This is a genomic window from Mesorhizobium sp. M0408, from assembly GCF_040321495.1.
Classification (GTDB): Bacteria; Pseudomonadota; Alphaproteobacteria; order Rhizobiales; family Rhizobiaceae; genus Mesorhizobium.
Genome location: NZ_JAMYRO010000003.1, coordinates 108,841 through 163,900, shown reverse-complemented (window position 1 = coordinate 163,900; position 55,060 = coordinate 108,841). Strand labels below are relative to the sequence as shown.

Annotated in this window: 57 protein-coding genes and 1 pseudogene (2 of these 58 running past the window's edge); 33 read left to right on the top strand and 25 right to left on the bottom strand. The window is 63.0% G+C overall.

What is annotated here, in order from left to right; genetic code table 11:
- The 3 genes in view from NKI67_RS04820 to NKI67_RS04810 are tightly spaced (at most 30 nt apart) and all read right to left on the bottom strand, a layout consistent with a single transcriptional unit that may run on beyond the window.
- Positions 1–335, bottom strand: partial view of an SRPBCC family protein gene (locus NKI67_RS04820; RefSeq protein ID WP_352569574.1) — the 5' portion only. 133 nt of this gene lie to the left of the window's left edge; only the first 335 of its 468 coding nucleotides appear in the window; the start codon lies at positions 333–335; its stop codon lies beyond the left edge, outside the window.
- Positions 336–365: 30 nt separating this feature from the next.
- A complete protein-coding gene (locus NKI67_RS04815) occupies positions 366–728 on the bottom strand; it encodes a VOC family protein (RefSeq protein ID WP_352454915.1) in 363 nt (120 codons plus the stop codon).
- Between the two features lie 16 nt (positions 729–744).
- Positions 745–1,227: an SRPBCC domain-containing protein gene (locus NKI67_RS04810; RefSeq protein ID WP_352569575.1), complete on the bottom strand. Its 483-nt coding sequence runs from the start codon at positions 1,225–1,227 to the stop codon at positions 745–747.
- A gap of 51 nt (positions 1,228–1,278) precedes the next feature.
- Here NKI67_RS04810 and NKI67_RS04805 point away from each other — a divergent pair, with 51 nt between their 5' ends.
- From NKI67_RS04805 to NKI67_RS04795, 3 genes are all read left to right on the top strand, one after another.
- The gene (locus tag NKI67_RS04805; protein WP_352569576.1) at positions 1,279–1,602 is read left to right on the top strand and encodes an ArsR/SmtB family transcription factor; all 324 of its coding nucleotides are present in this window, start codon (positions 1,279–1,281) and stop codon (positions 1,600–1,602) included.
- Positions 1,603–1,840: 238 nt separating this feature from the next.
- Positions 1,841–2,590, top strand: a complete 750-nt coding sequence (locus NKI67_RS04800; protein ID WP_352540320.1) for a YebC/PmpR family DNA-binding transcriptional regulator — start codon at positions 1,841–1,843, stop codon at positions 2,588–2,590.
- Entirely contained in the window at positions 2,587–2,898 is a 312-nt protein-coding gene (locus tag NKI67_RS04795; protein ID WP_352644582.1) for an Rdx family protein, read from the top strand. The genes NKI67_RS04800 and NKI67_RS04795 overlap by 4 nt, the downstream gene beginning before the upstream one ends.
- A 27-nt stretch (positions 2,899–2,925) precedes the next feature.
- Here NKI67_RS04795 and NKI67_RS04790 read toward each other — a convergent pair whose 3' ends face one another.
- Positions 2,926–3,405, bottom strand: a complete 480-nt coding sequence (locus tag NKI67_RS04790) for an anthrone oxygenase family protein (protein WP_352590001.1) — start codon at positions 3,403–3,405, stop codon at positions 2,926–2,928.
- 131 nt (positions 3,406–3,536) lie between these two features.
- Here NKI67_RS04790 and NKI67_RS04785 point away from each other — a divergent pair, with 131 nt between their 5' ends.
- Positions 3,537–4,178, top strand: coding sequence for a TetR/AcrR family transcriptional regulator (locus NKI67_RS04785; protein WP_352589998.1), 642 nt, complete (start codon positions 3,537–3,539; stop codon positions 4,176–4,178).
- Between the two features lie 69 nt (positions 4,179–4,247).
- On the opposite strand, the gene rpmE is transcribed toward NKI67_RS04785, so the two are convergent.
- On the bottom strand, positions 4,248–4,469 hold the full coding sequence (gene rpmE, locus NKI67_RS04780; RefSeq protein WP_006327661.1) for a 50S ribosomal protein L31: 222 nt from the start codon (positions 4,467–4,469) through the stop codon (positions 4,248–4,250).
- 204 nt (positions 4,470–4,673) lie between these two features.
- Between rpmE and NKI67_RS04775 the strand changes: the two genes are divergently transcribed.
- Entirely contained in the window at positions 4,674–6,476 is a 1,803-nt protein-coding gene (locus NKI67_RS04775; protein WP_352644580.1) for an ABC transporter transmembrane domain-containing protein, read from the top strand.
- A 118-nt stretch (positions 6,477–6,594) separates the two neighbouring features.
- On the opposite strand, the gene NKI67_RS04770 is transcribed toward NKI67_RS04775, so the two are convergent.
- Together NKI67_RS04770 and NKI67_RS04765 are read right to left on the bottom strand one after the other, a co-directional pair.
- Positions 6,595–8,622 (bottom strand): DUF3857 domain-containing protein, encoded by a 2,028-nt coding sequence (locus NKI67_RS04770; RefSeq protein ID WP_352644579.1) that lies wholly within the window; start codon positions 8,620–8,622, stop codon positions 6,595–6,597.
- A gap of 206 nt (positions 8,623–8,828) precedes the next feature.
- Positions 8,829–10,313, bottom strand: coding sequence for a carboxypeptidase M32 (locus NKI67_RS04765; RefSeq protein WP_352644577.1), 1,485 nt, complete (start codon positions 10,311–10,313; stop codon positions 8,829–8,831).
- A gap of 185 nt (positions 10,314–10,498) precedes the next feature.
- Here NKI67_RS04765 and NKI67_RS04760 point away from each other — a divergent pair.
- Positions 10,499–10,850, top strand: a pseudogene (locus tag NKI67_RS04760) (DUF1304 domain-containing protein).
- A gap of 79 nt (positions 10,851–10,929) precedes the next feature.
- Here NKI67_RS04760 and NKI67_RS04755 read toward each other — a convergent pair.
- The 7 genes from NKI67_RS04755 to NKI67_RS04725 form a co-directional block, all read right to left on the bottom strand.
- The gene (locus NKI67_RS04755) at positions 10,930–11,328 is read right to left on the bottom strand and encodes a hypothetical protein (protein WP_352644575.1); all 399 of its coding nucleotides are present in this window, start codon (positions 11,326–11,328) and stop codon (positions 10,930–10,932) included.
- A gap of 264 nt (positions 11,329–11,592) precedes the next feature.
- On the bottom strand, positions 11,593–12,624 hold the full coding sequence (locus tag NKI67_RS04750) for a peptidoglycan -binding protein (protein WP_352644574.1): 1,032 nt from the start codon (positions 12,622–12,624) through the stop codon (positions 11,593–11,595).
- Position 12,625: 1 nt separating this feature from the next.
- Complete coding sequence (locus tag NKI67_RS04745; RefSeq protein WP_023678019.1) at positions 12,626–13,651, bottom strand: MotA/TolQ/ExbB proton channel family protein; 1,026 nt, start codon at positions 13,649–13,651, stop codon at positions 12,626–12,628.
- Between the two features lie 115 nt (positions 13,652–13,766).
- Positions 13,767–14,474, bottom strand: coding sequence for a PAQR family membrane homeostasis protein TrhA (gene trhA / locus NKI67_RS04740; RefSeq protein ID WP_023678018.1), 708 nt, complete (start codon positions 14,472–14,474; stop codon positions 13,767–13,769).
- A 99-nt stretch (positions 14,475–14,573) separates the two neighbouring features.
- The gene (locus NKI67_RS04735) at positions 14,574–15,374 is read right to left on the bottom strand and encodes an inositol monophosphatase family protein (RefSeq protein WP_352644572.1); all 801 of its coding nucleotides are present in this window, start codon (positions 15,372–15,374) and stop codon (positions 14,574–14,576) included.
- Positions 15,375–15,455: 81 nt separating this feature from the next.
- A complete protein-coding gene (gene efp, locus NKI67_RS04730) occupies positions 15,456–16,022 on the bottom strand; it encodes an elongation factor P (protein WP_023678016.1) in 567 nt (188 codons plus the stop codon).
- Positions 16,023–16,160: 138 nt separating this feature from the next.
- A complete protein-coding gene (locus NKI67_RS04725; protein WP_352644570.1) occupies positions 16,161–17,018 on the bottom strand; it encodes a LysR family transcriptional regulator in 858 nt (285 codons plus the stop codon).
- A gap of 111 nt (positions 17,019–17,129) precedes the next feature.
- Between NKI67_RS04725 and NKI67_RS04720 the strand changes: the two genes are divergently transcribed.
- Positions 17,130–18,146: a zinc-dependent alcohol dehydrogenase family protein gene (locus tag NKI67_RS04720; RefSeq protein WP_352644568.1), complete on the top strand. Its 1,017-nt coding sequence runs from the start codon at positions 17,130–17,132 to the stop codon at positions 18,144–18,146.
- Between the two features lie 42 nt (positions 18,147–18,188).
- Here NKI67_RS04720 and NKI67_RS04715 read toward each other — a convergent pair whose 3' ends face one another.
- The 3 genes from NKI67_RS04715 to NKI67_RS04705 form a co-directional block, all read right to left on the bottom strand.
- Positions 18,189–19,220, bottom strand: coding sequence for a tetratricopeptide repeat protein (locus tag NKI67_RS04715; protein ID WP_352450838.1), 1,032 nt, complete (start codon positions 19,218–19,220; stop codon positions 18,189–18,191).
- Between the two features lies 1 nt (position 19,221).
- A complete protein-coding gene (locus tag NKI67_RS04710; RefSeq protein WP_352644566.1) occupies positions 19,222–19,869 on the bottom strand; it encodes a thiamine phosphate synthase in 648 nt (215 codons plus the stop codon).
- A gap of 175 nt (positions 19,870–20,044) precedes the next feature.
- Complete coding sequence (locus NKI67_RS04705; RefSeq protein ID WP_352644564.1) at positions 20,045–20,929, bottom strand: DMT family transporter; 885 nt, start codon at positions 20,927–20,929, stop codon at positions 20,045–20,047.
- 132 nt (positions 20,930–21,061) lie between these two features.
- Here NKI67_RS04705 and NKI67_RS04700 point away from each other — a divergent pair, with 132 nt between their 5' ends.
- Entirely contained in the window at positions 21,062–21,511 is a 450-nt protein-coding gene (locus NKI67_RS04700; protein ID WP_023678010.1) for an Lrp/AsnC family transcriptional regulator, read from the top strand.
- Between the two features lie 94 nt (positions 21,512–21,605).
- Positions 21,606–22,376, top strand: a complete 771-nt coding sequence (locus tag NKI67_RS04695) for a sulfite exporter TauE/SafE family protein (protein WP_352450835.1) — start codon at positions 21,606–21,608, stop codon at positions 22,374–22,376.
- Between the two features lie 40 nt (positions 22,377–22,416).
- Here the strand turns inward: NKI67_RS04695 and NKI67_RS04690 are convergent, their stop codons facing one another.
- Positions 22,417–22,968 (bottom strand): DUF2269 family protein, encoded by a 552-nt coding sequence (locus NKI67_RS04690; protein ID WP_352644563.1) that lies wholly within the window; start codon positions 22,966–22,968, stop codon positions 22,417–22,419.
- 579 nt (positions 22,969–23,547) lie between these two features.
- Here NKI67_RS04690 and rcdA point away from each other — a divergent pair.
- Positions 23,548–24,075 carry a protease adaptor protein RcdA gene (rcdA, locus tag NKI67_RS04685; protein ID WP_352569592.1) on the top strand — a complete coding sequence of 176 codons (528 nt, stop codon included), beginning with the start codon at positions 23,548–23,550 and terminating at the stop codon, positions 24,073–24,075.
- A gap of 38 nt (positions 24,076–24,113) precedes the next feature.
- Here rcdA and NKI67_RS04680 read toward each other — a convergent pair whose 3' ends face one another.
- The gene (locus NKI67_RS04680) at positions 24,114–24,431 is read right to left on the bottom strand and encodes a winged helix-turn-helix transcriptional regulator (RefSeq protein WP_245274745.1); all 318 of its coding nucleotides are present in this window, start codon (positions 24,429–24,431) and stop codon (positions 24,114–24,116) included.
- Between the two features lie 192 nt (positions 24,432–24,623).
- Between NKI67_RS04680 and NKI67_RS04675 the strand changes: the two genes are divergently transcribed.
- From NKI67_RS04675 to ftsH, 16 genes are all read left to right on the top strand, one after another.
- Positions 24,624–25,478, top strand: coding sequence for an SDR family oxidoreductase (locus NKI67_RS04675; protein ID WP_023678005.1), 855 nt, complete (start codon positions 24,624–24,626; stop codon positions 25,476–25,478).
- A 265-nt stretch (positions 25,479–25,743) separates the two neighbouring features.
- Positions 25,744–26,256: a crossover junction endodeoxyribonuclease RuvC gene (gene ruvC / locus NKI67_RS04670; RefSeq protein WP_023678004.1), complete on the top strand. Its 513-nt coding sequence runs from the start codon at positions 25,744–25,746 to the stop codon at positions 26,254–26,256.
- 56 nt (positions 26,257–26,312) lie between these two features.
- Complete coding sequence (locus tag NKI67_RS04665) at positions 26,313–26,582, top strand: AbrB/MazE/SpoVT family DNA-binding domain-containing protein (protein WP_023678003.1); 270 nt, start codon at positions 26,313–26,315, stop codon at positions 26,580–26,582.
- A complete protein-coding gene (locus NKI67_RS04660) occupies positions 26,560–26,982 on the top strand; it encodes a type II toxin-antitoxin system VapC family toxin (protein WP_023678002.1) in 423 nt (140 codons plus the stop codon). Before NKI67_RS04665 ends, NKI67_RS04660 begins: the two co-directional genes overlap by 23 nt.
- A gap of 13 nt (positions 26,983–26,995) precedes the next feature.
- Positions 26,996–27,616, top strand: coding sequence for a Holliday junction branch migration protein RuvA (gene ruvA / locus NKI67_RS04655; protein WP_023678001.1), 621 nt, complete (start codon positions 26,996–26,998; stop codon positions 27,614–27,616).
- 40 nt (positions 27,617–27,656) lie between these two features.
- Positions 27,657–27,941 carry an AbrB/MazE/SpoVT family DNA-binding domain-containing protein gene (locus NKI67_RS04650; protein ID WP_023678000.1) on the top strand — a complete coding sequence of 95 codons (285 nt, stop codon included), beginning with the start codon at positions 27,657–27,659 and terminating at the stop codon, positions 27,939–27,941.
- 46 nt (positions 27,942–27,987) lie between these two features.
- A complete protein-coding gene (gene ruvB, locus NKI67_RS04645) occupies positions 27,988–29,028 on the top strand; it encodes a Holliday junction branch migration DNA helicase RuvB (RefSeq protein ID WP_352644561.1) in 1,041 nt (346 codons plus the stop codon).
- Positions 29,029–29,155: 127 nt separating this feature from the next.
- Complete coding sequence (ybgC, locus tag NKI67_RS04640) at positions 29,156–29,626, top strand: tol-pal system-associated acyl-CoA thioesterase (protein ID WP_023677998.1); 471 nt, start codon at positions 29,156–29,158, stop codon at positions 29,624–29,626.
- Between the two features lie 296 nt (positions 29,627–29,922).
- The gene (gene tolQ / locus NKI67_RS04635; RefSeq protein WP_023677997.1) at positions 29,923–30,633 is read left to right on the top strand and encodes a protein TolQ; all 711 of its coding nucleotides are present in this window, start codon (positions 29,923–29,925) and stop codon (positions 30,631–30,633) included.
- Positions 30,634–30,642: 9 nt separating this feature from the next.
- On the top strand, positions 30,643–31,101 hold the full coding sequence (gene tolR, locus NKI67_RS04630) for a protein TolR (protein ID WP_023677996.1): 459 nt from the start codon (positions 30,643–30,645) through the stop codon (positions 31,099–31,101).
- Positions 31,102–31,108: 7 nt separating this feature from the next.
- Positions 31,109–32,266 carry a cell envelope integrity protein TolA gene (gene tolA / locus NKI67_RS04625; RefSeq protein ID WP_352644558.1) on the top strand — a complete coding sequence of 386 codons (1,158 nt, stop codon included), beginning with the start codon at positions 31,109–31,111 and terminating at the stop codon, positions 32,264–32,266.
- 78 nt (positions 32,267–32,344) lie between these two features.
- Positions 32,345–33,616 carry a Tol-Pal system beta propeller repeat protein TolB gene (gene tolB, locus NKI67_RS04620; protein WP_245274748.1) on the top strand — a complete coding sequence of 424 codons (1,272 nt, stop codon included), beginning with the start codon at positions 32,345–32,347 and terminating at the stop codon, positions 33,614–33,616.
- 298 nt (positions 33,617–33,914) lie between these two features.
- On the top strand, positions 33,915–34,421 hold the full coding sequence (pal, locus tag NKI67_RS04615) for a peptidoglycan-associated lipoprotein Pal (RefSeq protein ID WP_023677992.1): 507 nt from the start codon (positions 33,915–33,917) through the stop codon (positions 34,419–34,421).
- A 188-nt stretch (positions 34,422–34,609) separates the two neighbouring features.
- Entirely contained in the window at positions 34,610–35,719 is a 1,110-nt protein-coding gene (gene ybgF / locus NKI67_RS04610) for a tol-pal system protein YbgF (protein WP_352589950.1), read from the top strand.
- A gap of 57 nt (positions 35,720–35,776) precedes the next feature.
- Positions 35,777–37,246, top strand: a complete 1,470-nt coding sequence (gene tilS / locus NKI67_RS04605; protein WP_352644673.1) for a tRNA lysidine(34) synthetase TilS — start codon at positions 35,777–35,779, stop codon at positions 37,244–37,246.
- Between the two features lie 106 nt (positions 37,247–37,352).
- The gene (gene ftsH, locus NKI67_RS04600; protein WP_023677989.1) at positions 37,353–39,278 is read left to right on the top strand and encodes an ATP-dependent zinc metalloprotease FtsH; all 1,926 of its coding nucleotides are present in this window, start codon (positions 37,353–37,355) and stop codon (positions 39,276–39,278) included.
- Positions 39,279–39,862: 584 nt separating this feature from the next.
- Here ftsH and NKI67_RS04595 read toward each other — a convergent pair.
- On the bottom strand, positions 39,863–40,525 hold the full coding sequence (locus NKI67_RS04595) for a hypothetical protein (protein WP_502909322.1): 663 nt from the start codon (positions 40,523–40,525) through the stop codon (positions 39,863–39,865).
- Between the two features lie 874 nt (positions 40,526–41,399).
- Here NKI67_RS04595 and glmM point away from each other — a divergent pair.
- The 5 genes from glmM to serA all read left to right on the top strand — a co-directional run bounded on the left by glmM (position 41,400) and on the right by serA (position 47,958).
- The gene (gene glmM / locus NKI67_RS04590; RefSeq protein WP_031213285.1) at positions 41,400–42,752 is read left to right on the top strand and encodes a phosphoglucosamine mutase; all 1,353 of its coding nucleotides are present in this window, start codon (positions 41,400–41,402) and stop codon (positions 42,750–42,752) included.
- Positions 42,753–42,978: 226 nt separating this feature from the next.
- The gene (locus NKI67_RS04585; RefSeq protein WP_352454888.1) at positions 42,979–43,818 is read left to right on the top strand and encodes an outer membrane protein; all 840 of its coding nucleotides are present in this window, start codon (positions 42,979–42,981) and stop codon (positions 43,816–43,818) included.
- 234 nt (positions 43,819–44,052) lie between these two features.
- Positions 44,053–44,802: an outer membrane beta-barrel protein gene (locus NKI67_RS04580; protein WP_352644554.1), complete on the top strand. Its 750-nt coding sequence runs from the start codon at positions 44,053–44,055 to the stop codon at positions 44,800–44,802.
- 182 nt (positions 44,803–44,984) lie between these two features.
- Positions 44,985–46,160 (top strand): phosphoserine transaminase, encoded by a 1,176-nt coding sequence (locus NKI67_RS04575; RefSeq protein WP_352644552.1) that lies wholly within the window; start codon positions 44,985–44,987, stop codon positions 46,158–46,160.
- Between the two features lie 199 nt (positions 46,161–46,359).
- Complete coding sequence (serA, locus tag NKI67_RS04570; RefSeq protein WP_352644550.1) at positions 46,360–47,958, top strand: phosphoglycerate dehydrogenase; 1,599 nt, start codon at positions 46,360–46,362, stop codon at positions 47,956–47,958.
- Positions 47,959–48,017: 59 nt separating this feature from the next.
- Here the strand turns inward: serA and NKI67_RS04565 are convergent, their stop codons facing one another.
- Positions 48,018–48,920, bottom strand: a complete 903-nt coding sequence (locus tag NKI67_RS04565; protein WP_352454884.1) for a DMT family transporter — start codon at positions 48,918–48,920, stop codon at positions 48,018–48,020.
- A 320-nt stretch (positions 48,921–49,240) separates the two neighbouring features.
- Here NKI67_RS04565 and NKI67_RS04560 point away from each other — a divergent pair, with 320 nt between their 5' ends.
- Both NKI67_RS04560 and NKI67_RS04555 read left to right on the top strand, forming a co-directional pair.
- The gene (locus tag NKI67_RS04560; RefSeq protein WP_352644548.1) at positions 49,241–50,539 is read left to right on the top strand and encodes an adenylosuccinate synthase; all 1,299 of its coding nucleotides are present in this window, start codon (positions 49,241–49,243) and stop codon (positions 50,537–50,539) included.
- Positions 50,540–50,611: 72 nt separating this feature from the next.
- Entirely contained in the window at positions 50,612–52,282 is a 1,671-nt protein-coding gene (locus tag NKI67_RS04555) for a hypothetical protein (protein WP_352644546.1), read from the top strand.
- A 33-nt stretch (positions 52,283–52,315) separates the two neighbouring features.
- Here NKI67_RS04555 and NKI67_RS04550 read toward each other — a convergent pair whose 3' ends face one another.
- The 4 genes from NKI67_RS04550 to NKI67_RS04535 form a co-directional block, all read right to left on the bottom strand.
- The gene (locus NKI67_RS04550) at positions 52,316–52,615 is read right to left on the bottom strand and encodes a CcdB family protein (RefSeq protein ID WP_352450813.1); all 300 of its coding nucleotides are present in this window, start codon (positions 52,613–52,615) and stop codon (positions 52,316–52,318) included.
- Positions 52,615–52,857, bottom strand: a complete 243-nt coding sequence (locus NKI67_RS04545) for a type II toxin-antitoxin system CcdA family antitoxin (RefSeq protein WP_254816484.1) — start codon at positions 52,855–52,857, stop codon at positions 52,615–52,617. The genes NKI67_RS04550 and NKI67_RS04545 overlap by 1 nt, the downstream gene beginning before the upstream one ends.
- A gap of 68 nt (positions 52,858–52,925) precedes the next feature.
- Complete coding sequence (locus NKI67_RS04540) at positions 52,926–54,746, bottom strand: ABC-F family ATP-binding cassette domain-containing protein (protein WP_352644544.1); 1,821 nt, start codon at positions 54,744–54,746, stop codon at positions 52,926–52,928.
- A 15-nt stretch (positions 54,747–54,761) separates the two neighbouring features.
- Positions 54,762–55,060: the 3' portion of a thiamine diphosphokinase gene (locus NKI67_RS04535; protein WP_352644542.1), read on the bottom strand. It continues 346 nt past the right edge of the window; only the last 299 of its 645 coding nucleotides appear in the window; the start codon falls outside the window, past its right edge; it ends in the stop codon at positions 54,762–54,764.

Genomic DNA, 55,060 nt, shown 5'->3' with positions numbered 1-55,060 from the left:
TCATCGGGGCTGCCGACAAAGCCGGAATTGCGGACCTCGACAAAGGTCGTGCCGCCCGGCATCTCGGCGAAAGTCCACACTACGGTGGTCGGCGGATCGCTCCATTGCATGACGATCTTCTTGTTATCGACGATCTCACTGACATTGACCGTCGTCGAGACGCCATACATGCGCCATTCCCAACTGATTTCCTTGCCGCTGTCCAACCTGTCGCTGCCATGGGTGAACCAGAATTTCGTCGTGATCGCCGGATCGACGAAGGCTTCGAATACGTCGGCGACCGGCCGCCTTATCAGCATGCCGGCTTCGGCGGTCGGTGTTTCACGGATTTTCATAGCGTCCTCCTTTCCACGGCGCCGCCCTGTTCACCAGGCATCGGGTTCGCGCACGAGGTGAATGATGTTGGCCGGATTGGTGATCCAGCCGCCGCGAAAGCCTTCACCCAGTGCCTCAATGGCATCGCAGCGCACGACGCCGGCCTTGGCGAGATGGTCCGCAGCGCCTGGAAAATCATCGGTGAACAGTTCCAGCCAGATCTCGGCCTGGCTAAGCGTCGGCGCTTCGTCGATCCACAGGCGATTGGGGCCGAGTTCGAAGCCGACGGCCGGCGGCTTGGCCGTGAATGGCTTCAGGCCGATGACGTCGCGATAGAAGGCGATCGTCGCCTGGTATTGATGCGGCGGGACTTTCATGGCGATGTTGATGCCGCCGGTGATCTTCGCGGTCATTCTTACTCCATTGCTCTCAGATGTTGTTCTCGTTAGCCGGCTCGCCCTTCATCTCGCTGCGGTAATAGCCGTCGCGCAGATTGATGCCGTATTCGACATAGGCCTTCATGCAGGCCAGCATCTGCGACCAGCCCTCGCAATTGAGGTAGGATTTCTTCAGGCCGACCGCGTTCTCGTGCCAGCCGGTTTCGGCGATGGTGACGAAGGTGCCGCCATCGTCGAGCGGCTCGAAATTCATCTCGATGCGGGTCTTGTAGGCTGGCTTGCCGTCGGCGTCGGTGGCATCCCAGCGCAGCACGATGCGGCTGTCCTTGGCCACCTCCTCTACCTCGACGGGAACCTTGCCCCACCAGATGACGGTGGCGCCCGCCACCAGCAGTGCGCTGGCGCCGCCGATCGTGGTGAAGTAGCCGCTGAGTTTCTTCGGATTGACGACCGCATCGAAGACTTCGGCGACGGGTTTGCCGATGCGGCCAGAAACCCTGAATCCAAGAGACATATCCACAGCTCCTTCCTTGAATGGCTCAAGGATATGTTATAGAAATATAACATGTCAAGCCAATCGCGAGACGACAATGTTTTCAAGGCGCTGGCGCATCCGCGCCGGCGTGCGTTGCTGGACCGGCTGAAGGATGCGCCGCAGACCACCGGCATGTTGTGCGATGCCTTCCCCGACATGGACCGCTGCACGGTCATGCTGCACCTGAAGGTGCTGGAGGAGGCCGACCTGGTCGTGGCGCGGCGCGAGGGGCGCGAACGCTGGAACCATCTCAACGCGCTGCCGATCAAGCACATCCACGACCGCTGGATCAGTCAATATGCCACGCACGCGATCAGCATCCTCGACCGGCTGAAATCCGATCTTAAGGGATGAAAGGTTTGCCGAAGCCTGCCGATTTTCGGATCTTGAAAGCCTTGCGTGCCGGCAGCAATGGCGCGGCTGGACGAATTGAGCCGATTTATCTATAAGCCGGCCATTCCGACAGCGAGCGCCGTCCGTCCGTCAGGGACGCAGCAGGACGTTCTGAAATTTTGAATTCGAGCATTTTTGCAAGATGCCGGGTGGTTCACCAGGCGGCAGATGCTCTAGCCGAGAAGACGACAGGGGTGCCATGGCTGGCCATTCACAGTTCAAGAACATCATGCACCGCAAGGGCCGCCAGGATGCGGTGCGGTCTAAAATGTTTTCCAAGCTGGCGCGCGAAATCACCGTCGCCGCCAAGAGCGGCACGCCCGATCCATCGATGAACCCGCGCCTGCGCCTTGCGGTGCAGAACGCCAAGGCGGTGTCGATGCCGAAGGACAATATCCAGCGCGCCATCAACAAGGCGTCGATGGGCGATGCCGAGACCTACGAAGCCGTGCGCTACGAGGGTTACGGGCCAGGCGGCGTCGCGCTGATCGTCGAGGCGCTAACCGATAACCGCAACCGCTCGGCGTCGAATGTGCGCGCCGCCTTCACCAAGGCCGGCGGGGCGATGGGCGAGACCGGCTCGGTATCGTTCATGTGGGACCGCGTCGGCGAGATCTACTATCCGGCATCGGCCGGCAGCGCCGAGAAGGTGATGGACGCGGCGATCGAGGCCGGCGCCGACGATGTCCAGTCGGACGAGGACGGCCACACGATCTATTGCGCCTTCGAGAATCTCGGCGAAGTGTCGAAGGCGCTGGAAGGCGCGCTCGGCGAGGCTGAATCGGTGAAGCCGATCTGGAAGCCGCAGACCAATATCGCGGTCGACGAGGAGCGGGCACAATCGCTGATGAAGCTGGTTGCGACGCTCGAGGACGACGACGACGTGCAGAGCGTCTACGCCAATTTCGAGGTCGACGAGGAGACCTTGGCGAAGCTCAGCGCGGCATGATCCAACAGGCGCTGCCCACAGTCCGCATCACCTATTGCACCCAGTGCCAGTGGCTGCTCAGGGCCGGCTGGATGGCGCAGGAGCTGCTGTCGACCTTCGGCACCGATCTGGGCGAAGTGACGCTGGTGCCCGGCACCGGCGGCATCTTCACCATTTCCTGCAATGACACGCTGGTCTGGGACCGCAAGCGTGACGGCGGTTTTCCCGACGCCGCAAAGCTCAAGCAACTGGTTCGCGACGTCATCGATCCGGATCGCGATCTCGGCCATGCCGACCGCAAGGGCGATAAGTCAAAAGACCCTGCCTGACGGCCTTTTAGGACTTCCGTCCTGCATTCACCGCCATGCGAAGATGAAGCAGCCCAGCGCCATGATGGCGGTGATAGTGCGGACGTGGTTCCACATCACCCAGTCCCTGAGATAGGTGGCCCACACGGCGGCGCCGTTGGCGCTTGCCGGATCGACGGCGGCCAGGGCGTTGTTGAGCGGCACGTTGAACATCATCGTCACGATCGGATTGCCGACGACATAGATCAGGGCGCCGGCGAGAAGCCAGAACGAACCCGGTTGGCTCCAGCCGATAAGAGCGCCGGCGGCGAGGACAAGACAGACCAGCCCGGTGCCGAAAAGTGCGGTCATGAATGTCGGCGTGATCACGGTGATGTTGATGGAATTCATGGCGGCGATGCCGCCTTCGGCAGGCAAGCGGGCGAGCGCCGGCATGATAAAGTTGGAGAAGGCGAAGAAAACGCCGCCGACAACGCCTGAGCCAATGGCAGCGACGAAAGCAAGGGTGGGAAGCAGTTTCATGATCATGTCAGTTGCTCCGGTTCGGGGTTCGACAGTTTGATTGGCGTGTCGTTTAAAAAATGTGAGCGATCCTCACATTTGCAAAACGTGATAAACCCTCGTATTTTGTCAGTCAAGCCATTTTTCTGGAGACAGTCATGGAAGGCACCGCTGCACCGGGTTCCCGCAACGAGCAGGCCGCATCGCCGCGCCGGGCGCCGAGCCAGCAGCGCAGCCGCGAGCGGGTCGAGCGCATGCTGGCCGCCGCCTCGGCGCTGATCGCCGAGCAAGGCAGCGACGCCATGCGCATGGGCGAGGTTGCGGAGAGGGCCGGCGTGTCGATCGGCTCGCTCTACCAGTTCTTCCCCGACAAGAGAGCGATCATCTGGGCACTGGCCGAACGTTATACCGCCGAAAGCCAGGCCTGCATTGCCGCGGCACTTGCCGACGTCAGTGACGCCGACGGCTTGCGCAAGGCGTTTTCGGAGTTGGTGGATATCTATTACCGGTTGTTCCTGGCGGAGCCGGTGATGCGCGACATCTGGTCGGGCACGCAGGCCGACAAGGCGTTGCGCGAACTCGAGCTTGCCGATAGCCGGGCCAACGCCGAATTCCTCACCACAGTGCTGAAGCGGCTGCGGCCGTCCGCCGATTCGGAAGCGCTGGAAACGACGTCATTTCTCATCTGGCAACTGGGCGAGGCCACCATGCGGCTGGCGATCTCGGTCGGGCGGCAAGAAGGCGACAGGCTGGTCGCAGCCTACAAGCGCATGGCCCTGCGCGAGTTGCTCGGCGAGTAGGGCCGTATTTTCGCAACAAAAAACCCGCCACGAAGGCGGGTTTCTCGATCTGCGAAACGCCAATGCGGCTTAGAGGCCGAAACCTTCGAAACGCTTCTTGAACTTCGACAGGCGGCCGCCGCGGTCGAGCAGGGTCTGCTGGCCGCCGGTCCAGGCCGGATGGGTGGTCGGGTCGATGTCGAGGTTCATCGTATCGCCTTCCTTGCCCCAGGTCGAACGGGTCATGTACTCGGTGCCGTCGGTCATGACGACCTTGATGGTGTGGTAGTCGGGATGGATATCGGTCTTCATGGGTCTGTTCCTGGCTTGCCGGGTGCTGCCGACGGGCTGAAGCCTGCGTCGATGCGCCCCTTTTTAAAACTCGAAGCCGCAGCTATTGAGGAGCCACGGCTTCTAAAACGGTCGGCGAGCCTATACATCAGCCGGAATTGAATCACAAGGCCGCGGCAAGCGCATATTGATGGCGCAAACCCCAAAGGGCCAAAGGAAACGGTCATGGCGAACATCAGCGGCGATGCAGACGAGCGCAGGCGCTCGCTGAGGCCGCTGCAGCGCCTGTTTCCCTACATCACCCATTACCGCAAAATGGTCATCGGCGCGATCGTCTCTCTGGCCGTCGCGGCGGCGACGACGCTGGCGCTGCCGCTGGCCGTGCGGCGGATGATCGACCACGGCTTTTCCGCCTCCGATTCCAGCTTCATTGCCGAATATTTCGCCATGCTGGTGGTGATGGCCGCCGTGCTGGCGGCGGCATCGGCCAGCCGCTACTATTTCGTCATCACGCTCGGCGAGCGCGTCGTTGCCGATATCCGCCGCGATGTCTTTGCCCACGTCACCACCCTGTCGCCCTCGTTCTTCGATACAGCCCAGTCGGGCGAGATCGTCTCGCGGCTCGCCGCCGACACGACACAGGTCAAATCGGCCGTCGGTGCCACCGCCTCGGTGGCTTTGCGCAACGTCATCCTCGGCCTTGGCGCCGTGGCGATGATGGTCTTCACCAGCCCAAAACTGTCCGGCCTGGTCATCGCGGCCATTCCGCTAATCGTGCTGCCGCTGGTCGCCTTCGGCCGCTCGGTGCGGCGCAAGTCACGGCTGGCGCAGGATACTCTGGCCAATGCCACCGCCTACGCCAGCGAGCAGATCGGCGCGGTGCGCACCCTGCAGGCCTTCACCAACGAGAAGCTTGTCACCGGGTATTTTTCATCCGCCGTGGAAGCAGCGTTCGAAGCGGCGCGGGCCTCGATCTTTGCCCGCTCGTTTCTCACCTTCTTCGCCATCTTCATGATCTTTTCCTCGGTCGTGGCGGTGCTATGGTTCGGTTCGCGCGACGTGCTCGACGGCACGCTGTCGCCAGGCACGCTTGGCCAATTCCTGCTCTATTCGGTGTTCGCCGCCGGCGCGCTCGGCGCCCTGTCGGAAGTCTGGGGCGAACTGTCCCAGGCAGCGGGCGCTGCCGAACGGCTGACCGAGATCCTGGCCGAGAAACCGGCGATCCAGGCGCCCGCCGATCCGAAGCCGCTGCCGGCAAAGGCGAGAGGCGCGATCAGTTTCGACGATGTCTCCTTCTCCTATCCGGCCCGGCCCGACCGCGCCGCCGTCCATGGCCTGAGCTTTCAGGTCAAACCCGGTGAGACGGTGGCGATCGTCGGGCCATCCGGCGCCGGCAAGAGCACGGTGTTTTCGCTGCTTCTACGCTTCTACGATCCGGAGGCCGGCAGGACCGTCATCGACGGGGTCGATCTGCGCGAGGCCGATCCGGCCGCGATCCGCGCGCGCATCGCCATCGTGCCGCAGGACGTCACCATCTTTGCCGCAAGCGCGCGCGACAATATCGGCTTTGGCCGGCCTGGCGCCAGCCAGGCCGAGATCGAGGCGGCGGCGAAGGACGCGCTTGCCGACGAGTTCATCCTGAAACTCGAAAAGGGCTATGACAGCCAGGTCGGCGAGCGCGGCGTGACGCTGTCGGGCGGCCAGCGCCAGCGCGTGGCGATCGCCCGCGCGATTCTGCGCGATGCGCCCATCCTGCTGCTCGACGAGGCGACCTCGGCGCTAGATGCCGAAAGCGAGACGCTGGTGCAGACGGCGCTGGACCGGCTGATGCAGGGCCGCACCACGATCGTCATCGCCCATCGGCTGGCAACCGTGCTGAAGGCCGATCGCATCCTGGTCATGGATGGCGGCCGCATCGTCGAGGAAGGCACGCATCAGAGCCTGGTCGCCAAGGGCGGCATCTATGCGCGGCTTGCCAAGCTGCAGTTCGACACCGGGGCGAATGCTTTCAGGGGCGCGGCCGAGTAGCATCGCTCCATCCCGATGAAATCGGGATGAGGCTCCATCTTCTTGTTTGACCATGATCTTTTCCGAAAACCGGCATCCACTTTTCGGGATCATGGTGCCCAGCGGCCGCCGAGTTTCTTCAGCTACCGAAAGCTCGGCGTTTGCCGCGTCGATAGGCTATGAACAGGGGAACGCCGACAAGCAACGACAACAAAAGCATGCTGGCGACGGTCTGTCGCTGCTCCTTTGCCGGATCGCTGAGCTGCACATCGGCAGGCGGCTCTTCATAGGTAAAATCGTACTGCCAGCGAACCTGGTCTGCGAGGTCATCGACGGTTTTCAGATAATCGGCAATCGCCTTGGCCGGTACTTCAGTCGCCAGCGTCTGAAAGTTCCATTCAACTTGAAATTCGGTGGGCGTGTTGGACCAGGATGCCTTGAGAGACAGATAGGGCGTCACGACGTTTTTCATCGACTCGCCGGAAAACCTCGCCTTGAGGTTGCGCACGGTCACCTTGTGGCGGCGGTAGAACTGGGGGCCGAGGGAGACGGGCCCGGTTCGGTCGACGATTGTCGGGGTTGGAAGAGAGTTGTTGCCGAGATCGGCCGCGCGGATCGGGAAATTCTTTGCCAGATCGTTGGCCGCCAGCGCCTCCGCCGGCAAGCGATAACTTTCCTTCACGCTCACTATGTTGCCGTCGCGGCGATCCACGATTTCCGGCTTGGCGATGGTTTGGATGCCCGGATATTGCTTGTTGTAGTATTTCAGGTAGGCGTCCGACACCTCGCTCAGCGACCTGCTGGCGAAATTGCCGCGCATCCAATCGGCATCGGCGTCCTCATATGTCGAGAAGACCGTCAGCACGAGGGGATCGCCCGGTTTCCGCGGAAAGTCGAATTCCTCGGCGATCTGGATCGATGGGCTGGTAAGCACAGGGCTCGGCATCTTCTCCAACCCGCCGGTGCTGGAAAGCGGCAGCGCGAAGCCGTAGTCGGGCTGTGCGAGATTGTGCGCCCTGCCGCCCTGAAGATAGTTCGTGGCGTCCAGCCAATATGTCTTTGCTCCGATCCTTGCCTTGACGATGGCATGGTCGAAATCGCGGAGCGCCGGCAGATGCTGGTCCAGGGCCCGTCCCTCGTCGAGATCGGCCAAGGCGACCTCGGCAGCAATGCCAAGCCGCACAAGCGACGAAACCAGCAGCAGGGCCTTGTCCTTGCAGTCACCAAACCCGCTCAGGATGACCGTCGCGGGATCACGCGGAACGTAGGAACCGGCACCCATCGACAGGCTTACATAGCGGATCTGGTCCTGCACCAACCGCATTGCCTCGACCATCCGGTCTTCGGGCACCGGATGCCGCAGAGCGATGTCGTCGAGCTTTGCGGCAAAAGCCGAGGGAAAAACGGTCGCTGGCTTGTAATAGGGCGCAACGGCATCGACCACACTTTGCCAATTCGCGGTAGACGCGACATCGATGGAGCCCCAGCCTGGATAGGTCACGGGCAGGTTGTCCTCGACATTGACCGGTTTCGGGTTTGGAATTTCCCATAGATAGGTGGTGTCCGGCCCAGTCGGGGAGATTGAAGGCTTGAGTCGGGTTCCCCTTGTCTTGATCTGGAGCGGCTGGCCCGAAGGCCAAATGATGCTTGTGTGGATAAGCGCTACCGGCTCTTCCCATTCGGTGGAGAAATTCTTGAAGAAAAGGTCCTTGCCGACCAGCGGTGTTACTTCGTAGGTCGACCCGTAATCGACGATGTCGCCGGCACGCACGTCATCGATGTTGACATGTGCTGTCAGCCAGCCGTCGAAGACGCCTTTCTCGGCGTCTCTTTCCCTGCGGAAGATGTCGAATTGGACGCCTTCCAGCCGGTCCAAAACGGCACCATCGCGGATGATGTGAAGATGGTTGAGCGTGACCTTGTGCCGGGACGGATCGAACTGCAGATCGATACTCGCGCCACGATCCAGGCCGGGACGGTCGACGATTTTATAGACGGTGCGCGAGTACTCGACATAGCCGCCGGCGCGATGCTTGATCTGGTCGTCCGAGAGCAGCCATGAAACGCCATTCTTGATTTGATCCGATCGGGTGGGATCGGCAGCCGGAATATCAAGCTGCTTTACCCAGCTTTCTGCCGGACCCTTGAGAACCATGTCGTCGGACATGGCCGGAGAACTCAGGCCGATCAATAAGATGAAAAATACCAAGCGGGGCCAGAAAGACTTCATCCTATGAAAACTGTAACAGACAGACATCTACGCTCGCCCAACTTGGAAGAACTCCTTTTTCAGAGGCTTTCCCACCAAAGTAAAGGCCAGTTTCGCGGATTTCTGCAGTCACCGCGGCAAGAACCTGGAATAGACGAAGCGGCTCAGTTCCCGTACCGCTTCTTCAGATGGTCAGTGAAATGTGCGGCATCGAGCTTTTCGCCGGTAGCGCGTTCGAGCAGTTCCGGTGTCGACCAGCGCGAGCCTTGCGACCAGATCCTTTTGCGGCGCCAGTCGTTGATCGCGGCGAAATCTCCCTTGGCGAGGTCTTCGTCGGCTGAAGGATGATCCCTGGTCAGCGCCGCCCATTGCTGCGCCGCCATCATGGCGCCGAGCGTGTAGGAGGGGAAATAGCCGAAGGCGGCACCCGGCCAGTGGACGTCCTGCATCGGACCGTCAGCCGGATTGTCTGATGTCGACAGGCCGAGATAATCGCGCATCTTGGCATCCCAGGCTTCGGGCAGGTCGGCTGCTTCCAGCCGTCCCGAGACAAGCTCCTGCTCCAGTTCGTAGCGCAGGATGACGTGCAGCGGATAGGTGACCTCGTCGGCATCGACGCGGATCAGGCCGCGCTCGACCCGGTGTACATGCGGCAGGATGTCGTCGATCGTCCAGCTCTCGCCGAGGTGTCTTTCGACCACCGGCAGCGCCCAGCGCCAGAATTCTGGATTGCGGCCGATCTGCTTTTCGACGAACAGGCTCTGGCTTTCATGCACCGCCATGCCGCGCGCTCTGCCCAGAGGCCAGTGCGCCCACGCCTTCGGCAGGTTCTGCTCGTACAGCGCATGGCCGGTCTCGTGCAGCACGCCCATCAGCGCCGACAGGAAATCCGAGGTCTTGTAGCGGGTGGTGATGCGCACGTCGCTCGGCACGCCGCCGCAGAAGGGATGGTGCGAAACCGACAGCGAGCCGTGGGTGAGGTCGAAGCCGACTGCCGCCATCATGGCGAGGCCGAGCTCGCGCTGCTTGTCCAAGGGGTAGGTGCCGGAAAGCGGCTTCAGCGGATGTTTCGCCAGCCGCTCTTCCTGCACGGCCAGTGCCTCCGGCACGAAGCCTTTCAGGAAGGTCTTCAACTCGGCAAACACAGGCGTGATGTCGGCGGTGCGATTGCCCGGATCATATTGCTCCATCAGCGCGTCGTAAGGCTCGAGCCCGAGCACCTCGGCGCGAAGGGCCGCCTCCTCGCGGACCAGCGCCACGACGCCTTCCAGCGCCGGCAGGAAGCCGGCCCAGTCGTTCTTGGCGCGCAGGTCGCGCCAGAGCTGCTCGGAGCGCATGCGCGCGGTCGTCTGGCGCTCGACGAACTCGACCGGCAGGCAGGTCAGGTTGGTGTATTGCCGGCGGAATTCCCTGACCGCGGCCTGCTGCTCTTCGTTGAGCGCCTCCTGTTCGGCCGCCGCGATCCAGTCGGCAATCTCCGGCGCAGTCGCCCGGGCATGGTGCATGCCGGCAAGCGCCGACATTGCCTCTGCGCGCTTCTCGCCGCCGCCGACCGCCATATGGGTCGCCTCGTCGGCGCCGAGGATAGCGAGGGCGTGTTCCAGCGCTTCGAGCTTGTGGCCGAGGTCGTCGAGTTTTTGAAAGGACATTGTGGGTTCCGCTGATTTGACGGCGGGAAAAGATACCAATGCAAAACTGTTGGCAACCCCCGAAGACCGTCCGCGACCGATGCATCGACTGCCGGCCGCAACGGCCGAAAAGCATCTTGTGGAAGCGGTGGCGTGCGTGATCAATGTCGTCCGGCGGCGGCAGACCGCGATGGGGGAGACGAAACGTGATCGCCAATGTGCTGGTCGGGCTGGTGGCCGTGATCCACCTCTGCATCGCCTATCTGGAGATGGTGCTGTGGGACACGCCGCGCGGCCACATGGTATTCAGGCTGACCCCGGAATTCGCCAGGGGCCTCGAAAGTGCTTGCTGCCAATCAGGGGCTTTACAACGGCTTTCTCGCAGCCGGCCTGATCTGGGGGCTTTACTTCGGCGAAGCCGGTTTCCAGTTCAAAGTCTTCTTCCTGCTCTGCGTCGCCATCGCCGGCCTTTACGGCGCAGCGACGGCGGGTCGTAAAATCCTGTTCATCGAGACAGTGCCGGCAGTGCAGGCGCTGATTGCACTGGCGTTGGGCTAGCGCATGATCCCTTAACCGAAAGCTGGAAAAGGATCATGCGCAAAATCCATTGCCACAGTGCCGGGCACTGCGGCCGATTTCAGCCGCCTGGATAAGTTGGGCCGTAGCCGTTGGGATAGTATCCGCCATCGGCGCCGTTGCCGATGAGGAAGGCACTGCCGGTGTCAGCGCGCAGCTTTTGGCTGACATCGTCGAGCTGCGCCATCAACTGCTGATATTGCGTGCTCGGCATCGTTCCACGGCGAGCGGCCCTCTGGGCGGCCCGATCGAGTTGAGCGACCTGCGTGCGCAAGTCACGTGCCTCGCCCGGCTCGAGCTTGTTCGCCCGGATGGCGCCCTGGATACCCGTCTCCACGCTCTGGATCTGATTGATCAAGGCCGTCGCACGCGGGCCGGCGTAAGCGCCAGCAAACGGAACGGCGAGGAGCAGTGTGGCGAGCGTAGCAGTCCTGAGATTCGTGGGAGCGAAGAAGCGCATGGTTGCGTCTCCTTTACTGGGGAAGGCGGTGGTTGGGAGGGTCCTGCCTTCCGGCCGCGGGCCGTCAGGTTCCGTCGCGTCGCGATGAGCGGTTCCACCGCCGGCGGTTCTCGGCCCATGACCAAGGCTAAAAGGCCATGGCGGCAAAGTGTAATTAAAAAAAGGTAATTTTTTTAGTTCTTGCCGCTGCCGCACCAGTGCCCTAAATGCCGCCGACTTGAGCCGGCTCGACCTGGCGCATGATACAAGCCAAAGGCTTGCAGATCACCGCTCGGTCAGCTTCAACTCGATGCGGCGGTTCTTGTTGCGCGCCTCTTCGGTATCGGCGGGGTCCAGCGGCTGGAATTCGCCGAAGCCGGCCGCGACCAGCCGGTTGGCCGGCACGCCGTTCTCGATCAGGAACTTGACTACCGATGTCGAGCGCGCCGTCGACAATTCCCAATTGTCGCGGTAGCGGCCGGTGCCGGAGAGCGGCTTGTTGTCGGTGTGGCCGTCGACGCGCAGCACCCAGTTGATCTCCGGCGGGATTTCCTTTTGCAATTCGATGATGGCATCGGCGAGCTTCTTCATCTCGACCTTGCCGGCATCGTTGATCACCTCGGAGCCGGTCGGGAAAAGCACTTCCGACTGGAAGACGAAGCGGTCGCCGACGATGCGGATGTTCTCGCGGTCGGCAAGAATTTCACGTAAGCGGCCGAAGAAATCGGAGCGGTAGCGGTTTAGCTCCTGCACGCGTTGCGCCAGTGCGACGTTGAGGCGGCGGCCGAGATCGGCGATCTTGGTGTTGGATTCGCGGTCGCGCGTTTCGGACACGTCGAGCGCTTGTTCGAGCGCTGCGATCTGCCTGCGCAGCGCCGAAATCTGCTGGTTGAGGATCTCGACCTGGCTCAGCGCCTGCTGGCTGATCTGGCGCTGGCTGTCGAGCTCGCCGGAAAGTGCCGTCGCGCGCTGGTTGGCGGCATCGCCGGCACCGGCGCCTTGCGCCAGCAATTGCTCGAGCCGGCTCTTTTCCGCCTCCGATGTAGACAGCGATGCCTGCAAATTGGCAAGGGTGTCCTCCTTGTCCTGCGTCGTCGAGCGCTCCAGCGCCAGAAGCTGGGTCAACTCGTTGATCTGCGAATTGAGGCGGTTGAGCACCGTGTCCTTGCCGGAGATCTCGCGGCCGAGCAGGAACTGCGCCAGCACGAAAACCGTGAGCAGGAACATGATCGCCAACAGCAGCGTCGACAGCGCATCGACGAAGCCCGGCCAGTAATCGATGCGGCGGTCGGAGCGCCGGCCTCGTGCCAACGCCACGTCAATGCACTCCAGGCTTCTTCAAGGCGTCGGCGATCTTCTCCAGGGTGTTGCGCATCGCCTTCTGCTCGTCGGACTGGGCCTCGACCCAGTCGCGCATGATCTGCTGCTCCGAGCGCATGTTCTTGACCAGGCCGGAAATGCCGTCGGCGAGATTGGCCATGGCGGTGGCGACGCGCGGATTGGAGCCGCCGCCATTCTCCTGCAGAGTGCGCAGCTTTTCCGACAACAGCCGGATTTCCTCGGAGGGTTCGGTCTTGGCCGCGTCGGCAACGACGATGTCGGAGGACAGGTCGGTGACCGAGGACAGCCAGTTTTCGAGTTCGGTATAGAAGCGCGTCTGGGCGCGGCCGGCCTGCAGGTCGAGGAAGCCGAGCACCAGCGAGCCGGAGAGGCCGAACAGCGAGGACGAGAAGGCGGTGCCCATGCCGGCCAACGGAGCGGAAAGCCCCTGCTTCAGGGATTCGAGCACGGCCGCGGCATCGCCGGTGCCGGGATCGAGCGACTCGATGGTTTCGCGGATCGAGCCGATCGTGTTGAGCAGGCCCCAGAAGGTGCCGAGCAGGCCGAGGAACACCAGCAGTCCGACAAGGTAGCGCGACGTGTCGCGGCTTTCGTCGAGCCGGGTGGCGATCGAATCCAGCATGGTGCGCATCGAACTGGTCGAGAAAGCAATCGTCGATGAGCGGCCGATCATCGCCTTCATCGGCGCCAGCAACACCGGTTCGGTGGTTTCGGAACCGGCGCGGAACGAGTTGACCCAGCGCACCTCGCGGAACAGCCGGCCGACCTGGACGAAGGCCAGCAGGATGCCGACCGCCAGCACACCGATGATCAGGCCGTTGAGGCCGGGATTGGTGACGAAGGCGGTCGAGATCTGGCGCGTCAGGATGGCGGCGATAAAGGCCACGATGAACAGAAAGATCACCATGGTCAGCAGAAACACCTGCGGGCTCGACAATTTGTGCGGATCGTAGATCAGAACGTCGGAGCGCCTGCCCATGCCGAAGGATCTGAGAAGAGTCATCCGTGCCCCGTTTCCGATGCCGTCGCCGCCGATCAATTTGTGTTTGCGACTCTAAACGGAATTGTGACGAAATTGAATGGCGCTTGGCAATATTGCCACTGTCCGCGACCGGAGGTCAAAGCCGGTTGATGACCAGGCAGTCGACCATGGCGGCCAGATGCAGGCCGGCGCCGGTGACGACAAAGCCATGCCACAGCGCATTGTGGAAGCGCAGGCCCTTCCAGGCGAAGAAGATCACGCCACAGGAGTAGACGATGCCGCCGGCAACGATGAGCGCGATCGATGTCGCCGGCAGCGTCCGCACGAGCGGCTCCACCAGAACGATACCGCTCCAGCCGATGGCTAGGTAGAAGACGATCGCCAGCCGGTCGAAACGGCCGGGAAGAAAGACCTTGATGGCGATGCCGACCGCCGCGGCGGTCCAGACCAGGACGATCATGGAAACGGCCAGCGGCGAGCCGCCGAGCTGGGCCAGGAAAGGCGTGTAGGTGGCAGCGATCAGCAGATAGATCGCGGCATGGTCGAAGCGCCGCAATATCCATTTTGCCGGCGACGACACCGGCCAGACATTGTAGGCCAGCGAAACCGACAGCACGGTGAGCAGCGAGACTACATAGAAGGCGGCGGCGACGTATTCGCCGGGGCCGGTTCGATAGGCGGCCAGTGCCAGCAGCGTCGAGCCGGCAGCGATCGCTAGCACGATGCCCACGGCGTGGACAATGCCGTCGGCGATGATCTCGGCGCGCGAGTAATGCCAGCGCCCCATAAAGGGAATGTCGAGCTGGGAGAGTTCGCTCTGGGGTTGGGGCCGGCTGTTCGTCATCGATGATCCTGCGCCACCTTATCTGGGCGGCCGCGGGACAGTATTTCAAGCTTTGGTTGCGGTTTTGCGACTGCGGCGGTTCAGCGCGGCGTGCCTCTATCAGCCGGCTGAGAGTGGCTTTTTGATAGTCTTCAACAGCGCGCGCTGGATGAGTTCGTTGCCGGCGACCAGTGAACCGGCGTTCAGCACATCCTGTCCCCCGGCGAAATCGGAGACGAAACCGCCCGCCTCGCGGATCAGCAAAATGCCGGCGGCGACATCCCAGGCCGACAGGCCGGTTTCCCAGAACCCGTCCATGCGGCCGGCGGCGACGTAGGCGAGATCGAGCGAGGCGGAGCCGAGACGGCGGACGCCAGAGACCTCGGCCATGACATTGCGCAACTCGATGAGGAAATTGCCGTGCTGGCCACGCCCGAGATGCGGCATGCCGCAGCCGATCACCGCATCGACCAGCTTGGTGCGGCCGGCGACGCGCAGCCGGCGGTCGTTCATGAAAGCGCCGCCGCCGCGCTCGGCGGTATAGAGCTCATCCATCGCCGGATTGTAGACGACGCCGGCGACGATCTGGCCCTGGCGCTCCAGCGCGATCGAAACGGCAAAGAGCGGAATGCCGTGCAGGAAATTGGTGGTGCCGTCGAGCGGGTCGACGATCCAGCGGTGCTGGCCGTCGTCGCCCTCGATCACGCCGCGTTCCTCCATCAGGAAGGCGTAGCCGGGCCGCGCCTTGGAGAGTTCGGCAAAGACGATGTCTTCGGCCTTGCGGTCGGCTTGGCTGACATAGTCGCCCGGCCCCTTCATCGAGACCTGCAGGTTCTGCACTTCGCCGAAGTCACGCGACAGCGAGCGGCCGGCCTTCATTGCGGCCTGGACCATGACATTGAGGATCGCGGAACGCGCCATTGCTGTTCTTCCTGTCGCTGCGCCTATTTGCCTTGACGCATGATCTTATCCAAAAAGTCTGCAACTCTTTGGGATCACGCCTTAGTCGGCGCGGCGCACGTAAGTGATTTCGTTGGTATCGACGATGATGCGCTCGCCCGAGCCGATGAACGGCGGCACCAGCACGCGGATGCCGTTTTCGAGTATCGCCGGCTTGTAGGACGACGCTGCCGTCTGGCCCCTCACCACCGGGTCGGCCTCGGTGATGGTCAGCGTCACCTGGTCGGGCAGCGAAATGCCGATCGGCCTTTCGTCATAGAGCTGGACCGTCACCATCATGCCGTCCTGCAGGAAGGCGGCGCGATCGCCGACGAACTCCTTTTGCAATTCGAGCTGCTCGTAGCTTTCGGTGTCCATGAACACCAGCGCGTCGCCCTGCTCGTAGAGGAAGGAAAAATCCTTCAGATCGAGCCGGATCTGCTCGACCGTCTCGGCCGAACGGAAGCGCTCGTTGAGCTTGGTGCCGTTGATCAGGTTCTTGAGTTCGACCTGGTTGTAGGCGCCGCCCTTGCCGGGCTTGACGGTGTTGGTCCTGACCGCCACCCAAAGGCCGCCATCGTGCTCGATGACGTTGCCGGGACGGATTTCGTTGCCATTGATCTTGGCCATGGTGAGGTGATCCGGAAATGAGATGATCGCCGCAAAGGGCAATTTGGCGCCTCCAAGACCACAAATCGCCAGCAGAGGCAAGGAGCGCCTTCCGATGAAGCGGGAACGAAGCTGGCCCGGCAGTGCGGCGTGGCGGCCTCAGTCCGCCCTGACAGTCGCGGTGACGGCCTCGGTCACTGCGTCGGCGACCTCTGTCAAAAGATGCAGGTGCGGCGAACGCAGGACGACAATTCGCAGCGACAGCTCGAGGCCGGGAGCGTCGACCAGGGCAATGCCCTCCGGCAGCTTTTCCCGCAGCAGCCGCGTGGGCAGCAGACCAAGGCCTTGGCCTCGACGAACCCAGTCGATCTGCAGCGCGCTGTCCTGAATCTCGGCGCCGACAGTCAATCTGTTCCCGCCCTCGGCAAGGGCAGCCGCCAGCCGCCGGCGCGCGTCGCAAGGCTCAGGGCTGAGGATCCAGGGCATGGTCTTGACGTCGGCTTGCCGGACAGTGCTTTCGGCAGCGATGATGCCAAGGGGCTCGGTTCCGACAACGCCGTCGCCAGTTTTGGAATTGCTGCCGTCCAGGATGAAGGCGAGGTCAAGCTGTCCGCGCTTGTGCTGGTCGGCCAACTCAAGACTCCAGCCGCTCTTCAGACGCAGCGAGACCTTCGGAAACCGCGCCACGGCATCAGCAATGGCGGCGGCCACGGCTTTGTCGCAAAGCCCGTGCGCGAGGCCGAGCCGCAGCAGGCCCTCCGGCTCGTCGCCCTTGGCGAATGTTCTCAGCGCGGCGACGGCGGCGAGAATTTCCTTGCCGCGTGCCAGCACCTCTACGCCGGCCGGGGTCAGTCGCGACGGCTTTAGCCGGCGGTCGAGCAATTCCGTGCCGAGCATCTCCTCCAGCCGCTGGATCTGGCGGGTGACGGCCGGCTGCGTCAACGGCAGGCGTTGCGCCACCTTCTGAATCGAACCCTCCTCGGCAAAGAGGGCCAGTGTTTTCAGTTCTTCAAGCACGACACACCAGACATGTCATAGAAGCATAATTATGCTGAACATTATGAATTTGAAATCCGGTGGATGGCAAGCGATTTTCCTCTGGCAGGACCCAGCTGAAAAGGAACGACGATGAAAGCGATCGAATTGCAGAGCCCGGGCGGCCTCGAGAACCTCAGAATGGTCGAGCGGCCGATGCCTGAGCCAGGGCGCCAGGAGATGATTGTGAAGGTCAAGGCGACGGCGCTGAACTACCGCGATGCCGAGATCGTTCGCGGCAGCTATCACACGAAGTTTGCATTGCCGCTGGTGCCGCTGTCGGACGGCGTCGGCGAAGTCGTTGCCATCGGCGCCGAGGTCAGCCGGTTCAAGATCGGCGACCGGGTCTGCGGCACGTTCTGGCAACGCTGGGTCGGCGGCAGTTTCGCCATGGCCGAGCCCTCCTATCAACGCGGCGGCCCAATCGACGGGCTGCTCAGCGAATTTGCCCGACTCGACGAACAGGCGGCGGTGCTGGCGCCGGCCAATCTGAGCGATCTCGAAGCGGCGACGCTGCCATGCGCCGGCGTGACGGCATGGCACGCGCTGTTTACGGAGGGCAGCGTAAAACCCGGCGACACCGTGCTTTGCCTCGGCACCGGCGGCGTTTCACTGTTTGCGGTGCAGTTCGCCGCCGCTGCCGGGGCGCGCGTCATCGTGACGTCGAGCAGCGACGAGAAGCTTGCGCGGGCAAAGCAACTTGGCGCGCAGGATGGCGTGAACTATCGCAGCGTCCCCGATTGGGCATCGGCCGTGCTGGGATTGACGGATGGCCGCGGCGCCGACCATATCATCGAGGTTGGCGGACCGCAGAGTTTTGCACAATCGCTGAGGGCAGCGGCGAGCGGCGCCCAGATCAACGTCATCGGCTATCTCGGCGGCAGTGACGGCGCCATCAACCCGCTCGACATCTTCCGCCGGCAGGTCAGGGCGCGAGGCATACCGGTGGGCTCACGCGAATCCTTTGAAGAGATGAACCGAGCTATCGCCGTCAACCGGTTGAGACCGGTGATCGACCGGGTCGTGCCATGGAGCCGGGCCGCCGAAGCCTTTCGGTACCTTGAACACGGCTCTCCCTTCGGCAAGGTCGTGCTCGATCATACCCAATGAGTCCGCCTGACGAGCCTGGTGCAATGAGTCGCGAGATCGCGGTCAGGGCAGGCGGTTGGCCCGTTGCAGCGCCTGCTGCGTCTGCTCGTCGGTCAGGCCCTGCAGGAAATCGTCCATCTCTTGGTCGATCAGCCCGGCGCGGCGGGCGACAACATACCAGGCGCCGGCGAGGATGAGATCCGGGTCGGTGCCGATGCCGTTCATGTAGAGCTTCGCGAGACGGTTCTGGGCGGCGACATTGCCGCCCTCGGCGGCCTGCTTCATCCAGTTGAAGCCGGATTTCAGGTCGCGGGCGCCGCCGCGCCCCTCAATCATCCAGGTTGCGAGATCGATCTGTGCCGTGTCGTAGTTCTGCCGCGCGGCCTGTGCCAGCAGGCCACGGGCGCGGACATCGTCGCGCGGCTTGCCGCCGGCGCCATTGGCGTAGACCTGTGCCATCGCATATTGTGCGTCGGCAAGCCCGGTCGCGGCAGCGCGCTCGTAATAGGACACGGCTTTGGCAATACCGGCATCGCCGGGCTCCTGTTCGACCATCAGCTGCGCAAAATTGAACTGCGCCAGGCGGTTGCCGGCCTCGGCGGCGGCCTGCATCAGCGCATAGGCCTCCTTCTCGTCCTTTTTGACGTAGCGGCCGTCGAGCAGCATCAGCGCATACTGGAATTGCGATTCCGGCACGCCCTGCTCGGCGGCAAGCGCATACCACTTCGCCGCCCCTGCCGCGTCGACCGGCACGCCGAGGCCGCGCGACAGTATCTCGGCCACCAGCGTCTGTGCCGCCGGATCGCCGTTTTGAGCGCGCGAAAGCGCAAGGTTGTAGGCCGTCTTGTAGAGCCCGCGTTGAAAGGCGCCGTAGGCAGCGTCGGACGGCTTTGCGCCGAAGCGGTCGGGGTTGATGGTGTCGGCCGACGGCAACGGGGTGGTGGTGGCGGGCTGCGGCAATTGTGCGGCGATCGGCTTGTCGGCAGGTTCGCTGGAATCCGGCCTGGGCTGCGGCAGAGGAACGGGTTCCGCCGCAATCGCCTGCGTCACGGCCGTTGCGAGAAAGGCGCTGAAAAGGATTTTCCGCGAGAGCACGTCAGTCCTCGAAGCGCGGCGCGGTTTCGTCGAGCAGCGCGTTGGCGGCGGCGACCGCCATCTTCGGATCGACGCCCTCGGCGAAGACGGCGCTGGACAGCGCCACGAATTCGGCGCCGGTGGCGGCGACCGCTTCCACCGAGGCAAGATCCGATCCGGCCATGACGATGCAGGGGATCTGGATGACGTCCGCCCACCATTGCCCGAGCGACAGGTTGCGGGGGTGCGGCTCAGGCTTGTTGTCGTAGCCGAAACGGCCGAAGAAAATGTAATCAGGCCTGACCTCGCCGAGTTCCAGCGCATCGTCGCGGGTCTTGGCGCCGCCGGTGCCGACCATCATCCTGGCCTGGAAGTGTTCGATCGTTTCGGCGAGCTCGTCCTTGCCGACCTCGACATGAATGCCGTCGGCCTGGACGCGGCCGGCGATGCGGGTGTCGCCGGCAATGATGACGGCAATGCCGGCCGCTTGCGCCACCGGCACGATCTGCTCGGCAAAGGCTTGAAAAGAGGCCTCGTCCAGGCCGTTTTCCGGCAGGATAAGCGAGGCGACGTCACCGCCGTCGAAGGCCGCGGCGATGCGCTCGGCCGGCACGTTCGGCGGCGCGATCAGCACGATGCGGCAGCGGTTGGGCGGCGTTGCGTCATTCATTGAATTCGATCCCGGTTATCGCCTATGCCGGGCGAAGATGGTTGCATTGCGGCATAGAGCAAAGTGCGGGGATTGAACAGGCGGCAGGGGGATCACGATTGCCGTCAATGATTCAATAGGGCTCGGCGCATGACTGCCGTTGGCCGAAATTCTCCTCGCCTGGTCGCTTGCGGCCCTACGCAGGCACCTTCGATTTCCACAGCGACCAGCCGAGATTCATGCCGGCCGCGGCGACCAGGATGGCGGCGGCGCCGACGATCTGCGCCGGATGCAGCCGATGGCCGAAGGCGACGACATCGACGAGGATGGCGACGACGGGATAGATGAAGGACAGCGATCCCTGCAGATGCGTCGGCAGCTTCTGGATGGCGCCGTACATGAGGATGTACATCAGGCCGGTATGGACGATGCCGAGTGTCGCCAGCATGACCCAGCTCCGCGCATCGACCGGAAGGTGGGTGAGATTGGCGAAGGGTGCCAGCATGAGAACGCCGACGCAGACCTGGATCAGGGCGATCAGGTGCGGCGGCGTGCCTTTGAGCTTCTTGGTGACGATAGCCGCAACGGCCCAGAAGAAAGCCGCGGCCAGCGCCATCGCAATGCCGGTAAAGTAATCCGTACCATGATCGCCTCCATCGGGCGCGGCCTGCACGATCAGCAGCATGCCGGCGAAGGCGATGCCGAGCCAGGTCAGCTTGGTCACCGTCAGCCGTTCGGAGAAGAAGAGCGCGCCAAAACCCACCAGCATGAAGGGCTGCGTGTTGTAAACGGCCGTGGCGATCGAGATCGACGCGCGGGAAAACGCGCTGAACAGCAACAGCCAGTTGATAACGATGGCAGCACCGCCGAGAGCCGCGATCGCGACGATGCGAAGCGACAGCCTGCCACGCAGCAGTCCCAGCGCCGCGCAGATGATCAGCAGCGTTACCGCCCCGAAAGCACAGCGCCAGAACACCACGTCCATGATGGGCTGGCCGGAAAGGACGACGAACCAGCCGATCGTGCCGAGGATCGCCATCGCCGCCGTCATTTCGATCGTGCCGCGTACCGTGTTGTCCATGGATGCTCCTGAAACCCGTTGAGATTTTATAATCCCACAGCGGATCGGGTCTTTCCATGACTTCTAGCCGGTGATATGCAGGACGAACCTCATTAAATTAGGTAAACATCGGCTTTTTCTTGGAATTGTAAAATGCTGGACGAGCTCGATAGAAAGCTCCTCGATATCCTGGTCAAGGATTCACGGACCTCGCTGAAGGAACTGGCGCTGCAGGTCGGGCTGTCGTCACCAAGCGTTTCGGAGCGGCTTCGGCGGCTAGAGGATCGCGGCGTCATCCGCGCGTTCACCATCGACATCGATCCGCAGGCGCTCGGCTACGCCTTGCAGGCGATCGTTCGCATCCGGCCATTGCCGGGCAAGCTGCACATCGTCCAGAAGCTGATCGAGGAAATCCCGGAATTCGGCGAATGCGACAAGGTGACGGGCGATGACTGCTTCGTTGCCCGGCTGTTCGTCCGCTCGATCGGCGAGCTCGACGGGATTCTCGACCGCATCGCCGACAAGGCCGAAACCAGCACCGCCATCATCAAGGCGCAGCCGATCCGGAGACGCCCGCCGCCGCTCGACATGCCAAACATGTGACGGGTTTCGGTGGCGTGGCCCACATATTTGCGGTCGCGGCCTGACCATTTCTGGTCTATTCCAGAGTTCAACTTTCCCTCCAGCGTCCCTTCCCATGTCAGGCCTGCTCGTCGATCCCTGGTTCTATGCCGCGGCCATTCCGGCCGTCATCCTCGTCGGCCTGTCGAAAGGCGGCTTCGGCGGCGCCGTCGGTTTTGTCGGCGTGCCGTTGATGGCGCTGACCATGCCGCCGGTTCAGGCTGCCGCAATTCTTCTACCAATTCTGTGCCTGATGGACATTGTCTCGGTGTGGACGTGGTGGGGTATCTTCGACCGCAAGATGCTGGCCGACATGATGCCGGGCGCCGTGATCGGCATTGCCCTTGGCTGGCTGACGGCGGCACTTGTAACCGAAGAGATGGTGCGGCTGATCGTCGGCGCGGTTGCCCTGATCTTCGTGCTGCGCTGGCTCTATTTGCAGCTCCGCCACGGTGCCGGCCACGCGGCGGAGCCCAACCGCGTCGCCGCGGGCTTCTGGGGTACTGTTGCCGGGTTCACCAGCTTCGTCGCCCATGTCGGCGGCCCGCCTTTTCAGGTCTATGCGCTGCCCATCAGGCTCGATCCGAAGGTGCTGTCGGGCACCGCGGCGATCTTTTTCGCCGTCACCAATGCGCTGAAGCTCATCCCTTATTTCGCGCTCGGCCAGTTCGATACCACCAATTTGACTGCGTCGGCGGTGCTGATGCCACTGGCGCCGCTGTCGACAATCGCCGGTGCCTGGCTGGTGCGGAGGATGCGGCCGGAGCTGTTCTATCCCTTCACCTATGCGACCGTGGCGGTCGTCGCGGTCAAGCTTCTGTGGGACGGCATCGCCGGCCTCCTGTAAGACGGCGGCCCCATTCGGCCGCCGCCGGATTCCTTACACCTCAGGCGGCACTCGGCAGCAGCTGCCGCGTCCTGCCAAGCGCCAGGGCAATGCCGGTTGCCAGCACGAACGCCATGCAGCCCAGAATGGTGATGTCGTGCAGCGTCGGCTTCAGCACCATGTCCGCGATGATCACCAGCATCACCGAATAGTCGAAGCGCGCGGCGCTGAGGACGCGCTGGCCCTGGGCAAGCACTGCCGGCGTCACGCCCTCCTTGGCGATCATGCCTGCCATGCGGTCGGCAGTCGGCTTGAAGATGAACATGCCGATGCAGAAGGTCGTCGCATAACCGGCAAGGCCGATCAGCACCCACAGATCGGAAAAGCCGACCCAGAAGCCGCACATGATGAGGCCGAAAAGCAATGTCAGCATCGACATCGGCGCGAAGAACCGGTTGCCGAGCTCGCCGGTGGCGCGCATCGCCTGCAGCATGCCTTCGACGTTTCCAGCGCGGTCGGCGCGTACCGCGAGCAGCATCAGCGTGAAGCCGCCGCCGACCCAGAGGAACGCCGAGACGATGTGCAGAAATTTAACGGCCGAGTACCAGTCCATTGTTCGCTCCTTGAGAGATTGTCATGATTGCCGGAGCGCAAGGTTTGCTCCGCCTCGTTGCGAGGAACGGGCGTTTAGCGCGGCGCCTGTTTCGGAACGATGTCGCGCGCAGTGCCGTTTTGTTTCGGTAAGCCGGTCACCATTTGGAGGAAACCATGGCGCAAGCGTCGCCCCTACTTTCCAGGCGGTGGTGTGAACGGCGCCGTGGCCAGTCAGCTGTGCTGTTACGGCACAGTTGCTGGGCGCTTGATCGAAAAATATGCCCCGCGTTAAGGCTTCGTTAAGCTTTACAGGCGTTTACTATGTCCATCCAGTGATCTGGATTCTTACCGAGTGGTTGGAGCCACTTTGTTTGACGCCTCCCTGTTAAACTCCTGAGAGCCGCCTTATCCGCGGCTCTTTTTTTGTGCGCCGGCATGGGCGTCCTTCCGGCTAAATGCGGCCGTTAACCGTTTGTTAAACATGTGCTTGCCTTCGCTGGCAGCGAAGCGCATTTTCAAGCTTCAGTCGTTTAGGCTGCCGGATATGGCGGCCAAGAGCCGAATCGGCCGGCTGTCAGGCAAGTGCAGGGGCGTAGCGATGAACGAGCCTTCGAAGGCGAGCGCGAAAACCATCAAGCTGGCGGAGCGCCGGGTTTTCTCCCAATCCTTCAAGCCGCTCTATCAGGAAGGCATGGGCCTGGTCGAGCAGGCGGCCGAATATCTCGACGGCAAGGGCCGCGCCGAGGCCAAGAAGCTGTCGAGGCTGGCGGCGACGCTTTATGCGGCCGAATCGATGCGGCTGACTACCAGGCTGATGCAGGTCGCCTCGTGGCTGCTTTTGCAGCGGGCGGCGAATTCCGGCGAGATGACCCGCGATCAGGTGGCCTCAGAAAAATCCAAGGTGCGTCTCGACACCGCCTCCGCGCATGAGGAGGCGCCCGGCTGGGCCGAGCTGCCGAAGGATTTCATCGACCTCGTCAACCGTTCGCTGCGGCTGCAGGCGTTGGTGCGCCGGATGGACGAGGAGATCTATGGCGGCCTCGCCGAGGTGCCGCCGTCGAGCCGTCGCGTCAATCCGGTCTCAGACCAGATCACGCTGCTAAACACGGCTTTCGCCCGCGGCTGAGAGAACGTTTCATAATTCTACTCCGGCGACCATCTAGACTAACCGCGAAGGGATGGGCTCGCGATCATCAGGCGGGGAGAATCACGCAGCAGCAGGCGCGATCCGACCTCCACGATAGACCTGATCGCTGGGAGCAGCTCCTGCCCCAATGACGTCAGCTCATACTCCACGGTCGGGGGCGATGTCGGCATCACGTGGCGTGCGAGGACGCCGCGCTCCTCGAGATCGCGCAACCTGCCGGTCAGCACCTTCGCCGAAATGGCTGGGATATCGCGGCGCAATTCGGAGAACCGGCGCGGGCCGTCGCTCAAGGACCAGAGCACCTCGGGTGTCCAGCACCCGCCAAGCAGCGCCATGCACCTCGACATTGGGCAGCCGGGAAGCGCCTTCACCTTCGTTCGCATCCTGAGGACCATCGCGCATCTTCCATGGGAGTTTCCAGTTGGTTACCGGAAAATGATGGTAACTACAAGATACGTGGTTTCCGATGGTAACGAGAGCCGCTATCTGAGGCTCTCAATCCATCCAACCACGAAATGGACAGAACGATGTACGCAATAACTGGAGCAACAGGACAGCTTGGCCGTCTCGTGATCGACGCACTGCTGAAGACAGTTCCGGCCAGCCGGATCGTTGCGGCGGTTCGTGATCCGGCAAAGGCCAGCGATCTTGTCCAACGCGGCGTAGTCGTGCGGGAGGCGGACTATAATCGTCCCGACACGCTCCCGATGGCGCTGGCCGGCGTCGATAGACTGCTGCTGATTTCCTCGACCGAAGTCAGCGGCCGCTTGCCGCAGCATCGGTCAGTGATCAAGGCCGCCCAACGGGTGGGGGTTTCGCTGATCGCTTACACGAGCATGCTGCATGCGGACACGTCTCCCGCGAGGCTCGCGGTCGAACATCGGCAGACGGAGGAGGTCATCGCGGCCTCCGGCCTACCCGCCGTCATCCTGCGCAACGGCTGGTACACCGAGAACCATCTGATGGCGCTCCCGGCGGCTCTGGAGCACGGCGCCTTCATCGGCGCCGCAAATGAGGGGCGCTTCTCGTCCGCGGCGCGGCAGGATTATGCCGAGGCCGCGGCCGTGGTGCTGACGAGCGAGGATCAAGCAGGGAGGACTTACGAGCTCGCCGCGGACCAAGCCTTCACGCTCGCCGAGCTTGCGGCGAAGGTCTCGCGGCAATCGGGCAAAGCGATCGCCTACAACGATCTTGCCGGGGCGGCCTATGAGGGTGTGTTGACAGGCGCCGGGCTGCCCGCCGATCTCGCCGCTATCCTGGCCGATGCCGACATTGCAGCCTCACGCGGAGCGTTGTTCGATGACGGCGGCGCCATGAGCCGGCTGATCGGTCGACCGACAACGCCACTGGAGAGCGTCGTTGCGGCAGCATTGCGCGGTTGAAACCGAGATGGCTGTCACATCCGCCAAAGGATCAGAGGACCGTCTGTCGCTCGCGCCAACAGTTATTCAAACGGCTAGACTAGCGCAGCCTTCTGCGCTTCCGGTGCTCGCGTACTTATGTACGCTCCGCTCCGGTTCTCGAAAACCACGCTATCTGTCTCGCCAGAGCGAATTCTCAAACATTCTCTAAACCAGACTCGGCTTGCTGTTTCTGGTTTGTTCACATTTCGCTGGCATCGCTGCTCGCCGGGGTTAAAGTTGACGGATGGGGGAAGCGATTCGCATCATCGGCATCGATCCAGGGCTGAGGCGCACCGGCTGGGGCATAGTCGAAAGCCTCGGCAATTCGCTTCGCTTCGTCGCTTCCGGCACGGTGCGGTCCGACGACAAGGCCGCGCTGGCGGTGCGTCTTTGCCAGTTGCATGACGGGCTCGCCGAGATCCTGCATGCCGCGATGCCGCACGAGGCGGCGGTCGAGCAAACTTTCGTCAACAAGGACGCGGCGGCGACGCTGAAACTCGGCCAGGCACGCGGCATCGCCATGCTGGTGCCGGCGCGTGCCGGCCTTGTCGTTGCCGAATATGCGCCAAACGCCGTCAAAAAGGCGGTGATCGGCGTCGGCCATGGCGACAAGAAGCAGATCCACATGATGGTCAAGGTGCTGATGCCGAAGGCGACTTTCGACAGCGACGACGCCGCCGACGCGCTGGCTATCGCCATCTGTCACGCGCATCACCGGCAGAGCATCGCCTACAGGATGGCGGCGCTGGCCGGATAAGTATGTTCTTGACTTGTTCTCCAGTGGGCAATAAGTAATACCAACGAGGTATTACCATGCGCGTTACCACCAAGGGCCAAGTGACCATCCCGAAGGAAATACGGGATCATCTGGGTATCGGCCCGGGCTCGGAGGTGGAGTTCGTCCCCACCGAGGACGGGGCTCGTGTCATAGCCGTCGACGAAAACATGTCGGAGGAGGAAGCCTCGCGCAGATTCAGCCAGATGCTCGATCGTATGGCCGGTACGCTGGATCTGGGAGGCATGACGACGGACGAATATATGGAATGGCTGAGGGGCCCACGTGAAGATCTCGACATTGATTGACACAAATGTCCTGATCGACGTTTGGGGTCCTGCCGGACGGGAGACGAAATGGTCGGCATCCGCGATTACCGCATGCCGGCGCGACGGCGCACTTGTTATCAATGCAATCGTCTGGTCCGAACTCGCGCCGTTGATTGCGACCGAACAGGCTCTTCGTCAAGCAGCCGACATGCTCAAGATGGATCGCGAATTCCTGCCGTGGGAAGCAGCCTTCCTCGCCGGTGTCACGCATTCCCGCTATCGCCGCGCCGGCGGCATTCGCGAACGAACGCTGCCGGATTTCTTTATTGGAGCCCATGCGGTTGTCGCCGGGCATCGCCTGCTGACGCGCAATGCCGCGCGCTATCGCGGCTATTTCCCGGACCTCGATATCATCTCTCCGGAAACCCACCCGGCATGATCGGCACGCTCAAATGATCGGCAAGCTAAAAGGCACGCTGGATGAGATCGACGAGGATTTCTGCATCGTCGACGTGCATGGCGTCGGCTATGTCGCCTACTGCTCGGCGCGCACGCTGGCGGCATTGCCGCGGCCGGGCGAGGCGGTCGTGCTGTTCATCGAGACCTATGTGCGCGAGGACATGCTGCGGCTCTATGGGTTCCAGTCGGTGCTGGAGCGCGAATGGTTCCGGCTGTTGATGAACAATGTGCAAGGCGTCGGCGCCAAGGTGGCGCTGGCCATCCTGTCGACGCTGGCGCCGGCCGATCTCGCCAATGCGATTGCGTTGCGCGATATCGCCATGGTCAGCCGTGCGCCGGGCGTCGGCAAGAAGGTGGCGGAGCGCATCGTCACCGAATTGAAGAACAAGGCGCCGGCCTATGCGGGCACTGCCTCCGGCACCATCGGCCTGAAGCAGGAGCTCGGCGAGGGCGTCGCCTCGGCGCCGATCACCGACGCCGTCTCGGCGCTGGTCAATCTCGGCTATTCGCGCGACACCGCCGCCAATGCGGTGGCGGCGGCGCTGAAGACGGCAGGCGAGGAGGCGGACGCGTCGAAGCTGATCCGCTTCGGGCTGAAGGAGCTGGCACGGTGAGACGTTGCCCGACAAATAAATTCCGACTAGGAACAAGAGCATGGTCGGATATGCAAGCTTGACCTCCAGGGGGCAGCTTACGATTCCAAAGAAAGTCCGGAACGAGTTGTCGCTCAAGTCAGGCGATACTGTTGCGTGGACGGTCGTGGATGGTCTCCTGATAGGAACGCCGCGCAATCTCGAATTTGCCGACCTCGCTGGATTTCTAGGCGATCCACCTGACGGGCCTGCTGCGCTGGAACAGATCGACGCGGTGGTAAGAGATGCAGTGGGCCGCCATGTTGTTGGCGAGGAGCACGGCGACGAACGAGAGGGTGCCGGGTGACGTTGATCGGTATCGATACAAACTTTTTCTTTCGGGCGGTATGCGCATGAGCCTTTCGCCACGCCTCATTGCTCCCGACAGACGCGGCGAGGACGCCGAGCAGACCTTGCGGCCGCAGACGCTTGGCGACTTCGTCGGCCAGGCGGCGGTGCGGGCCAATCTCAAAGTGTTCATCGAGGCCGCCAAGGGGCGCAGCGAAGCGCTCGACCATGTGCTGTTCGTCGGCCCGCCCGGCCTCGGCAAGACGACGCTGGCGCAAATCATGGCGCGCGAGCTCGGCGTGAATTTCCGCTCGACCTCGGGTCCGGTCATCGCCAAGGCCGGTGATCTGGCGGCGCTGCTCACCAACCTCGAAGACCGCGACGTGCTGTTCATCGATGAGATCCACCGGCTCAACCCGGCGGTCGAGGAAATCCTCTATCCGGCGATGGAGGATTTCCAGCTCGACCTGATCATCGGCGAGGGGCCGGCGGCGCGCTCGGTCAAGATCGACCTGGCCCGCTTCACGCTTGTCGCCGCCACCACCCGGCTCGGCCTGTTGACCAACCCGCTGCGCGACCGCTTCGGCATTCCGGTGCGGCTCAATTTCTACTCGGTCGAGGAACTCGAGCAGATCGTGCGGCGTGGCGCCCGCATCCTTGCCATGCCGCTCGGCGACGACGGTGCTTTGGAGATCGCCCGGAGGGCGCGCGGCACGCCGCGCATCGCCGGCCGGCTGATGCGCCGGGTGCGCGACTTCGCCAGCGTTGCCGGCGACGGCCATGTCGACCGCAAGGTCGCCGACGAGGCGCTGACGCGGCTGGAGGTCGACGGGCTCGGCCTCGACGCGCTCGACCGCCGTTATCTATCGATGATCGCACGGAATTTCGGCGGCGGGCCGGTCGGCATCGAGACCATCGCGGCCGGGCTTTCCGAGCCACGCGATGCCATCGAGGACATCATCGAACCCTTTCTGATCCAGCAAGGCTTCATCATGCGTACCCCGCGCGGCCGCGTGCTGGCGGCCAATGCCTGGCGGCATCTCGGCCTCGACGCGCCAAAGGACCTGGCGCAGCAGCAGATCAGCCTGTTCCAGGAAGAACCCTAAGTTCCGCTACTTATGGCTCGGTGCTGGCAGTTCCCCGGCCCAGCCCTCCAGGTCTTGATCATCGCCGGTCTATGCGCAAAACAGGTGTTGCTTGAAACAGGGCCTGTCGGGCCAAAAGGACAGCGCAATGGACGATCACGGTGAATCGGCATTGTCCGCCGGACTTTCCGGCGCGCTGACGGAATTCGGCCATCGACTGATGGCGCGGGTCTATTATGCAGACACCGATTTTTCCGGCGTCGTCTACCACGCGCGCTATCTCGAATTCTTCGAGCGCGGCCGGTCCGACTATCTGCGGCTGGCCGGCGTCCACCACACCGAGCTTGCCGACGGCAAGCATGGCGAGAAAATAGTCTGGGTGGTGCGGCGCATGGAGATCGATTTCCGCGGTTCGGCCCGCATGGATGACATCCTGACCATCGATACGCGCACCGACGAGATTTCCGGCGCCCGCATCGTCATGGCGCAGCAATTGAAGCGCGGCAGCGAAGTGCTGGTCGAGGCGCGTGTCGAAGCGGCGATCGTCGGCGAGAACGGGCGGCCGCGGCGCTTTCCCAAGGACTGGATCGCAGCCTTCATGCCCAGAACGCGCAAATAAAGGTTCAGAGGCGGACGATCCCGGAGCTCCCGGTCCAGGCCAGAATCGCGAGGCGGCCTATCAGGGCGCGGCAATGCGCCGCGCTGTACGTCCTAACCCATCCTTAACCATAACGGTCCATGAAGGGATTGGTTAAGATTGGGAGAATCCAAGCGCCTTCCTTTCACCAATATTTGCCCCGAAAAGGCCGCCAACGGTGCATTTGGGGTTATTCCGCAAGCCTAACGCGAACGGACCACAAGGGATGCCCATGGGCCAGCCGCCAGCCACGCCCGGAAAATCTTTAAGGACGTAACATGGAAAACATCGCTCTCGCCGAACCGGGCGCGCATTTATCGATTTGGGCCTTGTTCATGCAGGCCGGTTGGGTGGTCAAGCTGGTCATGATCGGGCTGCTTGGTGCCTCGATCTGGACCTGGGCGATCATCGTCGACAAGCTCGTCGCCTATGCCCGCATGCGGCTGGCGCTCAACCGCTTCGAACAGGTGTTCTGGTCGGGGCAGTCGCTGGAAGAGCTTTACCGCACGCTCGCCGACCGCAAGACGACCGGCATGAGCGCGATCTTCGTCGCCGCCATGCGCGAATGGAAGAAGAGCTTCGAGAAAGGCGCGAAATCGCCACTCGGCCTGCAGACCCGCATCGACAAAGCGATGGATCTGGCGCTGACCCGCGAGATGGAAAAGCTTGAAGGGCGGCTCGGCTTTCTCGCCACCACCGGCTCGGCGGCGCCCTTCATCGGCCTGTTTGGCACGGTTATCGGCATCATGACCTCGTTCCAGGCGATCGCCGCCTCGAAGAACACCAGCCTATCGGTGGTCGCGCCCGGCATCGCCGAAGCGCTGCTGGCGACGGCCATCGGCCTGCTCGCCGCAATCCCGGCCGTCATCGCCTACAACAAGCTGTCGTCCGACGCGAGCAAGATCGCGGTGCGCATGGAAGGGTTCGCGGATGAGTTCTCCGCCATACTCTCGCGCCAAATCGATGAAAAAGTCGCGCAGAAGGCTTGAGGAACGATCATGGGAATGTCTGTAGGCGCGGGTGGCGGAGGGCGCGGTGGTCGAGGCCACAGGCGGCGCGGCCGCCATCACGCGATGATATCGGAAATCAATGTCACGCCGATGGTCGACGTGATGCTGGTGCTGCTGATCATCTTCATGGTCGCCGCACCCATGTTGACGGTCGGCGTGCCGGTCACCCTGCCGGAGACGAAGGCCAAGGCGATGAACGCCGATACCCAGCCGATTACGATTACGATCGACGGCACAGGCAAGATCTTCGTGCAGGAGACCGAAATCCCGCAGGAGGAGCTGATCGCCAAGCTGAAGGCGATTTCTAAGACCGGCTACGAAGAGCGCATTTACGTCAAGGGCGACAAGACCACCAATTATGGCGACGCGATGGTGGTGATGGGTCTCATCCAGGACGCAGGCTACAAGAACCTCGGCCTGATTACACTGCCGAAACAGGATCAATAAACGCGAGATGAGGACCGGCCTCACCACATCGGTGATTTTGCATACGGTGGCGATCGCCTTTGGGCTGTTCACCCTGTCGGCGCCGGCTGCGCTTCCGTCGTCCGATGTCGAGTCGGTCGCAGTGGACATTGTGCCGATGGAGGCCGTCTCGCAGGTTTTGCAGGGCGACAAGAAAGCCGTGATGCACGAAAGGCCGGCGCCGCTGCCGACACAGCGTCCCGACATCGTTCCCGATGCCCAGAAAGTCGGAGAAAACAGCGTCGATACCGACAAGCCGCCGACGCCTGAGGCCAAGCCCAAGCCGGTCGACATGACGGCGGCTCCGCCACCTGCGCCGACGCCGGTCGAAAAGCCCAAGCCCGAGGACGTGCCGAAGCCGCCGGAAAAGCCGAAGCCTATTCCCGCAACGGAGGTAGCGCCGGTGCCGCAGCCGAAGGAAGAGGTCAAGCCCGAACCGGTCAAGCAGACCGAACCCAAGCCGACGCCGGCCAAGGAGCCGACGCCCACGCCGCCGCAGGACAAGACCGCCGCAATCGATCCGCAGCCCGAGGTCAAGCCGGATGCCGTCGCCGAGGCGATTGCCAAGCAACCGCCGACCGAGGAGGCGCAGCTTCCGGACTCGGCGCCTGCGCCTGAGGCTCGGCCGAAGCCGCAGCCGGCCCAGGCTGAAAGCGCGAAGGCGCCGGAGCGCAAGGACGCCGACAAGCCGGTCAAGGAAGCCTCGTCCAAGCCGAAATCGGACGACAAGCAATTCAATGCCGACGAGATCTCGGCTCTGCTCGACAAGCGCAAGCCGTCCGGCGGCGGCGCCAAGCGCTCGACCCAGCAGGCATCGCTCGGCGGCGAGAAGGACCAGGGCCAGAAGCTTTCGAAATCGGAGCAGGGGGCATTGGAGGCCCAGCTTGGTGGTTGCTGGACGCTTCCGGCAGGGCTCGAGGGTTCGGAGAATTTCGTCGTCGTGGTCCGGTTTAATCTGGACGCCTCCGGCAAGCTGGATGGCCGGCCGAGCGTTGAAAAGTCGAGCGGAAACCGCCCGTTTGACGAAAGTGCAGTGCGCGCGGTTCAGAAATGCGATGTGGCCGGCTTGCAGGTTCCGGCGGGCAAGCAAGACATCTGGTCCGACGTTCGGGTCACTTTTGACCCCAGGGAGATGCTCGGTCTTTAGGCCCGGCGCTCACAGAATCAGCGAAAGAAGCGAGAAGACATGAAATCCATCCTCAAGCCGCTCCTGACGATCGCAGCGATGGCGCTGGGTATGACTGTTGCTGTCACCCTGCCGGCGCGGGCGCTCGTGGAGCTCAACGTCAATAAGGGCAATGTCGAGCCGTTGCCGATCGCCATCACGGACTTCCAGGGCGGCGATGCGCTCGGCGCCGAGATTTCCGGCATCGTCAGTGCCGACCTGAAACGCTCCGGCCTGTTCGCGCCGATCGACAAAAGCGCTTTCATTGAAAAGATCTCGAACCCGGATGCCACGCCGCGCTTCGAAGACTGGAAGGTGATCAATGCGCAGGCGCTGGTCACCGGCAGTGTCGGCAAGGAGGCTGACGGCCGCATTCGCGCCCAGTACCGGTTGTGGGACACGTTTGCCGGCCAGCAGATGTCGGGCGAGCAGTTCTTCGCCAACGATGCCAATACCAGGCGCGTCGCCCATATCATCGCCGATGCGATCTACGAGCGGCTGACCGGCGAGAAGGGCTATTTCGACACGCGCGTTGTCTTCATCGACGAGTCCGGTGCCAAGAATGCGCGCAAGAAGCGGCTTGCCATCATGGACCAGGACGGCGCCAACGTCCGCTATCTCTCGAACGGCAAATCGATCGTGCTGACGCCGCGCTTCTCGCCGAACCGGCAGGAAATCACCTACATGTCCTATGAAAGCGGCCAACCGCGGGTGTATCTTTTGCAGATCGAGACGGGGCAGCGCGAGCTGGTCGGCAATTTCCCCGGCATGACGTTTGCGCCGCGCTTTTCGCCGGACGGCCAGAAGGTAATCATGAGCCTGCTGCGCGATGACGGCAATTCCAACATCTTCGCCATGGATCTGAGAAGCCGCTCGACGACCAGGCTCACCAACTCGACCGCCATCGACACCTCACCGTCCTATTCGCCTGACGGCAGCAAGGTGGTGTTCACCTCGGATCGCGGCGGCCGCGCGCAGATCTATGTGATGGGCGCCGACGGCTCGGGCCAGACCCGCATCTCGTTCGGCGACGGCGTCTATTCGACGCCGGTGTGGTCGCCGCGCGGCGATCTCATCGCCTTCACCAAGCAGACCGGCGGTGAATTCCAGATCGGCGTCATGCGCACCGACGGTTCGGGTGAGCGCATCCTGTCCACCGGCTTTCAGCAGGAAGGGCCGACCTGGGCGCCCAACGGCCGGGTGCTGATGTTCTTCCGCGATTCCAATGGCGGACCAAAACTTGTTTCGGTCGATCTCACCGGCCGCAACGAACAGTCGATCCCGACGGCGAACTTCGCCTCGGATCCGGCCTGGTCGCCGCTGCTCGAATAGTCCCGGGCAAGGATGTTCAACTCGAGCATCCTTTGCTCCCAGTTGCACGCCGGCAACGGTGCCCGAAAAGCGCCGTTTCCGGCCTGTTTTCCACGTGTCGGTCGCGTTTTGGCCGCATTTCCGCCTACGGTCCGCGCTCATTGTGGCTCATCGGGGTGGCTCCTCAGGATATCCCCTGCATAAGGGCTGCGGACGGCAGCCGAAACCAAATTTTAACCGTGTTTCTTGAGCGCCGGTTAACCCAAACGTGGTTACTGGACGATCAATGAAATCACTCGAATTGCGAAGGAGAGGCGGCATGGGCCGTATCGCAGCACTTACCACAAACCCGGTCATGATCGCGCTGGTCGCGATGCTCGCGATCACCGGTTGCGCCTCGAAGAAGACGCCGAACAGCGCCGCCGATCTCGGCCTCAACGGCGCCGGCGCGGCAACGCCCGGGTCGGCCCAGGACTTCACCGTCAACATCGGCGACCGCATCTTCTTCGACACCGATTCATCCTCGATCCGCGCTGATGCGCAGACGACTCTGTCGCGCCAGGCGCAGTGGCTGAACCAATACAAGCAGTACGCCATCGTCATCGAAGGCCATGCCGACGAGCGCGGCACGCGCGAATACAATCTGGCGCTCGGCGCCCGCCGTGCTGCCGCCACACGCGACTTCCTGGTCGCTAAGGGTGTTTCGGCGCAGCGCCTGAAGACCATTTCCTACGGCAAGGAGCGTCCGGTCGCCGTTTGCGACGACATCTCCTGCTGGTCGCAGAACCGCCGCGCCGTGACCACCCTGGGCGGCGCCGGTTCTTGATCGGCATAAATGCAACACTTGGTGCGAAAGGCGGCCAAAAGGCCGCCTTTTTCATATCTCCTCGCTCCAAACAAAATTTGGCCGAAGTCTCACGTCCTGTTAAGAGCCGAGAGCGTCTGGCTAGTCCCCAGTTGACTGGTCTACTTCGAATGAGAGGCGCGCAACAATGGTTTCACGGCGAGAGGCACATGCATTTCAGATCGGTCTTGAGCGGCACGCTTGCGCTGCTGCTCGTATCAAGTATCGCGGCACTTGCTGACGGGGCAAACGGCACCGGGCAGTCATCGGAAAGCGGTTTTTCCTTCCACCTGCCGACGATCAAACTGCCCGGCATTTTCGGCGAAAAGAAAAAGCCGGATCAGGTTCAATTCGCGCAACAGGATGGCACCGGCACTCCGGCGCTGGAGGAACAGCTCCGGCAGATGAATGGCAAGATCGAGGAACTCAATTTCCAGGTCCTGCAGATGCAGGAGCAGATCCGCAAGCAGCAGGAAGACAACGAATTCCGCTTCCAGCAGTTGGAAGGCGGTCCGCAAGGCGCGCAGCAGCCGGCCGAGCAGAAGAAGTCCGAGGCGGCGCCTAGCAGCGACAGCCCCAACGGCGACAGTAACGTGGCGGAGGCGCCGGGGACGCCGGCTCCGGCCGATGCGGGCAAGGCGGCAGACGGCGACAAGAGCGTCGAGGACGTCATCGTCGAATCGCCCAACGGCGATCCCGGCAAGCTGATCCCCGGCGCGCCGCCCAAGACGTTCGGCACCATCACCGTCGACAAAAACGGCAATGTCGTCGAAGCCGACGGCAATGCGCAAGCGAATGCGCCGCAGCAGAATACGGCCCCAGCCAACGGCGCCAGCGCAGCCGGCAACAAGGCCGGTAAATCCGATGATACGGTGGTCGCGGCACTCCCGTCGACCAACGATCCGGAAGAGCTTTACCGCAATTCTTACCAGTTCATCCTGTCGGGCGACTACAGCACCGCCGAACAGGGCTTCCGCGACCATATCGCCCGTTTTCCCAAGGACGCCAAAGCGGCGGACGCGCATTACTGGCTTGGTGAATCGCTGCTCGGCCAGCAGAAATACCGCGATGCGGCCGAGACTTTCCTCGCTGCCAGCAAGGACTATCCCAAGGCCAAGAAAGCGCCAGACATGCTGCTGAAACTCGGCGTTTCACTGGTCGGGCTGAAGCAGCGCGACGTGGCCTGTGCCACTTTCAGCGAGATCGGCAAACGCTACCCCGATATTTCCGGCGCGCTCAAGGAGCGGGTCAAGCAGGAAAGGGCGCTCGCGGCGTGCTAGTTTTTCCTTTGCATGTCGTTGCCGCAAAACCGGGCCCACTTTTGGGCGACATGCATGATGCTCGACACCGAGCCTGACCTTCCGGATTTTTCGCGGATCGACTTTTCCAACGGCGCTGTTGCGGCCGTGTCCGGCGGCAGCGACTCGACCGCCCTTCTCCTCCTCCTCAAAGCCCATCTCGACCGTACCGCCCCGGCAACGAAATTGCTGGCGGTGACGATCGATCACCAATTGCGGCCGCAAGCGGCAGCGGAAGCGCAAGCCGTGGCCAGGCTGTGCGCGGCGCGCGGCATTGCCCATCGCATCCTCGCCTGGTCGGGGCACAAACCATCGACCGGCCTGCCCGCCGCCGCGCGCGAGGCGCGCCACCGGCTGCTCGCCGAAGCTGCCGAAGCGGCAGGCATCGGCCTGATCCTGACCGGCCACACCGCCGACGACCAGGCCGAGACAGTGCTGATGCGGCAAGCGCGCGACAAGTGGGCGCGTGACGAGTGGGCGCATGACGAGCGGCCAAGTGATGGAGGGCCAAGTGATGAAGGGCAAAGCGACGATGGACCGCGCGACGAACGGCGGGGCCTTGCCGGCATGGCGCCGGCAACCCTCTACGAGTGGCGGCACTGGATCGTGCGGCCGCTGCTCGGCATAAGGCGTGCTGAGCTGCGCGAATTCCTGCGGCGTGAACAGGTTGCCTGGATCGAAGATCCGACCAATGCCGACACCGCTTTCGAGCGGCCGCGCGTCCGCGCAGCACTTGCCGAAGGCGATGGTAGGCCTCGCGTGGCTGAAGCGATAGCGCTGGCCAGAAAGGCGGCGGCCGAGCGTGAGCAGTTAGGACATCGCGCGGCCATGCTGATCCGCAGCTTGGCCTCCAGGCCGGCCGCCGGCCTCGTCCGCCTCGATCGGGATTTTGCGACGGCCGCCGACAGCCGGGCGGCCATTTATGCGCTGCGCATCCTGCTGGCGGCGACCGGCGGCACCGCCTTCCTTCCCGACCAGGCCCGCAGCGAAGCCCTTTTCGGCCGGTTCCGCACTGGGCCGCTTTGTGCCACATTGTCGCGGACCGTGATCGATGCCCGGCGTACCGGTATCTTTCTGCATCGCGAATTGCGCGATCTGCCGCCCGCTGTCGAGGTTTCCGACAATGCGCTTTGGGATGGCCGCAGACGGATCACATTGGGCGACAGTTCAGGTGCATTGTTGATCGCGCCGCTGTTGGTAGCACCGCTCGGGGCGGCTCTTGCCGCAAAGCGGGCAATTGAAGGGCATGGCACGCCGGCAAGCCTTGTACGTGCCGCCTTGGCCGCCGAGCCGGCGCTATGGCAGGATGGCGAATGCCTTGGTTTGCCCGGGGAAGGCCCGATGCCGGCGGCTGTCGCCGCATATCCGGCAGTCGCGCCCTTCGCCCGTTTCCTGCCGTCCTTCGATCTGGCGCCGGCCGATGCCATCGCCGCCTTGCTTGGCGCGGCGCCGGTTCCAGCCGTGCCATTCGGCGGCCACAGTGCCGGCCTACCACGGGCGAAAGCTTAACCGAGACCTGCTGTTATGCTTGGCAATGGGAGACGCTCTCCCTATGTTAGGGCCAAGTTTCCTCTCACGACGCGTGTCCGCCCAGCGGGCGCCAACGGGACAATTGATGAATCCGAATTATCGCAACCTCGCGCTCTGGGCGATCATAGCGGTCCTGCTCATCGCTCTCTTCAATCTTTTCCAGACGCCGCAGACGCGTGGAGCCTCGAGCGATGTTCCCTATTCGCAGTTCCTGCAGGAAGTCGCGGCGGGACGGATCAAGTCGGTGACCATCGCCGGCGCCCGTATCTCCGGCAATTACACGGACAGTTCCAACGGCTTCCAGACCTATTCGCCTGGGGACCCGTCGCTGGTTTCGCGGCTGCAGGACAAGAACGTCACCATCAATGCGCGTCCTGAATCCGACGGCTCCAATTCGCTGTTCGGCACCCTGATCTCCTGGCTGCCGATGATCCTCATCCTCGGCGTCTGGATATTCTTCATGCGCCAGATGCAGTCCGGTTCCGGCCGCGCCATGGGCTTCGGCAAGTCGAAGGCCAAGCTTTTGACCGAAGCACATGGCCGCGTCACCTTCCAGGACGTCGCCGGCGTCGACGAAGCCAAGGAAGATCTGGAAGAGATCGTCGAGTTCCTGCGCGACCCGCAGAAATTCCAGCGGCTCGGCGGCAAGATCCCACGCGGCGTGCTGCTCGTCGGTCCTCCCGGAACCGGCAAGACGCTGCTCGCCCGCTCGGTCGCGGGTGAAGCCAACGTGCCGTTCTTCACCATTTCGGGCTCGGACTTCGTCGAGATGTTCGTCGGCGTCGGCGCAAGCCGCGTCCGCGACATGTTCGACCAGGCCAAGAAGAACGCGCCTTGCATCATCTTCATCGACGAAATCGACGCGGTCGGCCGCCATCGCGGCGCCGGCCTCGGCGGCGGCAATGATGAACGCGAGCAGACGCTGAACCAGCTGCTGGTCGAGATGGATGGCTTCGAATCCAACGAAAGCATCATCCTGATCGCCGCCACCAACCGGCCAGACGTGCTCGATCCGGCGCTGCTGAGGCCGGGCCGCTTCGACCGCCAGGTGGTGGTGCCGAACCCCGACATCGTCGGCCGCGAGAAGATCCTGAAAGTGCATGTGCGCAACGTGCCGCTGGCGCCCAATGTCGACCTCAAGGTGATCGCGCGCGGCACGCCGGGCTTTTCCGGCGCCGACCTGATGAACCTGGTCAACGAATCCGCCCTGATGGCGGCGCGGCGCAACAAGCGCCTCGTCACCATGGCCGAATTCGAGGACGCCAAGGACAAGATCATGATGGGCGCCGAGCGCCGCTCGTCGGCGATGACGCAGGCCGAGAAGGAGCTGACCGCCTATCATGAGGCCGGCCATGCCATCCTGGCGCTCAACGTGCCGTCGGCCGATCCGCTGCACAAGGCGACCATCATCCCGCGCGGCCGGGCACTCGGCATGGTCATGCAGCTCCCGGAAGGCGACCGCTATTCGATGAGCTACAAATACATGATCTCGCGCCTCGCCATCATGATGGGCGGCCGTGTCGCGGAGGAGTTCAAATTCGGCAAGGAGAACATCACCTCCGGCGCCTCCTCCGATATCGAGCAGGCGACCAAGCTGGCGCGTGCCATGGTGACGCGCTGGGGCTTCTCCGACAAGCTCGGCCATGTCGCCTATGGCGACAACCAGGAGGAGGTGTTCCTCGGCCATTCGGTGGCGCGCACGCAGAACATCTCGGAAGAGACGGCGCAGATCATCGACGCCGAAGTGCGCCGGCTGATCGACGAGGCCTATTCGACGGCAAGGTCCATCCTGACCAAGAAAAAGAAGGAATGGATCGCGCTGGCGCAGGGCCTGCTCGAATACGAGACGCTGTCCGGCGAGGAGATCAAGCAGCTGATCGCCGGCAATAAGCCCGCGCGCGACCTTGGCGACGACACGCCGCCGAGCCGCGGCTCGGCCGTGCCGAAGTCCGGCCGCCGCAAGAAGGGCCCCGAGCCCGAAGGCGGCATGGAACCCCAGCCATCAAGCTAGGCTCCGGCCCAGGACAGATCGACTTCGAAACGCCGCGGCTCTAACCGCGGCGTTTTCTCTTGGGGAATGCGACCCTTCCTGCATCGCTGGAAATTGGCGAAAGTGACGATGACGGCCAATCTCCCCCCTCGTGGGGAGATGTCCGGCAGGCCAGAGCGGGGCGCGAAGGAATGGGGCCTTCTATCGTCCTCGTTGACGACTTCGGGAAGATCGACAAGGCGCGCCGGAGAATGAAGTTCGCATTTTTTGCCGACGGCGCCACATTTTGTTCTTGCTTTGTGCCGGCAGGTATGCTACTAATCTGAGGTATGGTGCCAATTGGCGCCGCCGACCCGCCCACGGAGGCGGGTTTTTTATTTCAGGCTCCTTTTCGACCAAGCGTCGCGCGTGCTGGCGACCATCGATGTCGGCGGGACAGGGCCCTGGACAGTGCCCCTCTGTCCTGCCGGACATCTCCCCCACGAGGGGCAGATTGGCAGCGGCGCCGCTTGCGCGCGGATGGCGCTCCTCGCACGTGTTCGGCAGCAAAAAAAGCCCGCGAACCTTGCGGCTCGCGGGCTCATGTCGTCGGATGGTGGCGCCGGTCAGCTCTTCAGCTTGGCGTTGCAGAGGCTGTAGAAGCCGCCGCCTTTCTGGATCCACCTGAGGCCGCCCAGCGTGTTGGCGTCCTTGTTGGCGTAGTAGAGGTCGAGGCAGGTGTGCATGCGGCCCTTGGCCGGGGTCTCGGTTGCATACTTCTTGGAGATCGCCGTCGGGAATTTCACGCCCTGGGGGGCGGTGATGGTCGGCGGTTGCGGATCGCCGGTGTACTTGGCATCGGGAGCCGGCAGGGTGTCGTCGTCGGCTGCGCCGGCGCCGCATTGGCTCTTGCGGAAGTCGTTCCACTTCATGCCATTCAGCGTGTTGCCGGCCTTGGCAGCCTGATATTTGGCGCTGCAATCCGCCATGCTGAGGCCTTTGCCGGTATCGGTCGCGGCGGCTGTCGTCGCCTTGGCAGGTGCCGCGGCAGGCTGTGCGGCTGCAGTTGCGCCGGCGACGCATTCACTCTTGCGGAAGTCGTTCCATTTCATGCCGTTGAGCGTGCCGGCAGCCTTGGCGGCCTGGTATTTGGTGCTGCATTCCTTGGCCGTCAGCCCAGGCGCCGCGTCATCGCTGCTGGCCGCCGCTGCTTTGGTCGTGGCGGCGGGTTGTGCGGCTGCCGTCGCGCCGGCGGCGCACTGGGTCTTGCGGAAATCGTTCCACTTCATGCCGTTGAGCGTGCCGGCAGCCTTGGCGGCCTGGTATTTGGTGCTGCACTCCTTCCCCGTCAGGCCCGGCGCCGCATCGTCGGCGGCGGCTGCCTTGGTCGTGTCGGCGGCCTTGGCCGTGGCTTTGGCTGGCGCGGGTTCGGTTGTAGCGGCGGTGGCATCGGTGCCGCATTGGGCCTTGCGGAACTGGTTCCAGTTCTGCCCGCCAAGCGTTCCCGCATCCTTGGCCGCGTTATACTTGGTGCTGCACTCGGCCATGGTCAGCGCATTGGCAGGCGCCGCCAGGAATAAGGTCGCGACGGCAAGACCCGTCAAAGTGGCAAGTCGGTGGATGAGCATGCGTTTTCTCCCTACGGCGGTTCATGATATGTCCCAGTGCAGCAATAGCGCTCAACGGCTGGTTGCGCCAGATGCTAAGTAGCGTAGAGACAAATTTAGAAGTGCATTCTTTTCTTTAAGGTGATGAATTCGTTGCCGGGACTGTCTCCCGGCCAAGTTCGTCCGGGTGCATTGCACGGAGAGCGCGCATATGGCTGGTTCCCAGCGAGGACACTGCGTCGCATGACAGCCAGTCAAATCGGCGGGTGCGGCGGACCTGAGCCTACCGCTGTCTGGAGCAGCACGATGCGGATTCGGGTTCAAGGCCACACTGGCACAGACCAAAGGATCCAGATGAGGTTTGAGTTGACGTTTCTGATGTTGCTGCCGCAACAAGGGCTCGGAACTTGAAAATCAACACACTAGCGTGACGCAAAACACACAAAACAATAATTTTCTAAGGATTGGTCGTCCATAATCATACAATGTGATGACGGGGCTTGGGCCATTTTATGGCATGAGATGCTCGGAAAGAACCATCGGGAAGCTGGCGAACATGGCAGGACACTATTTCGGTACGGACGGCATTCGTGGGCGCGCCAACAAGTTTCCAATGACGGCGGAGGTCGCCATGCGGGTCGGCATGGCCGCCGGCCTCTCGTTCCAGCGCGGCAGCCACCGCCACCGCGTCGTGCTCGGCAAGGATACCAGGCTTTCCGGCTACATGATCGAGAACGCCATGGTGTCCGGCCTGTGCGCCGCCGGCATGGATGTCTTCCTGCTCGGCCCGATCCCGACGCCGGCTGTTGCCATGCTGGTGCGCTCGCTGCGCGCCGATATCGGGGTGATGATCTCTGCCTCGCACAACCCCTATTACGACAACGGCATCAAGCTGTTCGGCCCCGATGGCTATAAGCTGTCCGATGAGATCGAGGAGCGTATCGAGGGGATGCTCGACAAGGATATCGAACTGGCGCTCGCCGATTCCGATGGGCTCGGCCGCGCCAAACGCGTCGACGGCGTGCATGACCGCTATATCGAATTCGCCAAGCGCACGCTGCCGCGCTCGATGTCGCTGTCGGGCCTGCGCATCGTCGTCGATTGCGCCAATGGCGCCGCCTACAAGGTGGCGCCCGACGCGCTGTGGGAACTCGGCGCCGAGGTCGTTGCCATCAATGTCGAGCCCAACGGCTTCAACATCAACAAGGAATGCGGCTCGACTCATCCGGCCGGCCTGCAAAAGAAGGTGCACGAGGTGCGCGCCGATATCGGCATTGCGCTCGACGGCGATGCCGACCGCGTCGTCATCGTCGATGAAAACGGCGCGATCGTCGATGGCGACCAGATCATGGCGCTGATTGCCGAGTCCTGGCACCAGAGCGGACGGCTGGCCGGCGGCGGCGTCGTCTCGACGGTGATGTCCAATCTCGGCCTCGAACGCTTCCTCGGCGACATGAACCTGCAGTTGCATCGCACCAAGGTCGGTGACCGCTATGTCGTCGAGCACATGCGTGCCCATGGGCTCAATGTCGGCGGCGAACAGTCGGGCCACATCGTGCTGTCCGATTTCTCGACTACCGGCGACGGGCTCGTCTCGGCGCTCCAGGTGCTCGCCTGCATCAAGCGGCATAACCGGCCGGTCAGCGAACTGTCGAAGAAATTCGAGCCGGTGCCGCAGCTTTTGAAGAATGTGCATATTTCCGGCGGCAAGCCGCTGGAGGAGGCGCCGGTCAAGGCGGCGATCGAAGATGCGCGCAATCGCCTCGGCAAGGCCGGGCGCCTGGTCATCCGGCCATCCGGCACGGAGCCGCTCATCCGCGTCATGGCGGAGGGCGACGACCCGCAGCTTGTCGAGTCCGTGGTCAACGACATCGTCGAGGTCATTTCGGAAACGCGCAGCGCCGCCTGATTTCCCTCCAACATCGGTTCAAAAGCCCGCCTTGCCGGCGGGCTTTTTTATTGGGTCGCGGCCAGCTCCGCCTGCAGCAACGGCCGCCAGATTGCTCCACTTTTAGAGATTCGTGGTTAATCAATACGGTTAAACGCCTTTTAACCTTTCCGATTCATTATCCACAACTGAAGTCAATCACATTTCGGGCGCGTTCGCCGTTCGAGGGTTCTCAGGGGTGATAAGCATGTTCAACACAGCAAGAATGGCTCTCCTGGCCGCGCTGTTTGCCGGCGCCGGGCCGGCATTCGCCGCCGATTTCGTCGAGCCGCCCGTCGTCGAGGAGGCGCCGCCACCGGTTGCCTACGAGCAGCCGGCCGACTTTGGCGGCTGGTATATCCGTGGCGACATCGACTATCACTGGTCGAAGTTTCGTGGTGGCGACTACATCACCTACGGTGTGGCGCCCCAGAGTCCCGGCAAGTTCGATACAGGCAAGCTGGATGGCGCCTTCTCGGCCGGCGGCGGTGTTGGTTACCAGATCGACGAGCATTTCCGCACCGATCTCACCTTGGACTGGATGAGCAAGTCCAAATTCCGCGGCTCGACCAACGGCTTCTGCGGCGTATTACAAACCCCTTGCACATCCGTCGACACCTCGTCCTATTCGGCGCTGCTGCTCTTGGCCAACGCCTATGTCGACATCGGCACCTGGCATGGCGTCACGCCTTATGTCGGTGCCGGCATCGGCGGCGCCTGGGTTAAGTGGGATACACTCCACAACGTCGATGATGACGGCGAGTTCGAGCATCACGGCGGCAAAGGCTGGCGTTTTGCTTATGCTGCCATGGCGGGCGCCTCCTACTGCCTGACCGACCGCGTCAAACTCGACGTCGGCTACCGCTTCAGCCACATCAATGGCGGCAAGATGTTCGACTACGCTTCGGATAGCAATGTCGGCCCGGGCTATGACCGCGGCATCAACGTGCACGAAGTGCGCGGCGGCCTGCGCTACCAGTTCGGCAGGTCGGACTGCGCGCCGCCGGAGCCTTACGTCCCGGAACCCGAGCCGGTCTACACGAAGTAGTCGCTTCGAAATCGAGGAATTCGTCGACCGCCCGGCTGATGCCGGGCGGTTTCGTTTGGCTGCCTAAAAATGCTGCGTTGCCCTGTAACACCGTCCAGCTCGAGGAGCGAAAACGGATCAAATCAATTGCTAACGCCTTGTTATCCTTAACCCGCACTTAACCACTATGGTTAACAATGCTGTCTGAAACGGCGCGCGCGATCGCGAATGCGCCAAGTTCGGGAGCCGAGGACTATGACATCCAAATCGCCTGTAGCACTGGCGCTTGCAGCAGTCGTCCTGATGCCGCTGACGCCGGCGCTTGGCGCCGATTACGATCCGCCGGTCTATGTCGACCAGGCGCCCGACTATGTACCGGTCGAGGTTGGCTCGGGATGGTATCTGCGCGGCGATGTCTCCTATCTGGTGCAGAAGAGCTTCAAGGATGAGGATTTCGCCTTCACGCCCGCGAGCTTCGACGAAAAGGAAGATCCCATCTTCGCCAGCATCGGCTTCGGCTACCATTTCAACGACTATCTGCGCGCCGATCTCAATGTCGGCTATCTTCCCGGCAACAAGATCGACGTCGGCTATAACGACGGAACGACCGTGGCATCGGCGACCCTGAAGAACTATGCCTTCTCAGGCATACTCAACGGCTATGTCGACCTTGGCACCTATGTCGGAATCACACCTTATCTCGGCGCCGGTGTCGGTGTCGCACAGAGCAAGCGTCGCCTGTCGGCGAGCTACTTCACCGACAACGCCGACCCCACCGACGATTTCGTCCGGCATGACAACAAGACCCAGTACTCCTTCGCCTACACGCTGAATGCCGGGCTTGCGTACCAAGTGTCCAAGAACGTCTCAGTCGATCTGGGCTATCAGTATTTTTCCGCGCCAGACGCCGAATATGTGACTGCCGAGAGTCTGACTTCTTTTCCGATCCGCAAAGGGATCAACAATCATCAAGTCAAAGTCGGACTACGCTACGATCTCTGGTAGGCTCGATCGAAGCCGAGGCGTTGACAATGGCGGGTCGCAGGCCCGCCGTTTGCGTTTCGCCCCCGGCAATATCCTGACAGCGACAAAAACTTTCCCCTTGACGCCGAAAGCCTGAACGCATATCGCCATCCGTGGGCCACCCCTCCCCAACGAGGGGCCACTATCTGGAAGGATAGACCACGATGACCACGCATACGAAGCCCGGATTCCGTCCGGCAAATCGCAATTTTTCCTCAGGTCCCTGTGCAAAACGCCCCGGCTGGTCGGTCGAGGCGCTCAAAAATGCCGCGCTCGGGCGCTCGCACCGCGCCAAGATCGGCAAGACCAAGCTCGAACAAGCGATCGAGCTGACCCGGGAAATCCTCCAGGTTCCGGCGGATTACCGCATCGGCATCGTGCCGGCCTCGGATACCGGCGCGGTCGAAATGGCGCTGTGGTCGCTGCTCGGCGAACGCGGCGTCGACATGGTCGCCTGGGAGAGCTTCGGCTCCGGCTGGGTCACCGATGTGGTCAAGCAGCTGAGGCTCGCCGATGTTCGCAGGTTAGAGGCGGACTACGGCGCACTGCCGGACCTGACCAAAATCGACTTCGACCGCGACGTGGTCTTCACCTGGAATGGCACGACGTCGGGTGTGCGCGTGCCCAACGGCGATTTCATCCCGGCCACCCGCAAGGGCCTGACCATCTGCGACGCTACTTCGGCGGCCTTTGCGCAACAGCTCGATTTCAGGAAACTCGACGTTGTCACCTTCTCCTGGCAGAAGGTGCTGGGCGGTGAGGGCGCGCACGGAATGCTGATCCTCAGCCCGCGCGCCGTGGAACGCCTGGAAAGCTACAAACCGGCCTGGCCGCTGCCGAAGATCTTCCGTCTCACCTCGGGCGGCAAGCTGATCGAAGGCATCTTCAAGGGCGAGACGATCAACACGCCGTCGATGCTGTGCGTCGAGGACTATCTCGACGCGCTGCGTTGGGCGAAGTCGATTGGCGGCCTCGACGCGCTGGTCACCAGAGCGGATGCCAATGCCGCCGTTCTCGATCGCTTTGTCGGAAAATCTTCCTGGCTCGGCCATCTTGCCGTAGACCCGGCGACGCGTTCGAACACATCGGTCTGCCTTTCCTTCACCGATCCGGATGTCGCTGCACTCGACGCCGATGGACAGGCTGCGTTCGCCAAGGCAATTGTCTCGGTGCTCGACAAGGAAGGCGTCGCCTACGACATCGGCGCCTACCGCGATGCACCGCCCGGCCTGCGCATCTGGTGCGGCGCGACAGTCGAGACCTCCGATCTCGAAGCGCTGCTGCCCTGGCTCGACTGGGCCTTTGCCGCGCAAAAGGCGTCGCTCAAAGCGGCGGCCTGACTCCCTCCCCCTCGAGGGGAGGGTGGCCCGAAGGGCCGGGTGGGGTCGCCTCCACCCGCTCAACGATACGAGCTCAACGATACGCCATCCAGAAAAGAAAAGATTTTCGGCCGCGCCCGGCCGCAACAACCCCACCCCGGCGCTTCGCGCCGACCCTCCCCTCAAGGGGGAGGGACGCCAATCGCAAAGGACCAAGCCAATGCCCCGCGTTCTCGTCTCAGACAAACTTTCCACCACCGCCGTGCAGATCTTCAGGGATCGCGGCATCGAGGTCGACTATTTGCCGGATCTCGGCAAGGACAAGGAAAAGCTGCTCGAAGTGATCGGCCAGTATGATGGGCTGGCCATCCGCTCGGCGACCAAGGTCACGGAGAAGCTGATCAATGCCGCGACCAGGCTGAAGGTCGTGGGCCGCGCCGGCATCGGCGTCGACAATGTCGACATCCCGGCGGCGAGCCGCAAGGGCATCATCGTGATGAACACGCCCTTCGGCAATTCGATCACCACCGCCGAGCATGCCGTCGCCATGATCTTCGCGCTGGCCCGCCAGATACCGGAGGCCAACGCCTCGACCCACGCCGGCAAATGGGAAAAGAACCGCTTCATGGGTGTCGAGATCACCGGCAAGACGCTGGGCATCATCGGCTGCGGCAATATCGGTTCGATCGTCGCTGCGCGCGGCGTCGGCCTGAAGATGCATGTCATCGCCTTCGATCCATTCCTGTCGGACAGCCGCGCCGAGGAGCTCGGCGTCGAAAAGGTCGAGCTCGACGAGCTGTTCGCCCGCGCCGACTTCATCACGCTGCACACGCCGCTTACCGACAAGACGCGCAACATCATCGACGCCGCGGCGATCGCCAAGATGAAGACCGGCGTGCGTATCATCAACTGCGCCCGTGGCGGGCTGATCGTCGAGGCCGACCTGATCGCGGCGCTGAAGAGCGGCAAGGTGGCCGGCGCCGGCGTCGACGTGTTCGAGGTCGAACCGGCGGACAACAACGCACTGTTCGGCATGGAGAATGTCGTGGCGACGCCGCATCTCGGCGCGTCGACCACCGAAGCGCAGGAGAATGTCGCCCTGCATGTCGCCGAGCAGATGTCCGACTATTTGATCAAGGGCGCCGTTTCCAACGCCATCAACATGCCGTCGATCACCGCCGAAGAGGCGCCGCGGCTGAAACCTTTCGTCAAGCTTGCCGAAGTGCTCGGCGCCTTTGTCGGACAGGTCACCGAGGATCCGATCAAGGAGGTCGAGATACTGTTCGACGGCTCGACCGCGACGATGAACACGCGCGCGCTGATCAGTGCCACCCTTGCCGGGCTGATCCGGCCGCAGGTCTCCGACGTCAACATGGTGTCGGCGCCGATCATGGTGAAGGAGCGCGGCATTATCGTCGCCGAGGTCAAGCGTGACAAGTCGGGCGTGTTCGACGGCTATATCAAGCTGACGGTCAAGACCGAGCACAGGACGCGCTCGATCGCCGGCACCTGTTTCTCGGACGGCAAGCCGCGCTTCATCCAGATCAAGGGCATCAATCTCGACGCAGAGGTCGGCCAGCACATGCTCTACACGACCAATGCCGACGCGCCCGGCATCATCGGCCTGCTCGGCACGGTGTGCGGCGAGAACGGCGTCAACATCGCCAACTTCCAGCTCGGCCGCAACCGGCCGGGCGGCGATGCCATCGCATTGCTCTATCTCGATGCGCCGTTCCCGGAAAACGTGTTGGCGCAGGTGCGCTCGCACAAGTCGATCGACTCCGCCAAGCGGCTGCATTTCGATGTGGGGATAGCCTGAAATTCGGTCGCCCCGTGTGCAGCAGCACGCGGGGCGGTGGAACGTCGCGGCAAGCGACTTCATTCAGCAGCGGATGCCGCCATCTTCCGTCCGCTGTATTCGGCGAGGCTGATGCCACCGAGCACCAGCGCGAGAGCCAGCGCCTGATAGAGCTGGAATGTCTCACCGACAATCAGCACCGATAGCAGCGTACCGAAGATCGGCACCAGATTGATGAACAGGCCGGCCCGGTTGGCGCCGATCAGCTCGTTGCCCCTGATATAGAAGATCTGCGAGATGACCGAAGCACCGATGGCGGTATAGAACGCGACCGCCCAGCCGCGGGCATCGGGGACGATGACCTTGCCGGCGGCAATCTCCCACAGGAAGAAAGGCAGCGATGTGACGAGTGCGGCAACCGACAGCGCCAGCATCAGGCTCTGCCAGCGGATGACCGGCTTCAGCCGCAACCCCACCGAATAGAAGGAGTAGCAAAGCACGGCGACCAGCATGATCGCGTCGCCGAAGTTGAGATCCAGCTTGAGAAGCTGGCGCAGGTCGCCATGGCTCGCCGTCACCGCGACGCCAATGATGGTCAGCACGACGCCAGCTATCTGCACCCGGTTCACCCGCAGGCGAAACAGCACGAAATTGGCGATGATGATCACGATCGGTATCGCCGCCTGCTCGATCGAGACGTTGATCGCCGTCGTGTAGTTGAGCGCCGTATAGAAGATCGCATTGAAAAAGGCGAAGCCGCAAGCGCCGAGCCCGCCAAGCAGCAACCAGTGCCTGCGCACCACCGGCCAGTCTTGGCGTAGCGTTCCCCAGCCGATCGGCAGCAGGATCAGAACCGCCAGCAGCCAACGCAGGAAGACCAGCGTCATCGGCGAGATATGACCGACCGCCAGCTTTCCCGCCACGGAGTTGCCGCCCCACAGCAAGGTGGTGAACAGCAGGAACAGATAGGCGGCTCGATGCATCGTGAACTCCCGGCCAGGCAGAGGGAATTTGACGGTCGGTGTGGGCCTATTGCGACCGCCAGCCCAAGTAAATGATGTCAAAGGCGAAAATTGTTGTGCCTCGGAGCGTTTTGGGCGGCAAAGAGTGGTCGCGCTCGCCGGGTCTTGACGCTATAGAGCGACGTGCGTGCAATTGGACGCTACAAAGTACGCGTCGGAAGGCTTTAATCTCGCGTCGTGCTTTTCCGAAAATCGATTCCGATTTTGGGGGCCGATGCGATAGAGGCCTATCGTTTCGAATTGTTCAAGCTGCTCGGGCGGCGTCTCAAGGGAAAAGAAATATGGCCAATGTGGTGGTCGTCGGCTCGCAATGGGGCGATGAGGGCAAAGGCAAGATCGTAGACTGGCTGTCGGAGCGCGCCGATGTTGTCGTGCGCTTCCAGGGCGGCCACAATGCCGGCCACACGCTGGTCGTCGACGGCAAGGTCTACAAGCTGTCGCTGCTGCCGTCCGGCGTGGTGCGGCAAGGCAAGCTTTCCATCATCGGCAACGGCGTCGTCTTCGATCCGCACGCTTTCGTCGCGGAGGTTGCGAAATTGAAGGCGCAGGGCGTCGAGGTGACGCCAGACCGCCTGAAAATAGCCGAAAACACCGCGCTTATCCTGTCCTTGCACCGGGAGCTGGACGGATTTCGCGAGGACGCCGCTTCCAATTCCGGAACGAAGATCGGCACGACCCGTCGCGGCATCGGTCCCGCCTATGAAGACAAGGTGGGCCGGCGCGCGGTCAGGGTGATGGATTTGGCGGATTTGGAAACGCTGCCCTTGAAGGTCGACAGGCTGCTGACGCACCACAATGCGCTGCGGCGCGGGCTCGGCCATGCCGACGTCACGCATGAGGCGATCATGAGCGAGCTGATCTCGGTGGCCGACGAGATCCTGCCCTATATGGACCGCGTCTGGAAAATCCTCGACGACAAGCGCCGCGCCGGCGAGCGCATCCTGTTCGAGGGCGCGCAAGGCACGTTGCTCGACATCGACCACGGCACCTATCCGTTCGTCACCTCGTCCAATACGGTTGCCGGTCAGGCCGCCGCCGGGTCGGGTGTTGGGCCGGGCGCCATCGGCTATGTGCTCGGCATCACCAAGGCCTATACGACGCGCGTCGGCGAAGGCCCGTTTCCAACCGAACAGAAGAACGAGATCGGCCAGTTCCTGGGCACGCGCGGCCATGAATTCGGCGTCGTCACCGGCCGCAAGCGGCGCTGCGGCTGGTTCGATGCCGTGCTGGTCCGCCAGGCCGTCGCCGTCAACGGCATCAAGGGCATTGCGCTGACCAAGCTCGATGTGCTCGATGGGCTGGACGAGATCAAGGTCTGTACCGGCTACCGACTCGACGGCGAGGCGATCGATTACCTGCCGGCCAGCCAGGGTGCGCAGGCCCGCGTCGAACCGTTCTACGAGACGCTGGAGGGGTGGAAAGGCACCACTGCCGGCGCGCGCAGCTGGAACGACCTGCCGGCCCAGGCGGTGAAGTACGTCCGCTACATCGAAGAGCTGATCGGCGCGCCGGTCGCACTCCTTTCCACCAGCCCTGAACGGGACGACACGATACTTGTGACCGATCCGTTTCAAGACTAGTTTCTCAGCCTTCCGGGCATTGCGGCTGATTTGCGGGGGCCGGCCCAGAAACAAATGCAGGTCGACTGACGTATGGTAGATTTTGTTCCTATTCTGAAAAAGGCGCTCGATAAACTCGGTGAGCCGTCGGCGGAAGTGCGCGCCAGGGTCTATGACAGGGCCCGTTCGTCAATCGCGAAACAACTCGCAGAGAAGGCCACGATGACGCCTTCCGATGTCGACCGGCAGATGCGTGCACTGGAAGACGCCATCGCCAAAGTCGAGCGGGACTATGCCAAGCCTGCGCCGCCACCCGACCCGCTGGCGGAACTGGAGGACATCTTCTCCTCCATCGACCGCAACAAGAACCAGTCCAGCCATATCCGACAGCCAGCAAAGACGGAGCCGGCATGGCAGCCGGCCAAGACCGAGCCGGCAAAGACCGGGCCGGCCTGGCAGTCCACGCCCGCCAAGGCGGCGCCGAACTGGCAAAAGCCGCAGCCCGTCGCTCTTTCTCAGGAGCGCGCTGGTCCGCCGCCGTCCGATATGGATCTTCCGACGGCTGACGGCCAAGACGGCGTTTTTCGGGGCGACGACTTTTCCAACGGCGGCGGCCCCGCGGAGGACAGGTTCCAGCGGCTCCATCCTGCCGAGCGCAGGCGCAGCTATGGCGGTGTGATCGCCGCCGCCATTGCCTTGCTCGTCATTGCCGGTGGTGGCTATGGCATCTGGCTGAACAAGGATGCGTTCGGCAGCATGCTCGGCCTCGACTCGACCAAAGCCGTCGCCACCGAACCGCTGGTAAAACCGGCCCCGGCCAAGCCGGTGGCCGATGCGGCCGTACCGGCCGCCGCGCCTCCGACGGAGGCCGGCGAGGGCGCGAAGTTCACGCAGCGCCTGACGCCCCAGGGCCACGAAGTCGATCCCGGCCCCGCGGCCGGGCAGGTGGGCATCGGCGAAGGCGAATCCGTCGCCGCACTGACCACGCCGCCATCGGCCGCACAAGCGCCGACCACCCCGGCACCCGCCGCGCCGGCACCGGCCGCACCCGCCGACACGCAAGCCAAGGCCAATGCTCCAGCAGTCGATGGGTCCGCTGCACCAACTCCCGCAACGCCGCCCGCCAACGGGGCAGCAGCGCCTGCAGCGGCCGCCCCGCCGCCCGCACCGGCAGCGGCACCAACGGCAGTTCCGCCGCAAGCCACGTTGGCCGTCGGCCAGAAGGCGATCTTCTACGAGGAGCGCACCAGCACCGCTCAAGGCTCGGCCGAGCCCGGCAACATCGTCTGGTCGCTGGTGCAGGAGTCGCCCGGCGGCGACCTGCCGCCCGAGCCGGCGATCCGCGCCGAGGCGACCATTCCAGGCAAGGATATCCAGTTGCGCATGACGATCCGTCGCAACACCGACCAGACGCTGCCGGCCAGCCATATTATCGAAATGATCTTCCTGACGCCTGACGGCTTCGAGGGCGGCGGCGTCGACAACATCCTGCGTGTCGCCATGAAGGGCTCCGAGCAGGATGCCGGAAGCCCGCTGATCGGCATCCCGGCCAAGATCGCCGACGGTTTCTTCCTGGTTGCGCTCAACGATACCAAGGCGGATGAAGACGCCAATCTGACCTTGCTCAGAGGTCAGGACTGGATCGATGTGCCGGTCGTCTACAAGACCGGGCGGCGGGCGCTGCTCACCATGGAAAAGGGCATTCCAGGCGAGAAGGTGTTCGACGAGGCGCTGAAGGCCTGGCAGACTAAGACGGCGGGGTGAAGACGGTCCGCCACCGCGAAGCTCCCCAGCAGTTCAGAAGCCCTGGAACAGCATATCGAGCGCGGCCACGATCTCGTCGTGATGCCTCGTCAGATTCAGTCGGCTCTCGCCCAGTTCCGTCGCCGCAACCGTGGCGATCAAATGGGTGGCCATGACCAATTTCCGACCATTGATCTCGAAAATCGGATGGAGCTTTCGCATTGGTGATGGCGCCATAGCAGCCGGCAGAAGCGGGACGACCACCCGGGTCTTGAAATGGTCGAGCAGATCGGCCTGGACGTCGAGGAGATAGCCGCCTTCGATGCTACCCGCGAAGACGTCGTAGCGCGCCATCAGAATTGCCGATGTTCTGCCAGCGGAATACCGTGTTTTTCGACATATTCGTTCCACGCATCTATCGTCGCGCGGTTCTCAAGCTTCCACAGCCGCGTCTTTTCGGCGGCCACGGCCTCGGCGATGCCGGCTTCAGCGGCGCGCGAGACATTCACATCGAGCCCCTTGGCTTCCTTCATGAGCTTTGAGTCGATCGACAGATTTGCCGGCTGGCGAACCGCATTCACAGCTATCTTGCGCATGATCACCTCCACAGTATGCGCATAACATATGCGCATTCCTCTCTAGTCGCAATGACAAGGGTCGCGAATTACCCCTCCATCTCCTCGCGCAGCATTTCCAGTTCCAGCCATTCCCCCTCGAGCGCTGCCAGTGTGACGCGCTCCTTGTCGAGCGCGGCAATCGTCTTCTGGAACGAGGCCGGGTCGCGCTCGTAATAGGCCGGATCGGCGATGTTGTTCTCCAGCCGCGAGATCGAGGCCGACACCGCCTCGATCTTCTTGGGCAACGATTCCAGCGCGAATTTCTGCTTGAACGACAGTTTCTTGGCCGGGCCCTTCGGCGCGGCCGCTTCGCTCCTGCTTGCCGCCATCGCTTCACCGGCTTCTGCTTTTGGCCGCCCCCTGCGGTCGTCCAGCCTGGTGCCGCCGCGCTGCGCCAGCATGTCGGAATAGCCGCCGGCATATTCGATCCAGCGGCCGTCACCATCCGGCGCGATGATGCTGGTCACGGTGCGGTCGAGGAAATCGCGATCGTGGCTGACCAGGATCACCGTGCCGGCAAAACCGGCGACCAGTTCCTGCAGCAGCTCCAGCGTCTCCATGTCGAGGTCGTTGGTCGGCTCGTCGAGCACAAGCAGGTTTGCCGGCCGCGCCAAAACGCGGGCGAGAATCAGCCGTGCCCGCTCGCCGCCCGAAAGCTCGCGCACCGGCGTGCGCGCCTGTTCCGGCTTGAACAGGAAGTCTTTCATGTAAGAGACGACGTGGCGCTGCTCGCCATTGATGACGAGGTTCTCGCCGCGCCCGTCGGTGAGATACTGCGCCAATGTCTCCTGCGGGTCGACGGCTTCGCGCTTCTGGTCGAGCGTGGCGATCTCCAGATTGGTGCCGAGCCGCACCGTGCCTGCGTCCGGCTTCAATTCGCCGGTCAGCATCTTCAACAGCGTCGTCTTGCCGGCGCCGTTCGGCCCGACCAGACCGACGCGATCGCCGCGCTGGATGCGGGTCGAGAATCCCTTGACCACGGTCAGATCGCCAAAGCTCTTCTCGATGTTCCTGGCTTCGATCACCAGCTTGCCGGATTCGGCGGCGTCGCTGGCTGTCATCGTCGCCGCACCCTCGGCGCCGCGATGACCACGAAAGCGCTGGCGCATGGTCTGCAACTCACCGAGCCGGCGCATGTTGCGCTTGCGCCGCGCTGTCACGCCATAGCGCAGCCAGTGCTCCTCGCGCACGATCTGGCGACCGAGCTTGTGCTGCTCGCGCTCTTCCTGCTCCAGCACCGTGTCGCGCCATTCCTCGAAATAGCCAAAGCCCTTGTCGAGACGGCGGGTCTGGCCGCGGTCGAGCCAGATTGTGGCGCGTGACACGCGCTCGAGAAAACGGCGGTCATGCGAGATGACGACCAGTGCCGAGGAGGTGCGGGCAAGCTCCTCCTCCAGCCATTCGATGACCGAAAGGTCAAGATGATTGGTCGGCTCATCGAGGAGGAGAATGTCGGGCTCCGGCGCCATGACGCGGGCGAGGGCGGCGCGCCGCGCCTCGCCGCCGGAGAGGTCGTTCGGCCGTTCCTCGCCGGTCAGGCCGAGATGCTCCATCAGATAGGTGGCGCGGTAGGGATCGTCGGCCGGCCCGAGCCCCGCCTCGACATAGGCGCGGACAGTCGCAAAGCCGTCCATGTCGGGCATTTGCGGCAAGTAGCGCACGGTCGCCGAAGGCTGGCGGAAGACTTCGCCGTCCTGCGGTTCGATCAGCCCGGCGGCGATCTTGAGGAGCGTCGACTTGCCAGAGCCGTTGCGGCCGACCAGGGCGATCTTGTCGCCAACTGAGGCCGTCAGGGCGGCACCGTCGAGCAGCGGCGTGCCGCCAAAGGTCAGCTTTATCCCGTCGAGATTGAGAAGCGGCGGCGCCATGTCAGCTTTCTGGGCTCAGCTTTCCGGAAAAGGGTAGGGATGCGCGAGCAGCAGCGCGCGGCCGCTGGCCAGCGCGATTTCCAGCCGGCCCCTGACCTCGTTGGAAATGGTCAGCGACGAGCCGAACGCAACCTCGACATGGTCGAGCGGCCATTTGGCGCCGGTGACTGTCAGGCCGGCGAGATCCGAAAAGCCGAGCACCGAAAACAGCGTGCCGTCGACATAGTCGAAGCCAGTCTTTCCAGGCAGCAAAGGAGTGCCTTCCTGTGCGCCGCTGGTCAAAAGCACTTCCGTTCCGCCTTCCGCCAGCCGGA

Bases quoted from the DNA above. Each gene is read 5' to 3' on its own strand.
- ybgC (WP_023677998.1), top strand. From the start codon at position 29,156: ATGGACGATCACGGTGAATCGGCATTGTCCGCCGGACTTTCCGGCGCG.
- glmM (WP_031213285.1), top strand. From the start codon at position 41,400: ATGGCAGGACACTATTTCGGTACGGACGGCATTCGTGGGCGCGCCAAC.
- rcdA (WP_352569592.1), top strand. From the start codon at position 23,548: ATGAACGAGCCTTCGAAGGCGAGCGCGAAAACCATCAAGCTGGCGGAG.
- tolB (WP_245274748.1), top strand. From the start codon at position 32,345: ATGGCGCTGGGTATGACTGTTGCTGTCACCCTGCCGGCGCGGGCGCTC.
- NKI67_RS04770 (WP_352644579.1), bottom strand. From the start codon at position 8,622: ATGTCCGACGACATGGTTCTCAAGGGTCCGGCAGAAAGCTGGGTAAAG.
- NKI67_RS04665 (WP_023678003.1), top strand. From the start codon at position 26,313: ATGCGCGTTACCACCAAGGGCCAAGTGACCATCCCGAAGGAAATACGG.
- NKI67_RS04695 (WP_352450835.1), top strand. From the start codon at position 21,606: ATGTCAGGCCTGCTCGTCGATCCCTGGTTCTATGCCGCGGCCATTCCG.
- ruvB (WP_352644561.1), top strand. From the start codon at position 27,988: ATGAGCCTTTCGCCACGCCTCATTGCTCCCGACAGACGCGGCGAGGAC.
- NKI67_RS04700 (WP_023678010.1), top strand. From the start codon at position 21,062: ATGCTGGACGAGCTCGATAGAAAGCTCCTCGATATCCTGGTCAAGGAT.
- NKI67_RS04745 (WP_023678019.1), bottom strand. From the start codon at position 13,651: ATGACTCTTCTCAGATCCTTCGGCATGGGCAGGCGCTCCGACGTTCTG.
- serA (WP_352644550.1), top strand. From the start codon at position 46,360: ATGCCCCGCGTTCTCGTCTCAGACAAACTTTCCACCACCGCCGTGCAG.
- NKI67_RS04800 (WP_352540320.1), top strand. From the start codon at position 1,841: ATGGCTGGCCATTCACAGTTCAAGAACATCATGCACCGCAAGGGCCGC.
- NKI67_RS04765 (WP_352644577.1), bottom strand. From the start codon at position 10,313: ATGTCCTTTCAAAAACTCGACGACCTCGGCCACAAGCTCGAAGCGCTG.
- tilS (WP_352644673.1), top strand. From the start codon at position 35,777: ATGCTCGACACCGAGCCTGACCTTCCGGATTTTTCGCGGATCGACTTT.
- NKI67_RS04805 (WP_352569576.1), top strand. From the start codon at position 1,279: ATGTCAAGCCAATCGCGAGACGACAATGTTTTCAAGGCGCTGGCGCAT.
- trhA (WP_023678018.1), bottom strand. From the start codon at position 14,474: ATGACGAACAGCCGGCCCCAACCCCAGAGCGAACTCTCCCAGCTCGAC.
- NKI67_RS04580 (WP_352644554.1), top strand. From the start codon at position 44,053: ATGACATCCAAATCGCCTGTAGCACTGGCGCTTGCAGCAGTCGTCCTG.
- NKI67_RS04815 (WP_352454915.1), bottom strand. From the start codon at position 728: ATGACCGCGAAGATCACCGGCGGCATCAACATCGCCATGAAAGTCCCG.
- NKI67_RS04595 (WP_502909322.1), bottom strand. From the start codon at position 40,525: ATGAAGTGGAACGATTTCCGCAAGACCCAGTGCGCCGCCGGCGCGACG.
- NKI67_RS04705 (WP_352644564.1), bottom strand. From the start codon at position 20,929: ATGGACAACACGGTACGCGGCACGATCGAAATGACGGCGGCGATGGCG.
- tolA (WP_352644558.1), top strand. From the start codon at position 31,109: ATGAGGACCGGCCTCACCACATCGGTGATTTTGCATACGGTGGCGATC.
- NKI67_RS04710 (WP_352644566.1), bottom strand. From the start codon at position 19,869: ATGAATGACGCAACGCCGCCCAACCGCTGCCGCATCGTGCTGATCGCG.
- NKI67_RS04540 (WP_352644544.1), bottom strand. From the start codon at position 54,746: ATGGCGCCGCCGCTTCTCAATCTCGACGGGATAAAGCTGACCTTTGGC.
- ruvA (WP_023678001.1), top strand. From the start codon at position 26,996: ATGATCGGCAAGCTAAAAGGCACGCTGGATGAGATCGACGAGGATTTC.
- rpmE (WP_006327661.1), bottom strand. From the start codon at position 4,469: ATGAAGACCGATATCCATCCCGACTACCACACCATCAAGGTCGTCATG.
- NKI67_RS04720 (WP_352644568.1), top strand. From the start codon at position 17,130: ATGAAAGCGATCGAATTGCAGAGCCCGGGCGGCCTCGAGAACCTCAGA.
- pal (WP_023677992.1), top strand. From the start codon at position 33,915: ATGGGCCGTATCGCAGCACTTACCACAAACCCGGTCATGATCGCGCTG.
- NKI67_RS04550 (WP_352450813.1), bottom strand. From the start codon at position 52,615: ATGGCGCGCTACGACGTCTTCGCGGGTAGCATCGAAGGCGGCTATCTC.
- NKI67_RS04775 (WP_352644580.1), top strand. From the start codon at position 4,674: ATGGCGAACATCAGCGGCGATGCAGACGAGCGCAGGCGCTCGCTGAGG.
- NKI67_RS04575 (WP_352644552.1), top strand. From the start codon at position 44,985: ATGACCACGCATACGAAGCCCGGATTCCGTCCGGCAAATCGCAATTTT.
- NKI67_RS04675 (WP_023678005.1), top strand. From the start codon at position 24,624: ATGTACGCAATAACTGGAGCAACAGGACAGCTTGGCCGTCTCGTGATC.
- NKI67_RS04585 (WP_352454888.1), top strand. From the start codon at position 42,979: ATGTTCAACACAGCAAGAATGGCTCTCCTGGCCGCGCTGTTTGCCGGC.
- NKI67_RS04650 (WP_023678000.1), top strand. From the start codon at position 27,657: ATGGTCGGATATGCAAGCTTGACCTCCAGGGGGCAGCTTACGATTCCA.
- tolR (WP_023677996.1), top strand. From the start codon at position 30,643: ATGGGAATGTCTGTAGGCGCGGGTGGCGGAGGGCGCGGTGGTCGAGGC.
- ybgF (WP_352589950.1), top strand. From the start codon at position 34,610: ATGCATTTCAGATCGGTCTTGAGCGGCACGCTTGCGCTGCTGCTCGTA.
- NKI67_RS04755 (WP_352644575.1), bottom strand. From the start codon at position 11,328: ATGCGCTTCTTCGCTCCCACGAATCTCAGGACTGCTACGCTCGCCACA.
- ruvC (WP_023678004.1), top strand. From the start codon at position 25,744: ATGGGGGAAGCGATTCGCATCATCGGCATCGATCCAGGGCTGAGGCGC.
- tolQ (WP_023677997.1), top strand. From the start codon at position 29,923: ATGGAAAACATCGCTCTCGCCGAACCGGGCGCGCATTTATCGATTTGG.
- NKI67_RS04680 (WP_245274745.1), bottom strand. From the start codon at position 24,431: ATGGCGCTGCTTGGCGGGTGCTGGACACCCGAGGTGCTCTGGTCCTTG.
- NKI67_RS04790 (WP_352590001.1), bottom strand. From the start codon at position 3,405: ATGATCATGAAACTGCTTCCCACCCTTGCTTTCGTCGCTGCCATTGGC.
- NKI67_RS04810 (WP_352569575.1), bottom strand. From the start codon at position 1,227: ATGTCTCTTGGATTCAGGGTTTCTGGCCGCATCGGCAAACCCGTCGCC.
- NKI67_RS04565 (WP_352454884.1), bottom strand. From the start codon at position 48,920: ATGCATCGAGCCGCCTATCTGTTCCTGCTGTTCACCACCTTGCTGTGG.
- efp (WP_023678016.1), bottom strand. From the start codon at position 16,022: ATGGCCAAGATCAATGGCAACGAAATCCGTCCCGGCAACGTCATCGAG.
- ftsH (WP_023677989.1), top strand. From the start codon at position 37,353: ATGAATCCGAATTATCGCAACCTCGCGCTCTGGGCGATCATAGCGGTC.
- NKI67_RS04735 (WP_352644572.1), bottom strand. From the start codon at position 15,374: ATGGCGCGTTCCGCGATCCTCAATGTCATGGTCCAGGCCGCAATGAAG.
- NKI67_RS04545 (WP_254816484.1), bottom strand. From the start codon at position 52,857: ATGCGCAAGATAGCTGTGAATGCGGTTCGCCAGCCGGCAAATCTGTCG.
- NKI67_RS04560 (WP_352644548.1), top strand. From the start codon at position 49,241: ATGGCCAATGTGGTGGTCGTCGGCTCGCAATGGGGCGATGAGGGCAAA.
- NKI67_RS04690 (WP_352644563.1), bottom strand. From the start codon at position 22,968: ATGGACTGGTACTCGGCCGTTAAATTTCTGCACATCGTCTCGGCGTTC.
- NKI67_RS04555 (WP_352644546.1), top strand. From the start codon at position 50,612: ATGGTAGATTTTGTTCCTATTCTGAAAAAGGCGCTCGATAAACTCGGT.
- NKI67_RS04795 (WP_352644582.1), top strand. From the start codon at position 2,587: ATGATCCAACAGGCGCTGCCCACAGTCCGCATCACCTATTGCACCCAG.
- NKI67_RS04785 (WP_352589998.1), top strand. From the start codon at position 3,537: ATGGAAGGCACCGCTGCACCGGGTTCCCGCAACGAGCAGGCCGCATCG.